37 protein-coding genes are annotated in these 44540 nt (G+C 34.9%); 30 read left to right on the forward strand and 7 right to left on the reverse strand.

What is annotated here, in order from left to right:
* Positions 1-407: 407 nt before the first annotated feature.
* From LC076_RS22680 to glpK, 5 genes are all read left to right on the forward strand, one after another.
* Positions 408-1865, forward strand: a complete 1458-nt coding sequence (locus LC076_RS22680; protein WP_226671396.1) for a S41 family peptidase — start codon at positions 408-410, stop codon at positions 1863-1865.
* 336 nt (positions 1866-2201) lie between these two features.
* Positions 2202-2552, forward strand: coding sequence for a swarming motility protein SwrAA (locus LC076_RS22685; protein WP_226671397.1), 351 nt, complete (start codon positions 2202-2204; stop codon positions 2550-2552).
* A 118-nt stretch (positions 2553-2670) separates the two neighbouring features.
* Positions 2671-3852, forward strand: coding sequence for a PDZ domain-containing protein (locus LC076_RS22690; protein ID WP_226671398.1), 1182 nt, complete (start codon positions 2671-2673; stop codon positions 3850-3852).
* Between the two features lie 440 nt (positions 3853-4292).
* Positions 4293-5126 carry a C39 family peptidase gene (locus LC076_RS22695; RefSeq protein WP_226671399.1) on the forward strand — a complete coding sequence of 278 codons (834 nt, stop codon included), beginning with the start codon at positions 4293-4295 and terminating at the stop codon, positions 5124-5126.
* A gap of 729 nt (positions 5127-5855) precedes the next feature.
* Positions 5856-7361, forward strand: coding sequence for a glycerol kinase GlpK (gene glpK, locus LC076_RS22700; protein WP_226671400.1), 1506 nt, complete (start codon positions 5856-5858; stop codon positions 7359-7361).
* A 251-nt stretch (positions 7362-7612) separates the two neighbouring features.
* Here glpK and LC076_RS22705 read toward each other — a convergent pair whose 3' ends face one another.
* Positions 7613-8113, reverse strand: a complete 501-nt coding sequence (locus LC076_RS22705) for a hypothetical protein (RefSeq protein ID WP_226671401.1) — start codon at positions 8111-8113, stop codon at positions 7613-7615.
* 143 nt (positions 8114-8256) lie between these two features.
* Between LC076_RS22705 and LC076_RS22710 the strand changes: the two genes are divergently transcribed.
* The 10 genes from LC076_RS22710 (at position 8257) to LC076_RS22755 (ending at position 14481) form a co-directional block, all read left to right on the forward strand.
* A complete protein-coding gene (locus LC076_RS22710) occupies positions 8257-9084 on the forward strand; it encodes a DUF2935 domain-containing protein (protein WP_226671402.1) in 828 nt (275 codons plus the stop codon).
* A 475-nt stretch (positions 9085-9559) separates the two neighbouring features.
* On the forward strand, positions 9560-9820 hold the full coding sequence (locus tag LC076_RS22715) for a metal-sensitive transcriptional regulator (protein ID WP_226671403.1): 261 nt from the start codon (positions 9560-9562) through the stop codon (positions 9818-9820).
* An 86-nt stretch (positions 9821-9906) separates the two neighbouring features.
* Positions 9907-10134 (forward strand): sulfurtransferase TusA family protein, encoded by a 228-nt coding sequence (locus LC076_RS22720; protein WP_226671404.1) that lies wholly within the window; start codon positions 9907-9909, stop codon positions 10132-10134.
* Positions 10135-10191: 57 nt separating this feature from the next.
* The gene (locus LC076_RS22725; RefSeq protein WP_226671405.1) at positions 10192-10671 is read left to right on the forward strand and encodes a DsrE/DsrF/DrsH-like family protein; all 480 of its coding nucleotides are present in this window, start codon (positions 10192-10194) and stop codon (positions 10669-10671) included.
* A 17-nt stretch (positions 10672-10688) separates the two neighbouring features.
* Positions 10689-11048, forward strand: coding sequence for a rhodanese-like domain-containing protein (locus LC076_RS22730; protein ID WP_226671406.1), 360 nt, complete (start codon positions 10689-10691; stop codon positions 11046-11048).
* 20 nt (positions 11049-11068) lie between these two features.
* Positions 11069-11365, forward strand: a complete 297-nt coding sequence (locus tag LC076_RS22735; RefSeq protein WP_226671407.1) for a rhodanese-like domain-containing protein — start codon at positions 11069-11071, stop codon at positions 11363-11365.
* 48 nt (positions 11366-11413) lie between these two features.
* Positions 11414-11983 carry a sulfurtransferase TusA family protein gene (locus tag LC076_RS22740; RefSeq protein ID WP_226671408.1) on the forward strand — a complete coding sequence of 190 codons (570 nt, stop codon included), beginning with the start codon at positions 11414-11416 and terminating at the stop codon, positions 11981-11983.
* A 92-nt stretch (positions 11984-12075) separates the two neighbouring features.
* Positions 12076-13203 carry an MBL fold metallo-hydrolase gene (locus tag LC076_RS22745; protein WP_226671409.1) on the forward strand — a complete coding sequence of 376 codons (1128 nt, stop codon included), beginning with the start codon at positions 12076-12078 and terminating at the stop codon, positions 13201-13203.
* Positions 13204-13407: 204 nt separating this feature from the next.
* Positions 13408-13638 carry a sulfurtransferase TusA family protein gene (locus LC076_RS22750; RefSeq protein WP_226671410.1) on the forward strand — a complete coding sequence of 77 codons (231 nt, stop codon included), beginning with the start codon at positions 13408-13410 and terminating at the stop codon, positions 13636-13638.
* A gap of 63 nt (positions 13639-13701) precedes the next feature.
* A complete protein-coding gene (locus tag LC076_RS22755; RefSeq protein ID WP_226671411.1) occupies positions 13702-14481 on the forward strand; it encodes a sulfite exporter TauE/SafE family protein in 780 nt (259 codons plus the stop codon).
* On the opposite strand, the gene LC076_RS22760 is transcribed toward LC076_RS22755, so the two are convergent.
* Positions 14453-15031: a DUF6944 family repetitive protein gene (locus LC076_RS22760; protein WP_226671412.1), complete on the reverse strand. Its 579-nt coding sequence runs from the start codon at positions 15029-15031 to the stop codon at positions 14453-14455. The two genes, LC076_RS22755 and LC076_RS22760, sit on opposite strands and share 29 nt — an antisense overlap.
* Positions 15032-15675: 644 nt before the next feature.
* Between LC076_RS22760 and LC076_RS22765 the strand changes: the two genes are divergently transcribed.
* The 4 genes from LC076_RS22765 to LC076_RS22780 all read left to right on the forward strand — a co-directional run bounded on the left by LC076_RS22765 (position 15676) and on the right by LC076_RS22780 (position 21312).
* Positions 15676-17115, forward strand: coding sequence for a PTS mannitol transporter subunit IICB (locus tag LC076_RS22765; protein WP_226671413.1), 1440 nt, complete (start codon positions 15676-15678; stop codon positions 17113-17115).
* A 515-nt stretch (positions 17116-17630) separates the two neighbouring features.
* Positions 17631-19739, forward strand: a complete 2109-nt coding sequence (locus tag LC076_RS22770; RefSeq protein ID WP_226671414.1) for a BglG family transcription antiterminator — start codon at positions 17631-17633, stop codon at positions 19737-19739.
* A 3-nt stretch (positions 19740-19742) separates the two neighbouring features.
* Positions 19743-20174, forward strand: a complete 432-nt coding sequence (locus tag LC076_RS22775; protein WP_226671415.1) for a PTS sugar transporter subunit IIA — start codon at positions 19743-19745, stop codon at positions 20172-20174.
* Between the two features lies 1 nt (position 20175).
* Complete coding sequence (locus LC076_RS22780; protein WP_226671416.1) at positions 20176-21312, forward strand: mannitol-1-phosphate 5-dehydrogenase; 1137 nt, start codon at positions 20176-20178, stop codon at positions 21310-21312.
* A 123-nt stretch (positions 21313-21435) separates the two neighbouring features.
* On the opposite strand, the gene LC076_RS22785 is transcribed toward LC076_RS22780, so the two are convergent.
* Together LC076_RS22785 and LC076_RS22790 are read right to left on the reverse strand one after the other, a co-directional pair.
* Positions 21436-22638: a hypothetical protein gene (locus tag LC076_RS22785; RefSeq protein ID WP_226671417.1), complete on the reverse strand. Its 1203-nt coding sequence runs from the start codon at positions 22636-22638 to the stop codon at positions 21436-21438.
* 253 nt (positions 22639-22891) lie between these two features.
* Complete coding sequence (locus LC076_RS22790; RefSeq protein ID WP_226671418.1) at positions 22892-24187, reverse strand: aminotransferase class I/II-fold pyridoxal phosphate-dependent enzyme; 1296 nt, start codon at positions 24185-24187, stop codon at positions 22892-22894.
* A gap of 796 nt (positions 24188-24983) precedes the next feature.
* Here LC076_RS22790 and cls point away from each other — a divergent pair.
* The 4 genes from cls (at position 24984) to LC076_RS22810 (ending at position 30478) form a co-directional block, all read left to right on the forward strand.
* The gene (gene cls / locus LC076_RS22795; protein ID WP_226671419.1) at positions 24984-26444 is read left to right on the forward strand and encodes a cardiolipin synthase; all 1461 of its coding nucleotides are present in this window, start codon (positions 24984-24986) and stop codon (positions 26442-26444) included.
* A 201-nt stretch (positions 26445-26645) separates the two neighbouring features.
* Positions 26646-27593 carry a mannose-6-phosphate isomerase, class I gene (manA, locus tag LC076_RS22800; RefSeq protein WP_226671420.1) on the forward strand — a complete coding sequence of 316 codons (948 nt, stop codon included), beginning with the start codon at positions 26646-26648 and terminating at the stop codon, positions 27591-27593.
* Between the two features lie 360 nt (positions 27594-27953).
* Positions 27954-28988 (forward strand): substrate-binding domain-containing protein, encoded by a 1035-nt coding sequence (locus LC076_RS22805; RefSeq protein WP_226671421.1) that lies wholly within the window; start codon positions 27954-27956, stop codon positions 28986-28988.
* A gap of 170 nt (positions 28989-29158) precedes the next feature.
* Positions 29159-30478 (forward strand): ABC transporter substrate-binding protein, encoded by a 1320-nt coding sequence (locus LC076_RS22810; RefSeq protein ID WP_226671422.1) that lies wholly within the window; start codon positions 29159-29161, stop codon positions 30476-30478.
* A gap of 361 nt (positions 30479-30839) precedes the next feature.
* Here the strand turns inward: LC076_RS22810 and LC076_RS22815 are convergent, their stop codons facing one another.
* Together LC076_RS22815 and LC076_RS22820 are read right to left on the reverse strand one after the other, a co-directional pair.
* Entirely contained in the window at positions 30840-31055 is a 216-nt protein-coding gene (locus tag LC076_RS22815) for a hypothetical protein (RefSeq protein ID WP_226671423.1), read from the reverse strand.
* Positions 31056-31460: 405 nt separating this feature from the next.
* The gene (locus LC076_RS22820; protein ID WP_226671424.1) at positions 31461-32306 is read right to left on the reverse strand and encodes a TetR/AcrR family transcriptional regulator; all 846 of its coding nucleotides are present in this window, start codon (positions 32304-32306) and stop codon (positions 31461-31463) included.
* A gap of 266 nt (positions 32307-32572) precedes the next feature.
* On the opposite strand from LC076_RS22820, the gene LC076_RS22825 reads away from it, so the two are divergent.
* The 7 genes from LC076_RS22825 (at position 32573) to LC076_RS22855 (ending at position 44228) form a co-directional block, all read left to right on the forward strand.
* Entirely contained in the window at positions 32573-35746 is a 3174-nt protein-coding gene (locus LC076_RS22825; RefSeq protein WP_226671425.1) for an efflux RND transporter permease subunit, read from the forward strand.
* A gap of 672 nt (positions 35747-36418) precedes the next feature.
* Positions 36419-37225, forward strand: coding sequence for a pyruvate, water dikinase regulatory protein (locus LC076_RS22830; protein WP_226671426.1), 807 nt, complete (start codon positions 36419-36421; stop codon positions 37223-37225).
* A gap of 4 nt (positions 37226-37229) precedes the next feature.
* Entirely contained in the window at positions 37230-39899 is a 2670-nt protein-coding gene (gene ppdK / locus LC076_RS22835; RefSeq protein WP_226671427.1) for a pyruvate, phosphate dikinase, read from the forward strand.
* Positions 39900-40427: 528 nt separating this feature from the next.
* Complete coding sequence (locus LC076_RS22840; RefSeq protein ID WP_226671428.1) at positions 40428-41051, forward strand: DUF47 domain-containing protein; 624 nt, start codon at positions 40428-40430, stop codon at positions 41049-41051.
* A 14-nt stretch (positions 41052-41065) separates the two neighbouring features.
* On the forward strand, positions 41066-42064 hold the full coding sequence (locus LC076_RS22845) for an inorganic phosphate transporter (RefSeq protein ID WP_226671429.1): 999 nt from the start codon (positions 41066-41068) through the stop codon (positions 42062-42064).
* A 137-nt stretch (positions 42065-42201) separates the two neighbouring features.
* On the forward strand, positions 42202-42357 hold the full coding sequence (locus LC076_RS22850; protein WP_226671430.1) for a hypothetical protein: 156 nt from the start codon (positions 42202-42204) through the stop codon (positions 42355-42357).
* Positions 42358-42515: 158 nt separating this feature from the next.
* Positions 42516-44228 carry a methyl-accepting chemotaxis protein gene (locus LC076_RS22855; protein WP_226671431.1) on the forward strand — a complete coding sequence of 571 codons (1713 nt, stop codon included), beginning with the start codon at positions 42516-42518 and terminating at the stop codon, positions 44226-44228.
* Positions 44229-44294: 66 nt separating this feature from the next.
* Here the strand turns inward: LC076_RS22855 and LC076_RS22860 are convergent.
* Positions 44295-44540 (reverse strand): hypothetical protein (locus LC076_RS22860; RefSeq protein ID WP_226671432.1); only part of this gene is annotated, 246 nt, incomplete at its 5' end.

Genomic DNA, 44540 nt, shown 5'->3' on the forward strand with positions numbered 1-44540 from the left:
ATATTCATTTAAAACTAAAACTATAGCTGATTTAACAACTACATCAATATTAGAATTCATAACAGATTCTTTTAAAACTTCCATATTTAGGTTAAACTGTAATTGAGTCATTTTTATTCATCTTCTCTTTGTTTATCGTCGTTGAAAACATTGTTGACAAGAAGGAATAAAATGACTCTTTGTTTTTACACAATTATATGGACTTAATCGCGATTTATCATCGATTAGACTATTTCCGACAAAATCCGCACCACTAAAGTGACTCACCTCTGTATACATTTTTACGTTTCAAAACAACTAATAATATTTGTATTACATGATTTGTCCAAGCATGACATATACTAAAAAAAGTTTAGTTTCTGCTCAAATTACATAAACGTGGCAGCGTAAGAAATAGGAGGTAAAGAATGAATAAAAAACTAACAGCATTGTTTATAACATTGTCTCTATTATTAGGTGCAGGAGGTATGTATATTGGGCAAGAACTACTCCAGCCCAATACACCAAAAGAGACGGAAGCAATCCCAACGTTCGGTAATGTATTTAATGCCGAAGAACAAGCATCTGAAATTGAAGGGTTTGATAAGTTTAGACAAGCTCTTGAATTAATATCAACAAAATATGTGGAAGAAGTCGATGAAGAAGAGCTTTTAGAAGGTGCTATTCAGGGGATGCTGTCAACATTGGAAGATCCATACTCCGTATATATGGACAAAGAAACAGCAAAGCAGTTTTCCCAGGCACTGGATTCTTCATTTGAAGGAATTGGCGCAGAAGTTGGAATGGATGAGGGAAGAGTCACAATTGTTTCACCTTTCAAAGGCTCTCCAGCAGAAAAAGCAGGTCTTCAGCCTAATGACCAAATCGTCAGTATAGACGGAAAAAATGTTGAAGGATTAGACCTCCATGAAACGGTCTTGAAAATACGTGGAAAAAAAGGAACAAAGGTGGCAATCGAGGTTGTTCGCCCAAATTCACGAGAAAAGTTAACATTTGATGTAGTACGAGATGAAATTCCTCTTGAAACTGTGTTTGGCAGTACTAAGGAATATCAAGGGAAAAAGGTCGGCTATATTGAGATTAGCTCTTTCTCAGAAAATACAGCAAAAGATTTTCAACAAACATTAACGAAATTAGAAAAAGATAAAATTGAAGGCTTAGTTTTAGATGTTCGTGGAAATCCAGGTGGCTATTTACAAAGTGTAGAAGAAATTTTAAAGCAGTTTGTGACGAAAGATCAGCCATACATTCAAATTGAAGAACGTACTGGAAATAAAAAACGTTACTTCTCTGATCTTTCTGAGAAAAAGGATTATCCGGTAACTGTGTTAATTGACAAAGGCAGTGCCTCTGCTTCTGAAATTCTTGCTGGAGCATTAAAAGAAGCATCAGGCTATGATATTGTTGGCGTAACCTCATTCGGAAAAGGAACTGTTCAGCAAGCAGTACCAATGGGTGATGGCAGCAATATTAAATTAACTCTATATAAATGGTTAACACCTGAAGGAAACTGGATTCATAAAAAAGGTGTGGAACCAACAATTAAAGTGGAACAACCAGCCTTGTATAAAGCGAGTCCACTACAAATTGAAAAATCGTTAGTACGTGATATGAATAACGATCAAGTCAAAACAGCACAAATTGCTCTTAAAGGACTTGGCTTCGAACCATCACGCATGGACGGATATTTTAACGATGCAACCGAAACAGCAGTAAAAGCATTTCAACAAACAAATGAACTACCAATAAGCGGAAAAATCGACCAACAAACAGCAGATGTACTAAATAAAAAATTAAGTGAACTTCGAGGAAAAGAAGAAAATGATCTTCAATTGAAGATGGCGATTAAAACGTTGTTTAACTAGAGATCAGTTCTGCTGATTTCTTTAAAAAACTCAGAAAACAGACCAAATCCAACAGCGATTAGGTCTGTTTTTTTGCTTTTTGTAGGGCGTGCTAAGCCTTGGAGCATTCATCAGTCGTGAAGGACATAAGCTACTGGGAAGCTTGAGAAATAGATCGTCAGAATCCATAATGACTTTGAGGCTACATAATCAGCTTTACTATTCTTTTAACAAAGTTAGAGACAAGAATGATATTATCCCCCATCACCATATCAACTCTTTTTCTTCTCGCAAAAGGACGTAAAATGATATCTATCAGCGTACTTCTATAGAAAAAGAAATTCAGGGGGATATGTCTTGAAAAAATCTAGCTATCAAAGGGAACTTGTTTATCAAAACTTAACCGACCAATTAAGTGAGAAAGTTATTGTGTCACCTCACTCTCAAGCAAGCTCTAGTAAATATATCCGCCTATTTTGTATGTATTTAGCAAATTATTCCGAAAAGAAGTCAATTCAAGAAGTTGATCACCAGGTTGTGAAGGATTACTTTTCCTATTTAACGAAAGATCATAAGCGATTATCATTAACTTTAACAGATATCAAAAAATCAATGCAGATGATTTCTGAAACGTTGAATATCGAATTAGAGCAATCTATGAATGATTTTTCCCTTTCAAATAGCCATCTTTGGAACAAGTTAAAATAAGCATACTCAATTGTTGAGAGAGATGGTAAAATATGAGTAACTGATTCCAAAAAGGAACATTGCTTTTTGGACAAGTTCAAATGAGATACGGCTAAAAACAGTTAGGTGGGATTCTGTTTTGATAGAAAATTGGTTACTAGAGTTGCTTTGGGCTGTTGGTCGCTTCTTTATCCATCCACTCTTTTATTTATTTTTCCTTTTAACTCTTGCTTATGGTTATTTTCGCGTGAAACGTGAACGAAAGTCATTTCATACTCGAGTGCGCGATCTTTATGATGAGATGAAGTTTACTTATACAAAGGGATTACTTGCCGGTTTACTATTATCGGTTATTTTATTTGCTGTTGGTTTAAGTCTTCCTTTTGGGACACTAGTTTTATGTGCCATAGTTACAGCAATCATCGGTTTCACATGTAAATTACGCTGGCTTTCTGCTGCCTTTACGATTGGTTTAACATTTTTCATTATTGCAATCATGGGTGATGCTGAAGGTTTTGATTCATTTTTTATCGGATTATCTGAAACAAGCTATGCTTCACTTGGTATTTTGGCAGGTTTACTAATGATCACTGAAGGTGTTCTTATCTTTCGAACAGCACATCAAAACACATCACCATATATTAAAACGAGTACAAGAGGCTTGCCAATTGGAACACATGAAGCAAATCGTACGTGGATGCTTCCATTGCTTTTCCTTGTTCCAGGCGGAGAGTTAACTTCTACTTTATCGTGGTGGCCAGTGTTAAATATCGGAGGACAACCGTTCCTTCTATTGTTTATCCCGTTTTTCCTTGGCTTTCATCAAAGAATTCAAGGCTCAATGCCATTAGAAAGCATCAAAGTAACAGGTCAGCGGGTGATCTGGTTGGGTGTTATTACCTTACTTGTCGCTGTAAGCAGCATTTGGTTCACTCCTGTTGCATTTATAGCTATGTTTATTGCGATGATTGGTCGTGAATTTATTACCATTCGTCAGCGAATAAATGATGATTCAGCTGCCTTTTATTTTTCAAAAAGAGATCATGGCTTAATGATATTAGGCATACTTCCACAATCACCAGCAGAAAAAATGAATTTGCAGGTTGGGGAAATGGTCATGAAGGTAAATGGCTATTCAGTCAAATCAGTTGAAGAATTGTATCAAGCATTACAAAAGAATTCTGCATTTTGTAAGCTTGAAATTGTCGATTTTAACGGTGAAATTCGCTTTGCACAAAGAGCTTTATATGATGGTGAACACCATGAATTAGGCATTCTTTTTGTAGAAGATGATAAAAAGTGGGAAACAGAAGCGGTTTGATGTCATTTTGCATGTGAATTTTATGAATAAAGACGAGATCCCCTTTGAATTTCCAAGGAATCTCGTCTTATTTTTTTGCGAAAAATCAAGTGTAACCTAGAAAACTCCCAGGCATAACACTGCTTGCTTAATTGACGTACTATTTTATCAGGGCTAGGAGATTACCTAGCTCTATTTTTATATCATATTGTTTAACTGGTGAATAATGAACTCTCAACGAACATGAATCATTTATGCTAAAACCAACCTGGTATGATTTTGAAGAAATGATGGGATAATACGTCATATAAAAACATGAGAATACTAGAGTGCAAATGTATTTTTTCGATCTAAGTTTATAATTGGTATGACTTTAATATTTCTCTACAAATTAAAATGAGTTAAAATGAATGAAAATCGTTCTTTTTAGTAAATAGAGTATTTCTTGAAAGGAGTATAACATGGAATTATTATTCCTTTTTATTTCAGCGCTTATCACACTTATATTATTAATAAACTATCTGAAAAATAACAAGAAAATCATCTATTATATGGGATGGCTGTCGGTAATTATTTTCTTTTTAATCCTTATTTACAATGGCAAACAGATCAAAGCAGAGTTCATTTTATTAACAAACTCTATAAATGAACCAGCATTTTTGCAGAGTGTGTTGAATGGTGAGGAAGTTATTCTTACTGAAAAAATGTTAGATGTTCCGTTAGTTGCTCAGCTTCCTGAATTGCCGAGAGGCTGTGAAGTCACAAGTTTAGCGATGCTGTTGCAATATGAAGGAATCGAAGTAGATAAAATGGAATTAGCTAAAAATGTGAAGAAAGATCCTACACCTAAGACGATTCGTCATGGTGTGATTTCATTTGGGAATCCTCATGATGGATTTGTTGGGGACATGTATTCTTTTAATAATCCGGGGTATGGTGTGTATCATCGACCAATTGCAGAGCTTGCTTCAACCTATTTGCCGAATAAAATCATTGATTTGACTGGAAATGATTTTGAAGAAGTGATCAAACATATTAATCGTGATTCACCTGTATGGGTGATTGCGAATACGACGTTTAAAACGTTGCCAGATTCATTATTTGAAACATGGGAAACACCTACCGGGAAAGTGAAGATTACTTATAAAGAGCATTCTGTTGTTGTGACAGGTTATGATGAACAATTTATTTATTTTAATGATCCACTAGCAAATGAAAAAAATAGAAAAATCCCGAAAGAAAACTTTATAGCTGCTTGGGAGCAAATGGGGAAGCAGGCTATTGTTGTTGAATAGCTTACCAATAATAGTTGTAGTATAAACATTGTTGAATGTTAATTCTAGCGCATAAATTTATTGAGGCTGTATTCGCAAACTTTGTTGCTTTTAAATACCTAAAGCAATCAGCACTGTATTAAGTCTAGTGGCATCTTTTCTTCATAAAATAGTACCCTTATAGGTGAAAAAACACTGTTTTCACTATGAATTTTGGTTACATAGCAACTATTGTTCAGAAAAGAGCCTTTATTGAGGCTGCTTTCGCAAACTTTTTTGCTTATAAATACCTAAAGCAATCAGCATTGTATTAAGTCTAGTAGCATCTTTTCTTCATAAAATAGTACCCTTATAGGTGAAAAAATACTGTTTTCACTATGAATTTTGGTTACTAGCAACTATTGTTCAGAAAAGAGCCTTTATTGAAGATAAAAACCTTAAATGAATGAATGTGAAATTTAAAATATGAATAGAAAAAGCGTTTACAAATGCTGTTTTATTTTATATACTAAATTTAACAAGTTAAGTCGTGCTGATGAGTGATGGAGAGACAGCTATTTATAACTAATAAAATTCCTATTTTATTAGTTATAAGTGGCTGTCTTTTTTTACTCTAGAACGATGAAGGTTGAATCACATATTGGGCTATCATTAGATTAGAAAGTAACTAGTGCAAACTAAGAAGTAGAAAAATAAGTTAACATAAATAAGCTAGCACGATAAACATTACTTACCATTGGAGGAAAGACCATGGAGAAAAAATACATTTTATCACTTGATCAAGGAACAACAAGCTCAAGAGCAATTTTATTTAATAAAAATGGAGAAATTGTAGATGTCGCTCAAAAAGAATTTACACAATATTTTCCGAAGCCTGGCTGGGTAGAGCATAATGCTCAAGAAATTTGGAGCTCAATATTGGCTGTTATATCAGAGCTATTAATTAAAACGAATGTTTCTCCACAAGAGATTGCTAGTATTGGTATTACAAATCAACGTGAAACTGCAGTTGTATGGGATCGTGAAACAGGTCAACCCGTTTATCATGCGATTGTTTGGCAATCAAGACAAACAGCTGATATATGTGAAGAACTAAAAGAAAAAGGATATAACGATTTATTTAGAAGTAAAACAGGATTATTAATTGATGCGTACTTTTCAGGAACAAAAGTGAAATGGATTCTTGATCATGTTGAAGGAGCAAGACAAAAAGCCAATGAAGGTAAATTACTTTTTGGTACTATTGATACATGGTTAATTTGGAAGCTATCTGGTGGTACGAAGCATGTGACTGATTATACAAATGCTTCAAGAACGCTGATGTATAATATTTATGATTTAGCATGGGATGATGAATTGTTGGAAATTTTAACGATTCCAAAATCGATGTTACCTGAAGTTTGTTCATCTTCTGAAGTATATGCTGAAACAGTTGATTACCATTTCTTTGGTGAAGCCGTTCCCATCGCAGGAATAGCGGGAGATCAGCAAGCGGCATTATTTGGGCAAGCATGTTTTGAAAAGGGTATGGCTAAAAACACATATGGTACAGGGTGTTTCATGTTAATGAATACTGGTGAAAAAGCTGTGCCTTCAAAACATGGATTATTGACTACAATTGCTTGGGGAATCGACGGGAAAGTTGAGTATGCATTAGAAGGAAGTATATTTGTCGCAGGATCAGCTGTCCAATGGCTTCGAGATGGCTTAAGAATGGTCGATCATGCGCCACAAACAGAAGAATATGCTGCAAAAGTAGATTCAACAGATGGTGTTTATGTTGTTCCTGCATTTGTTGGATTAGGAACACCATATTGGGATAGTGATGCAAGAGGTGCCATTTTTGGAATCTCACGTGGTACGTCAAAGGAACATTTTATTCGTGCAACTCTTGAATCACTTGCTTATCAATCGAAAGATGTTTTAACTGCAATGGAAGCAGATTCAGGAATTGAACTGAAGAAATTACGTGTAGATGGTGGAGCGGTTAAAAATAACTTTTTGATGAATTTTCAAAGTGATATTTTAAATGTTCCAGTCGAACGCCCTGTTGTCAATGAAACAACGGCTTTAGGAGCAGCTTATTTAGCAGGTCTTGCTGTTGGGTTCTGGAGTAGCCGCGAAGAAATCATGAATCAATGGAGTATAGATCAATCCTTTGAGCCAACGATGGGTGAAGAACAACGAACAATGCTTTATGATGGCTGGCAACAAGCTGTTAAAGCAACGATGGGCTTTAAGCCGAATAAAAGGTGAAAACAGGAAAAAATTTAATGAGGGGGACCAAAATGTCATCTGTATTAATAGATGACATTTTGGTCTTTTTATATTTGGTTAGAAAAACAAGATTTATTTACAGAACCGGACAAGTCAAACATAGTAGGAGGGATGATAACAATAACGATGAATTCAATTATCAGGTATGCAAAAGGGATATAACCTCTTGTTTGGATTGGTAGACAAATTAAAGATAAGAAAGAGGACACATAAAAATGGTATCCTCTTCACTAGCTTTTTTTTAATTCATCATTCTGAGACTGAATCCGTTTTACGACGCCAAACACCTTTTCATACAATACTTGAAATCCGTACATCAACACCGACTTCACTAAAAATAACAGAGAAAGTTGAAATTTTGTCAATCTAACAAGTGATACATATCCAATTTTCTTAAACCATTCTAGAGTGAAGTAAGTAAAAAAAGAATCAATGATAATATTGACTAACATGTATAAATTAAATTTTCCATACGTGTATTTTAAAATCCAGAATGATCCTACAAAAAATGGTCCAAATATTAAAGGTAACTCTCCTAAAACATTCGGTTTAACATGAAAAGGAAACCACCACCATTTTTTCTTTTGAGCAAAATATCCTTCAGCTGTTACATATAAACACATGAATAAGGCACCAGGCAAAAATCGTAGAAATGTTTTTTTCTTTAAAAGTGGAAGTGATAGCCAAGGTAAAAGAGTCATTAAGATCATAAATTGCTTTGCATTTTTCATCATAAGACAACCTTTTCAATTTTCTTTTATAAGTAAAATCTCCCCAATTGTTCATAAATTTATGTATTTTTTAAGAAAAATTCATTTCTTGTCTTACTTCCTCGTAAATATAAGTGATAGACATTGGAGGGAGAGGTCAATAAATGAAATTTAATGATATCCCGATATGGGATGAGCATTTATTTTGGTTAGAAATTTTGCAAGATCATGCCTATTTTGTAAGAGATCATCTTTCAGTAACTGAGACACAGTATGTTAATACTTCACAGCAGTATATTAATTGGTTCCAAGAGTTGATTTCAATGTTGAATTCGCTTCCTCGTACGTCTGATTTTAGAGATGTAATGATGATTCAATTTGCTAATAAAGCTTGGCCAGTAGCAAGAGGCTATTTTGAATTTGAAGGAAAAATGCAGGCACTTCGAATAGATAATAAAGTGAATCTTAATTTGTCGCCAACCTATTTAAATGGAACATTAGCGGAAAATCAAGAATACTTACGAATACTAAGTTTCTTAGTTCAAGGTAAAGAACCTGTGCCACTTTCTTTAGAAAATTTAATGGATTTATGGTTGGAGGATCAACTGGGTCATGCCCTATTATTTGAGTCTGTTCTTGATCCTATTGAAATAATTGCTACTCGACAAGCTGAAGCTTATATTAGTAAATATCAAGTATTTATCGTTCAAAACCGCCACCTTAAAGGATACTTACGTTTTAAAGAACCTGGATTTGCTCGTCAAATGGAATTTGCCTATGATGTTGGCAAAACAACGTTAGAAATGAGTGAATTTATTTATAGCATGGTTCTCAAATACAAAGAAAATAAAGTCTTAAACAAATCAACTTTACGTTTTCTCGAGCATCATTTTCCAGAAACATGTTATTTTATTAGAAAACTTAGCTTTTATGCACCACGATTGCGAGAAGAAGCAAGTAAATGTTCGTTGAAAAGGCCTTCGTATTACTGATTTCGAGGGCTATTGTATAGAGAATACATGGGAAACGGGCTTCATTGAGGAATGAGGCCCTTAGGTATGGAGTAGTTAACAGAGGTTGGGACAATATTATTTTAATAAAATTGAAACCGTATTATTGTTGAAGATGTAGTTACGTCGCTCCTGAAATATACTCCGCTTTCCACGGAAAGCTAGCAAGACACCTCGTGTTACGTAGTGTGGGTGGGGTCTAGCCGATGCTTTGCATCTCGCAGCAGTTTACGTATATTTTATCCACTAAGCTATTACCTTGTAAGAATTGTTGTTAATGAATATGTTATGTTATGTCCCAGCCTCAATTTCATTTGCAAGTTAATTAGGATTATGATGATGTTTGAATGCTATTTACATTCAATAATTAAATACTCTTGACAATATACCTATAGGGGTATAAAATAAGCATTGTAGATAGCAAATTCATTTCTCAACGTTGAAGGGAGGAGCTAAAATGGAATATAACATCCAAGTGAAAAATCGCTTAAAAAGAATGGAAGGACAAATTCGAGGCATTTTAAAAATGATGGAAGATGATCAGCCGTGTAAAGAAGTGATTACTCAATTGTCAGCTGTTCGATCAGCAGTCGACCGTACCGTTGGTGTGATTGTTAGCTCTAACCTAGTTGATTGTGTGATTGAAGCTGAAAAAAAGGGTGAAGATACAGAGCAATTGATCAAGGAATCTGTTAGTCTTTTAGTGAAAAGTCGCTAAATAGAAAGATTGACAATTTCTATATATCTGTTAACATACCCGTAGGGGTAAAGGTAATATAAACTATTTCTTGGAGGTAACGATAAATGAACGTAGATAAGCTATTAGATGCAAAAGGTTTAGCATGTCCGATGCCAATTGTCAAAACAAAGAAAGCTATTAATGAGCTTGCTTCAGGTCAAATTCTAGAAATTCATACAACTGAAAAAGGTGCAAAAAGTGATCTTACTGCTTGGGCTAAGTCTGGTGGTCATGAGTTGATTCAGCATGAAGAAGAAAATAATGTGTTTAAGTTTTGGATTAAAAAAGGATAAATTTTTTTGTGAAAATAAATACCTATAGTGGTATATGTATATTATGAGGAGGATATTATGACTGAAACGAAAAAAACAACAATTGTCTTATTTAGTGGTGATTATGATAAAGCAATGGCAGCATATATTATTGCAAATGGGGCGGCTGCTTATGATCATGAAGTAACGATTTTCCATACATTTTGGGGATTAAATGCTTTACGTAAAGATGAGAATATCACTGTGAAAAAGAGTTTTATGGAGAAAATGTTTGGCAAAATGATGCCTAGAGGTGCAGAAAAAATGGGACTTTCTAAAATGCACTTTGCTGGTATGGGACCAAAAATGATTAAAGATGTGATGAAGAAACATAATGCTCTACCTTTATCACAGTTAATTGAAATGGCACAAGAGCAAGATGTCAAGTTAGTCGCATGTACGATGACAATGGATTTATTAGGACTTAAAGAAGAAGAATTATTAGATTCTATTGATTATGCGGGAGTTGCAGCCTACTTAGCCGATGCTGAGGATGGAAATGTGAATTTATTTATCTAGAAGGGATTGAGTGATAAGTGGAATATGTAAACTATCTTATTATTGGTTTGGTAATCTTTCTTTTCATTCAACGTCTTTTTCCTGCAAAAGGTGTGGAACAAATTTCTACTCTAGAATTGAAAAAGAACCTGAATGATAAAAATAAACAATATATTGATGTTAGAACAGAGGCTGAATTTAATGGGAGAAATATTAAAGGATTTAAAAACATCCCTTTGCATCAGTTGAATCAAAGAAGTGATCAGCTTTCTAAGGACAAAGAGGTTATCGTTATTTGTCAAAGTGGCATGAGAAGTAATAAAGCTAGTAAATTATTAAGGAAAAAAGGCTTTAAAAAAATGACAAATGTAAAAGGCGGCATGAGTGCCTGGTCTTGAGTACAAAGGAGGAAACTGTGTTGAAAGAAATGACGGCAAAAGAAGTGGAAGCTATTTTAAACGAAGGTATCGTGTTAGATTTGATTGATGTGCGTGAAGTAGATGAAGTAGCTGAGGGAACAATTTCAGGAGCAATAAACATTCCTTTAGGTTTACTAGAATTTCGTATGCATGAGCTAGATAAAGCAAAAGAATACACGATGGTTTGCCGTTCAGGTGGCAGAAGTGGGCGCGCTTCACAATTTCTTGAGAGCAGAGGCTTTAATGTAATCAATATGACAGGCGGAATGCTTGCTTGGGAAGGCAAAGTTGAGTAATTTTTTTAGAAAATAATATACCCTATAAGGTATTTAGGAGGATTATACATGGAAACGATTAAAGCAAATGTTACATTAGATGCAAAAGGGTTAGCATGTCCAATGCCGATTGTGAAAACAAAAAAAGCAATGACAGGTTTAGATGCGGGTCATGTTTTAGAAGTTCTAGCTACAGATAAAGGTTCAAAAGCCGATTTAAAAGCTTGGGCAGATAAAGCAGGACACCAATTTTTAGGTACGATTGAAGAAGATGATGTGTTGAAGCATTTTTTAAGAAAGTCTTCTGACGAAGAAACAGTTGAGCAGAAGCATCTCCATGTCATTAATAATAAAGATCTTGAGGCGAAAATGAACGCAGGTGAAAACATGGTTATTCTCGATGTAAGGGAAGAAGCTGAATATGCGTTTAACCATATTCCAGATGCGATTTCGATTCCTTTGGGTGATTTAGAAAATCGATTACCTGAACTGAACAAAGATAACGAGATTTTTGTTATTTGTCGGACAGGAAGCAGAAGTGATTTAGCAGCACAAGTTTTAACGGAAAAGGGTTTTTCAAAGGTTGTTAATGTAATACCAGGAATGAGCAATTGGTCAGGAGCAAGTGAAAAGTTATAAATGTTTTAGGTTAGAGCATTTATCAATCTAGTACTCTAACCTCTCACTGTAATTTTTTTTAATTAAAAATATACCTAAGGGGGTAATTTAGAATGACTTTAAAAATAATGACTGCTAAAGAGGTAACACAAAAAGTAGTGAATAAAGAAGATTTATTTATTTTAGATGTGAGAAATGAAGATGCGTTCCAGGATTGGAAAATTGAAGGACACAACTTTGAATATATGAACATTCCATATTTTGATCTACTTGATGGTGTTGAAGAGATTATCAATCAAATGCCAAAGAATAAAGAAATTTTAGTTGTTTGTGCGAAAGAGGGTTCTTCCATTATGGTAGCTGAAATGCTTGTGGAGGAAGGATTATCTGTTGCTTATTTACAAGGTGGGATGAAAGCTTGGAGTGAATATCTGGAGCCGGTTAAGGTTGGAGACTTACAAGATGGTGGCGAAATTTATCAATTCGTTCGGATCGGAAAAGGCTGTCTTTCTTATATGGTGGTTTCAAATGGTGAAGCAGCGATTATTGATTCAACAAGAATGACAGAAGTATATGTACAATTTGCTGAAAAAGTCGGAGCTAACATCGCACATGTGTTTGATACCCATTTGCACGCTGATCATATTTCAGGTGGACGTATGATTGCTGAGAAAACTAATGCAACATACTGGCTGCCACCGAAGGATGCTGAAGAAGTTACTTTTGACTATCAAGCACTTGAGGGAGGTCAAGAAGTGATGATTGGTGGTACGAAGATTACAATTAATGCTCTTTATTCACCAGGTCATACAATTGGTTCAACTTCATTTGTTGTTGATCATAAGTTCCTGCTTTCAGGTGATATTTTATTCATCGATTCGATTGGAAGACCTGATTTAGCGGGAATGGCTGAGGATTGGGTAGGAGATTTGAGAGAAAGTTTATACGAGCGTTACCGTGAGTTATCAGATGAACTAATTGTTCTTCCAGCCCACTTTATGATGATTGATGAATTAAATGAAGATGGAAGTGTGGCTGAAAAATTAGGAACATTGTTTGCAAAAAATCATGGCTTAAACATTGAAGATGATAATGAGTTTAGAAAGTTAGTTACAGAAAATTTACCACCACAACCAAATGCATATCAAGAAATTCGTGAAACAAATATGGGGAAAATCAGTCCAGATGAAGAAACACAACGCGAAATGGAGATTGGGCCAAATCGTTGTGCTGTTCGATAATAGGAATATTTTATTAGGCTATTTTCTGAATGATTGCTGCTATGCAACCAAAATTTGGAATGGAAAAGTTTTTTTGACTATAAGTGTACTATTTTCTGAAGAAAAGAAGCCACTAGACTTACTACAGTGCTGATTGCTTCGGGTATTTAAAAGCAACAAAGTATGCGAAAACAGCCTTTTATTAAGAATGAGGAGTGATTTTAGATGAACGTAGCAAAAGTATTAGATGCAAAAGGCTTAGCATGTCCAATGCCAATTGTAAAAACAAAGAAAGCTATCACTGAGCTTGAAACAGGTGACATCCTTGAAATCCATGCAACAGACAAAGGGGCAAAAAGTGACTTAACAGCATGGGCAAAATCAGGTGGTCACGAACTAATTAAGCATGAAGTAGAAGACAATAATGTATTTAAATTTTGGATTAAAAAGGGCTGATCAAGCTTTGGGGTCAGGTCTCTCGCTATTGAAGGGGCTTGACTCCATGAAGGAGGAATCAGAATGGATATCGCTTTTATCGTCACAATATTTTTAATCGGATTTATAGGTTCATATGTATCTGGGATGCTTGGGATTGGTGGGTCAATTATTAAGTATCCGATGCTTTTATATATTCCTCCGTTGTTCGGTTTAGCTGCTTTTAGTGCTCATGAAGTTTCCGGTATCAGTGCAGTACAGGTGTTTTTTGCAACAATCGGGGGAGTGTGGGCTTATCGAAAAGGTGGTTATTTAAATAAAACACTAATTCTTTATATGGGATCAAGTATTTTAGTTGGTAGTTTTATCGGTGGTTTCGGATCAAAGCTTATGTCAGAGGACGGAATTAATATAATATATGGTATTTTAGCGTTGATCGCAGTAATTATGATGGTTCTTCCAAAAAAAGGTATTGATGATATCGCGTTTGATTCAGTGACATTTAATAAGTGGCTTGCAGCTGGTTTAGCGTTTATTGTTGGACTTGGTGCAGGGATTGTCGGAGCTGCAGGGGCGTTTTTGTTAGTGCCGATTATGCTTGTTGTGTTAAAGATTCCAACGAGAATGACAATTGCCTCATCACTAGCAATCACCTTTATCTCATCTATTGGAGCGACTGTTGGGAAAATATCAACAGGTCAAGTTGATTACTTTCCAGCATTAATAATGGTCGTAGCAAGTTTGATAGCCTCTCCATTAGGTGCAATGGCAGGCAAGAAGATGAATACAAAAGTATTACAAGTAACATTAGCACTGTTGATTTTAGCAACTGCCGTTAAGATTTGGCTTGATATTTTGTTGTAATCGACAAAAACCGGGGCGTGACAGTCACGCCCCCTAAAGCACAAAGGATTGAACCAATCGCCTGTATCCAGCTGCCAACTTCATTCAACTTATTTGCCTCTTCGCCTCTTAATTCTCTTATACCGGAGATTGCTTGTAGAGAGTTACCGATTGCTTGGAGAAGGTTTCCATTTACAATTAAAAGTTCATCAAGAGTTGGCTCACGGCCTAGTGCTTCTGTAAAAGCGACTCCTCCACCTAAAGCTTGAAGGAAATTACCTTTTATGTTTAATTCAATTTTTGTCTTCTTATCGAAATAGAGCAAGATAGAAGCAACAATTGTTGTATTCCCAATCGCCTGTATTTCATTTCCTACTTTGTCGAGCGTATAGTTTTCTTCACTATCTGCTGTTAAAGCATTACCCGTAGCTTGTAGTACATTTCCCCATAAGTCTAAGCTTTTTAGCTGAGATTCATTTAAAACTCTAGAAGGGGTAGCTCCTATCGCTGAAAGGGTTGTTCCGGTTGCTACAATCCATGAACCGAGCACTGCATTCTTTTCATTGGCCATCTCACCTCTCCACCTTCCTACCATATTCTATACATTTATAGTTCAATTGCTAAGGCGTTAGCGGTTTTTTAAGAAATCTCTTTTTTTACTTCTTTCTTTAATTCATTCAGTAAATTAACTATAACTAGTTCTTTTTGTAGGTTTAAAACTATCTAAATTGATGAATGATTTGTAGCTTGTAGCCAAGAAGATGAGAAAAGCTATGTAAGCATAGAATATTCTTCCACTCTAAAACCCAAGGAGGTTCTTTCACAACTCGGTTTTTTATTCTTTTTAGATTGTGAAAAAGGAAAAAAGTTTTCTGTGGAAAGGATTTCTCAATACTAAAGGGGTCCTCAAGGAGTTGATAAAAGATAAAGCTAAACTATTCTCTTGTTTATTAAAAAGAGGTTTTGCATAGATTAAAGGTAGAATCGACAAAAACCGGGGCGTGACAGGCACCGCCCCAAAAATGACACAAATTCAAGAGGTTTCGACAATATTCGATATTGACAAAATGGAGATGTACTAACCTTAAATTTAATTTTGTCAACATTGTGTCAGACAAAATCATGTTTAGATTAAATTGTTTCTTTTATGTAATCGCTTTATTATTAAGACAAGAAAGAAACACATAACAGAAATCTTATAAAGAGGTGACCATAATGGAAAACAATCAAAACAAAGTTGATTTTCGCGTGAAGGCTCAACGTTTTGGTAGTTATTTAAGTGGCATGATCATGCCAAATATAGGTGCATTCATTGCATGGGGTATTATTACAGCTTTATTCATTCCTACAGGTAGGTTCCCTAATGAAACATTAGGTGCATTGGTTGGTCCAATGATTACGTATCTTTTACCACTTTTAATAGGTTACACGGGTGGTAAGATGATTTATGACGTTCGTGGTGGTGTCGTTGGTGCGACAGCTACGATGGGGGTTATCGTTGGTTCTGATATTCCGATGTTCTTAGGTGCTATGGTTATGGGTCCACTTGGTGGATATTTAATCAAAAAAGTTGATGATCTTTTAAAAGATCGAGTTCGTCAAGGTTTTGAGATGTTAGTAAACAACTTCTCAGCTGGTATTTTAGCTGCGATCTTAACAATAGCCGCATTATTAGGTATTGGTCCAGTTGTTGAAGGGTTAAACAATGTGTTAGCAAGCGCAGTTAGAGCTATTTTTGATGCTGGTTTACTTCCATTGGCAAGTATTTTTATTGAGCCAGCAAAAGTACTTTTCTTAAACAATGCAATTAATCACGGTATATTAAGTCCAATTGGTATTCAGGAAGCAGCAAGTGCTGGTAAATCTGTTTTATTCTTACTAGAATCAAATCCTGGTCCTGGTTTAGGTATTCTGTTGGCATACATGTTCTTTGGTAGAGGTTCAGCAAAACAAACAGCTCCTGGTGCAGTGGTTATTCACTTCCTAGGTGGTATTCACGAAATCTACTTCCCATATATCTTAATGAAGCCTATGTTACTTCTTGCAGCAATCGCTGGTGGTATTAGTGGAGTATTCACTTTCACCATTTTTGATGCTGGTCTTGTCGCAAGTCCATCTCCAGGTAGTATCATTGCATTGCTTGCGATGACGCCAAAAGGTGGTTACGTAGGAGTCATTCTAGGTGTAATCGTAGCAGCTGCTGTTTCATTCTTAGTAGCAGCACTTATCTTAAAAACAAGCAAACAAAAAGATGAAGATTTAACAGAAGCTACTGCAAAAATGGAAGCAATGAAAGGCAAGAAAAGCTCTGTAAGTGGTAACTTAGCAGCTACTGAAACTGTAGTGGAAGCTACTGCAAACGAAGAGTTTGATTTTGGAAATGTGAAAAAAGTCATCTTCGCATGTGATGCAGGAATGGGCTCAAGTGCGATGGGTGCGTCAATCTTAAAAAATAAAGTGAAAAAAGCCGATATTGAAGGTGTAGACGTAACAAACACATCAATCAATAACATCCCGGCTGATGCGGATATCGTTATTTCACACAAAGACTTAACAGATCGTGCGAAAGCTAAATTACCAACTGCATACCACGTGTCTGTTGATAACTTTTTAAACAGTCCAAAATATGATGAGATTATTAATAAATTAAAGTAAATTAGTGAAAAGGGTGCCATATTAGGCATCCTTTTCAATTTGGTAACATGGTGTTACTAGGAGGCTTTGATGGATATTATGGGTTGGTCAGATTGTGTCGATTTTTGTCTAATCGCTGATATTTTCCGAGAATCGCTGATAAATCTTAATAATCGCTGATAAAATCTCAGAATCGCTGATATTTTTCAAAAATCGACGATAAACGTTCAAATCCGGACCTAATCCAGCCCTCGATTCGACCTTAATCCAAGAAAGTCACCCCTCCTCCAGTAACAACCATTGAAAGACTCACAAATTCGAATTCTGCTTTCAAAAGTTTGTCCTTAAACGGTGTAATATCAATAAAATAGCCAAATAATAATCAAGGTGCTAATATATTTTCCCACATGATACTCAATTAAATAATGTCATAAACATAGTTGAAAAAATCACCTTTTCTATTTGTTGAATCTACATATTAGTACTGCCTATAATTAAACTATGTCAATAACTCATGTTGAAACGAGTGATATAAAATGATTGTTTCTGCTAGGGAGCGCCTTATTCTTCAGTATTTAATTGAAGAAGCCAATCATGAGGTTACGATAAAAGAGCTTGCTGACTTAATCGATGTTAGTGAAAGAACCATTCATCGTGATTTAAAGAATGTTGAGTCTTTACTAAAGGAATTTAAGCTTGAGCTTGTCAAACGTGCTGGGATTGGAATCAAGATTGTTGGGAATGAAAACAATTTCAATGAATTAAGGATTTCGATTCAAAAGCAAGATTATAAGGAATATACACCAGATGAGCGGATGATGGTGGCATTTTGCACCTTATTAGATCATCAAGATCCAATGAAGTTGCAAACGCTGGCAAATGACCTTGGTGTAACAACAGCTACAATTAGTCATGATCTTGATAAAATGGAACCGTTTGTGAAAGAATATGGATTAACCTTAATTCGGAGACGGGGCTATGGAATTGAGCTCACTGGTACTGAAGAAGCTAAGCGAAAGGCGATTACTAGCTTAATTTCAAATCGGTTTGATGTTCCAGATTTTCTCCAAATGGTACGAGAAAATATTGATAGAAAGTCAACAAATAAGATTGACTCTATTTCTGAACGACTTCTTGGTCTTGTCCAAAAAGAAAAAATCATTGTGATCGAGAATTTGATTAATAAAATCAATTCCAGGTTACCATACCCATTGGCAGACAGTTCGTACGTTGGATTAGTTGTCCATTTAGCACTTGCTATTGAGCGAATTCAACGTGGTGAAAAAATTACAATCAAAGAAGAATATCTTCAACAGTTAAAGAATTCGAGGGAGTTTACTTTTGCTGAAGAAATAGCAGAAAAACTAGAAGAAACCTTTACTATCTCGATTCCTTTAGATGAAAAAGGATATATTACTATGCATTTAAGAGGTGCAAAGCTCAGGTTTGAAGGAAGATTCGATATCCAAGATGAAAATGTTGAGATTGCTTATCTTGTAAAACGTTTAATTGAGCAGGTTGAACTGCTTACGAATAAAAAACTTCAAGATCAATCGCTATTTCAAGGTCTTCTTGCTCATCTTCAGCCAGCTGTTTATCGACTGAAGCAAGGGATGAAAATTACGAATCCACTTCTTCTAGAAATTAAGCGAGATTATCAGGAGCTGTTTGAAGTTATTACAAAGGCAGTAAAAGTAGCGCTACCATTTGATAACGTACCTGCAGAAGAAATTGGCTATTTGGTCCTACATTTTGGGGCAGCCCTAAATAAAAAGAAAGTTGTTCAAAAATTAAAGGCTTTAGTTGTGTGTTCAAGTGGTATAGGAACATCAAAGATGCTTGTTACGCAAATTAATAATCAATTTCCTCATTTAACAGAACTGAGAAGTATATCCGCATTTGAATTAAGAGATATGGATGTTAAGAATTATGATATTATTCTTTCTACTATTAGCATTGAGGACATTTCTAGTGACTATTTACTCGTTAGTCCTATTTTAACTTCACAGGAATTAGAGAGAATTAAAAAGTATATAGAAAACAAAGGACTTGAAATTGCTGGCACAGGTATACATTCTACTGAAGAATATAATGCAAAAGTTGAGTTGACTTTAAGCTTTGAGCAATATAAAGAGTTTACGGCAAAATCTCAGGTCTTGATTCAGCTTTTAGAAGAAATGGAACTTTTCAAGATAGCTGATCGTGATGATGTTCGTTCATTTTTAAAGCCTGTAAGTAAAGAGTTAGAAGCAAAAGGAATAGTAAAGAATGAGCAGAAAATCACTGATGCTTTGATACAGAGGCAACACATTGGTGGCTTAGCTATTCCTGAAACGAAGCTTGCATTATTTCATGCAAGAAGTGAAACAGTGGTAAGGGCTGGGTTTCATGTTCTTGATCTTGAAAATCCAAAAATTCTCCGAGCGATGGACAATGAAATGCTTGAAGTTTCAAGAATTCTTTTGTTAATAGCACCTGAGGAATCAAGTAGTGAGGAACTTGAGCTTATGAGTTTTATCAGTGCAAGTATTATTGAATCCCAAGAAAGTATCGTTTTGTTTGAAACAGCTACTAAAAGTAGTTTTATTCAATACATTAGTCAAGAATATTTCAAAAACTTTATTCAAAACTTAAGGAGTGTTTAAACGATGAGTATATTAAATGCAGAAAACATCTTATTAAATCAAAATTATGAAAACAAAATAGATGCAATTAAAGCAACAGGACAAATTTTAGTGGAAAAAGGCTATGTAGAAGCAGCTTATATTGAAGCCATGCTGCAAAGAGAAGAATTATCTTCAACATTTATGGGAAATTTCGTTGCGATTCCACACGGAACAGAAGATGCCAAAACATCTGTGATCAATTCTGGATTATCTGTTATTCAAGTCCCTGCAGGGGTTGATTTTGGTAATGGAAACACGGTGAAATTACTCATTGGTATCGCAGGTAAAGGTGATGAGCATTTAGAAATTCTTTCGAAAATTGCGATTGTTCTATATGAAGAAGAAAATGTAGAAAAATTAGTTCAAGCACAAACGAAAGAGGAAATTATTCAGCTTCTTAGCGAGGTGAACTAAATTGAAGGCAACTCACTTTGGTGCTGGTAATATTGGACGTGGCTTTATCGGTCTTTTATTACATCAATCAGGATATCATGTTGAATTTGTTGATGTGAATGAAGCATTACTAAATGAACTGAATAAAGAAAAATCATATCGTGTTATCCTTGCAAATGAAGAAAAACAGGAGTTTTTTGTTGAAAATGTCTCAGGAATTAACAGTCAGCAATCTCCTGATGAGGTGGTTGATTCAATTTCAACAGCTGATATTGTTACTACAGCTGTAGGTCCACATATTTTGAAATTTGTTGCCCCGTTGATTGCAGAAGGTTTGAAAAAACGTAAGCAATTAAATGGTGGTCATCTTAACATCATTGCTTGCGAAAATATGGTCGGAGGAAGCAGTGAGCTTCAAAAGCATGTTCTTGAGAAACTTAATGAAGAAGAAAAAACATGGGCTCTGGAGCATATTGGTTTTCCAAATTCAGCTGTAGACCGAATTGTACCAAATCAAAAAAATGACCGTCTTTTAGATGTGTTGGTTGAACCATTTCATGAATGGGTCATCGATTCAACCCAAATTAAAGGTCAACAACCAAATGTTGAAGAAGCACTATTTGTTAACAACCTCTCAGCGTATATTGAGCGTAAACTATTCACAGTGAACACAGGGCACGCTGCAACTGCTTATTTAGGCAATTTAGCGGACTTTGGCACTGTTGCTGAGGCAATTGCAAATGAAGCTGTAAAACAAGATGTTCTAGGAACACTTAAAGAAACAGGAAATGTGTTAGTGTCAAAATACGGTTTTAACGAAGATGAGCACCAAGCTTATATAAATAAAATAATTGGCCGTTTCGCTAATCCATATATTGTTGATGATGTACAACGTGTAGGAAGAGCGCCAATACGTAAGCTTGGACCAAAAGACCGTCTAGTAGCACCAGCTTTAGAATATTTAGAAGAATTTAAAGAAGTACCAGAGCACCTTGTAAAAGTAATCGTTGCCGCCCTTCGATTTGTTTCTGAGGAAGATCATGAATCAATTGATCTGAAGAAGATGATTGAGGAAAAAGGTGCAGCTGGTGCTTTTAGCGAGATCTCAGGGTTAGCTTTGGCTCATCCGTTAGTAAAGGAAGTCGAGAAGAAGATTTAATCGACAAAAACCGGGTGGTGACAGTCACGCCCCGATTGAGAGAACGGAAAAGATATTATCTATATGCAATAAAAAACAGCGGTATATGAAGATTTTCGCTGTTTTTTTGCATTAAGCACCTGTTCAATTAGAAACATTACCGTATAAAGTTTCATTTATATTAAAACGATATTCTGATGGTAATTTATCAACTTCACGAGAAACCTCTGCCCTTAGACTATTTCTGCCCTTAATAACAATTTCATTTTTCTTTAATTGTATTTTACCTATACTATAAGGAGCATAATAAATATCTAACTTATCTATTGGTACGATTTCAGTCTTATTAGTCTCTATTTCTGTTAGTCTTAATTTAAATTCAGTCTTTGTAAGATGACTGTGTGGAACATGATATACGATTTCAACAAGATAATCTTTGTTTGAAACACTAGCATAAACTAGTTCCATATCAATTCCATTTTTGGCTATATGCTCAATTACACCTTCAATTTTATCTTTTTCTAAATGGTCAAAATCAGTAATCAGCCTTAGACCTTCACACATTGAATGAAACACCATATTAGCTTTGCCTTTGACATCTGCTTGATTATACTTAGTTAAATTTAATGCTGAGTATGTATATTTAAAAAATTCGTCAATAGCGATTGATTGTTTCGCTTGTTCCATTGTTTCACCAATACTGAAATAAATCTCTTCGTAGTCAGGGGACATTAATTCGGATCTTCTCAATAAATTACTAAATAGTTGAGAGTATATATAATCGTAAGGTGCTAATGTATTCCGTTCAAAATGGTCATATAATCTAACACCAATGATTCGTTTCAATAATGGTCTCGGATTAATCTTACACGAATATATCAAGCGATCAACACGTTTGACGGTATTCAAATAATTAATTTCTTTTTCTCTTTTTGCATAATTTTTTAATTCTTCATCAGTCTGTGGAGCATTATTAATAATACTTTTAAGGTTGCTGAATAACTTATCTTTATTAAAGTCTAGCTCTTCTTTTACTTCTATTTGTGTGACTAAATTTATTGCTTCTTCAACCTTCGACAATCCATGCTGAAAATCGGTAATGTTTAACTTTACGTTATTAGTAAAGTTCCCCTCAATTTCAACTTCTGCAATAATTTTATATAGAGATTTTAATTTAAATTTCTTCTTTGGTGGTGCATTGTTAATAAAACGAATTAATATACACTCAAAAGTTTGTCCATGAAAAACACCAATTAGATGTTCATTTAAAAATGTATCCAGTACACTTAAAGAGTTGTTTTTCTCCTCCTTGGAACTGAAATCTTTATATTCAATCAAAAATCGCATAGGCAACTCCCTTGTAATAAAAATCCATTTTTTGTTATTTTATCAATAGTACCTGTTAAGCAGAACCATCACGTTAAGAAAAAATACTGATAATATAAAAAAATTATTCCCTAGAATAGGTTAAAAGCAGTGCGATTTCTTATGAGAAATCGCACTGCTTTTATACTTGTTTTATATTTGCTTTTTCCTATGATGGTACTCCAAAAGAGAACGGTCGACCTTAGTCGACAAAAACCGGGTGGTGACAGGCAACCTATTTCTGTAAGTCCTCGGCACCTTTTGCAATTAGATCGAATAGTTCTTCGATGTCTTCGCTTTCTACACATGAGAATGCGATGCGTAGGTCGGTTGCGTTGATGGAGATTGTTCCGACTCCGTATTTGTCTAATAGGTGCAAGCGTAGCTCTTCAGCGTTGATGTTGTGGAGCTTTAAGCACATGAAGTATCCTGAGTTGAATGGATAGTACGTCCAGTACTTTTGGAATTCTTCTTTGTTTAACACTTCTTTTGTTTTATCCGCACGACTTTTCATAAGAGCAAATTTCTGCTCTTTTTCTGCATCGAACTCATTAGATTGAAGTGATTGCAAAATAATAGATTGTGATGGGTGAGAACTGCTTGAGATTGTTCCTCTTATGAGACCCTTCGTTTTTTGTTCAAGGGCGTTTAGTATTGCCGCACTTTTACTTGCATATGTGATAAAGCCTACACGAAATCCCCATACATAATTCTCTTTTGTTGCTCCATCAATTTTTACGGGTAATATTCTAGGGTGAACATCAGCTAGTAAGCTGAAAATTGATTCTTTCATTGAATCTTCATAAAATAATCCAAAATACGCATCATCAATTAATGCGACAATGTTTAAGCCAGCTTCAGCAGCTTCAGTTAAAACCGAAACGATTTCTTTTGCTTCTGATTCTAATGGTGTGTAGCCAGTTGGATTGTTAGGGAAGTTGAGTAAAACAACAATTTTACCAGCAGATTTGTGTGACTCAATCGCTTCCTTTAAGCCAGCAACATTAAATCCTTCACGTTCATTAAATAAAGGATAAGTTGTAACTGTACCACCACGACGAACTTTAAATGTTAAGTTATAATTGCCCCAATATTTATCAGGTAAAATAACAGGTGTACCTTCATCAACAAAAAGGTCAGCTGCAATACTTAAGCCGTGTGTTAAGGCGTTTGTAACAATCGGATTTCCAACAATCTCACCATTTAAGCTTGGGTTATCTTTTAAGATTTTTTCTTTCCAAACTTTGCGAAGATCCTCTTTTCCTTGTGGAGGTGCATAAGGGAAAAGGTCCTTAGCTGCAACTCTATTTCCGAATAGATCTTGAATATGCTGAAAATGCATAGGTTCATTGTTTTCCGTTGCAATACCGATCGTTGCATTAAAACGATGTGCCTTTTTACCAGCTTCAGCTGATTGACTTAAAATACCCTTTGGATAAAACATTTCTTTTCCGAGCTGTGATAGCATATCGTACACGAATTCATTCTCTTCTTTCACAGCTTGATTTAGCGATTGTGCTAATTCATTCATGCTTTACTTCACCTCTATAGTTAATAAGTATTTTGAAAATTCATTAAGTGATATTTTATCATAGTAAAGGTTGTTCTCACAGTAGTTATTAAACATTTTAGTGAAAAATAAGTACAAAATTCGACATAAATCTTCTTCTGAAAATATCTTCGTATATTGCAGGTTAGAAGTTTGGTTTGAATAAGTGATCCTAAGTTCTTCTTTGTTAGAAAGTCGAGTTGATAAGCACACTCGTTTTCCTTCGTAGGGACGCTCATCATTCTAATACAATTAACATTGTAAAGTGATGTTTCGTATACATTGTTGCTTATACAATTCTAAGTAAAGAACACTTTATAAAGTCTATTGGCACCTTTTCTAACTAAATCAATCCCTTTTATGCTATAAAAATAATGTTTCGAACTGAATAGTGAGGTCCATTAAGCTCAATCTTTCAGAAAAGAGCATTGTAAAATTAATGTCTTTTAAAAATACATTTTATGGAATGTAGCCTATTTTAGCATATAATATACTTAAGGATATAAGATAGCTAACCCCTTTACAAGTTATTCATGTAAGCATTTAAAGTTAATATTATTTTAAAGCTTAATGTTGATTTTTGCTGAGTGATCTTAAATAGAGGTCATTCTACTAAAAAAAGTGTTAAAGGAAACCCCCACAGCTCTGCACCGAGAAGGCTTTCAGTCCGGCTTTTAGGGGAATTTCTTTTAAGATGTTTTTTTTCACTATTCTTACTGCAGAAAGCGAATATGAGCCACAACAAAGCTAAAGGTAAAAAGATAGTGAGGATATCATCATGAACATTGTATCAGTACTACTAGGGATTATTATTGTGTTAAATATCGTATTTGCTATTATTATGATTTTTCGGGAACGAAGAGATGCATCGTCTTCATGGGCTTGGCTTCTTGTATTGTTTTTCATTCCTTTATTAGGGTTTTTACTGTATTTATTATTTGGACAAAATTTAAGTCGATATCATATGTTTCAATGGGAAGATCGAAAAAAGCTAGGTATTGAAAAACAATTAGCCACACAGCTAGATCACATTCGAAATGATACATTAGAATTTAAGGATGAAATGGTAAGAAAACATAAACAATTAATAAATATGCATGTGGTAAACAATGATGCCGTATTAACAGAAGATAATACCATTAACATATTCACAGATGGAAATGAGAAGTTTGACAAGCTGATTCAAGATATTGAACAAGCAAAGCATCATATTCATTTGCAATATTATATTTTAAAAAAAGATCAACTTGGAAAGCGTTTATTATCATCATTAACAAAAAAAGCAGAAGAAGGAGTGAAGGTAAGAATTTTGTATGATGATCTAGGGTCGAGAGGGTTAAGGCCTTCATTTTTCCGGAAGCTTCGAGAAGCAGAAGGTGAGGTAGAAGTATTTTTTCCATCAAAATTAAGGTGGATCAATTTCCGTATGAATTATCGTAATCATCGTAAGCTTGTGATCATTGATGGAAATATTGGATATGTTGGAGGCTTTAATGTTGGTGATGAATATCTCGGGCTAAATCCTTCATTTGGTTATTGGCGTGATACTCACTTAAGAATTCAGGGCTCAGCTGTGCATGCCATTCAAACAAGGTTTATCCTTGATTGGAATCAAGCAACAGAAAAAAGAGTCATCTCTTACTCACCTGAACTATTTCCAACACAAACGCACACACAATCTTCAATAGGAAGTAGTAGTGTACAGATTGTCACAAGTGGTCCTGATTCTGTCTGGGAGCAAATCAAAAATGGCTACATTAAAATGATTTCTACTGCAAAGAAATCCATTTATATACAAACACCTTATTTTATTCCTGATGCAAGTTTATTAGACGCCTTAAAAATTGCTTGCTTATCAGGTGTAGAGGTTAAACTAATGATTCCCAATAAACCAGATCATCCATTTGTTTATTGGGCAACAATGTCTTATGTAGGTGAACTTTTAAGCTCTGGAGCAAAAGTGTACATATATGATAATGGATTTATTCATGCAAAAACGATTGTCGTTGATGATGAGATTTGTTCAGTTGGCACAGCTAATATTGATGTGAGAAGCTTTAAGTTGAATTTTGAAGTGAATGCATTTATCTATGATAAAACAATTTCGCAGCAGCTTGTTAATGCTTTTCAAAAAGATATGGCTCTTTCACGTGATTTAACACTAGAAGCGTATCATCAAAGAACAAGGAGAATTCGCTTTAAAGAATCGATTTCACGACTACTTTCGCCGATTTTATAAAAGAAAGAAGATTGACAAATAAGATAAAAACAAGATATATTAATTAAAGTTATCGGTAAGGTAACTTCGATGGAAAAGGGTGATCATCCCAATCCCCCTCCCTTTTTCATGTTGATTAATATAGACCTTAAAAAATGATAAATGATTATATTTTTTAATACATAGACCGATTTTACAAAAAAATAAGAGGAGGAAGAACAAATGGTAAAACTATTAAAGCTAAAGCCTGTGTTTAAAGAACGAATTTGGGGCGGTACAACATTAAGAGATTCCTTCGGTTATGACATACCTAGTGAACAAACTGGAGAATGCTGGGCAATTAGTGCACATCCTAATGGGAATAGCACTGTAGAAAATGGCCCTTTTGAAGGGAAAGAATTAAGCTGGTTATGGGATCATCATCGTGAACTATTTGGACATGTGACAGGAGACCGCTTTCCATTATTAACAAAAATTCTTGATGCAAAAACAGATTTAAGTGTACAAGTTCATCCGAATGATAGCTACGCAAAAGAAAATGAAAATGGCGAGTTAGGTAAAACAGAGTGCTGGTATATTATCGATTGTAAAGAAGATGCTGAAATGATTTTCGGTCATCATGCAAGAACAAAAGAAGAACTTGTGAAGATGATTAATTCTGGTAATTGGAACGATCTTTTAAGAAGAATTAGAATTAAACCAGGTGATTTTTTCTATGTACCTAGTGGAACGATTCATGCTTTATGTGAAGGAACATTAGTATTAGAAACACAGCAAAGCTCTGATACAACGTATCGTGTATATGATTATGATCGAGTTGATCAAAATGGTGAAAAAAGAGAGCTACATTTATCAAAAGCAATGGAAGTAACGACTGTGCCAGATGAAGTTGGTCAGAACAACCATCATACTTCAAAACATGACTCAACTATTATTACAACATATGTAGAAGAAGAGTTTTTCTCTGTTTATAAATGGGAAGTTTCTGATAGTTTTACTTATAAAAAAACAACACCTTTCCTTTTATGTAGTGTGATTGAAGGACAAGGACAGGTAAAAGCAGACGGAGAAACATTGCAAGTGAATAAAGGAGATCACTTTATCACAACGGCTAACGCAGATTCTATGATTATTGAAGGTTCAGTAGAGATTATTGTTTCACATCCATAAGTATAGTTGAAAGTCCCTTTGTATTTAGGGGCTTTTTTTTGTCTTATAAAAATTCACTTATCACTTAGTTACTTAACAAATTCAACCTATTACTTAAAAAAGGTTACAGGAAAAAATGATCATGGTATACTATTAAATAGTTTTCTAAACTTAGTAGAGCACTTGTAAGCGGTTTACATTATAATATAAGGTATATACTGTTAAAAATAATGTTATACATGATGTCTATTATCTTTTGTTCTTGTCATTGACATTGTGATGAAAACGATTTTACAATACTTTTAAAAATCAACAATAAGACTGAACAGAGATGAACGATTAAAAATAAAGTAGTAAAAGAGAGTGTTGGAGGTGGCTTTTTTGAGTAACAATGTAACAATGCGAGATATAGCAGCTCGACTGGGAGTTAGTAGTGTAACAATATCAAAAGCATTGAATGATAAAGATGGAGTAAGTGATGAGCTAAAGCAAAAGATTAAAGAGGTAGCTGATGAAATGGGTTATCGCTTTAATACGCTAGCTAAATCGATGAAAGAAGGGCAAGCATACAATATTGGCGTGATCATTCCTGAGCGATTCACTGGTGAAATTCAGTCGTTTTATTTGAGATTTTACCAACATATAGCAAGAGTTCTTGATCAACATCAGTATAGTGGTATTCTTCATATATTAAGCGCTGATGATGAAGATCAGCTTGTACTTCCTAGAATCTACTATGATAAAAAGGTAGATGGTCTTCTTATATTAGGCCAAATTAGCAATGATTATATTACATTGCTAAATAAGGTAGATATTCCGGTTGTTTATATTGATTTTTATAACGAAGATGCTGAAGCTGATACTGTGATCACAGATAACTTTTATGGTGTATATGAAATGACCAACTATTTGATTAAAAATGGTCATAAAGATATAGGATTTGTTGGAAATATCTATTCAACTAGTAGTATTCAAGATCGCTTTTTAGGCTATTACAAATCATTACTCGAGCACCATATTGTGTTAAATCAAGAGTATATTATCAATGATCGTGACAAACGAGGTAAATATATTGATATTGAGCTTCCTGAAAAGCTTCCTACTGCCTTTGTGTGTAACTGTGATCAAGTTGCATATAACTTAATAGGTAAACTTAATTCTCTAGGTTATAAAGTACCAGAGGATTGTTCTGTAGTCGGTTTTGATAATGATATTTACTCACAGATTTCAGAACCAAAACTAACCACAGTTGAAGTTGATATTGAAGAAATGTCAAAAACAGCTGTTAAGTTAATCATTTCTAAACTAAAAAGCAAACAAAATAAATGGGAACAAGTTTCTGTTAAAGGTAAGATTGTCTTTAGAGATTCTGTTCATAAAATCAATGGTGATCTTCCTATAAATGATGCCATTTAACTCGATTTTAATCATACAAAAAGGCTTGAATCTTAATGGATTCAGGCCTTTTTTATATGCCTATCTTATAAATATGGGTAAGTTTTAGAAAATTTATTGACAGGTAAGCGTTTACAATTTAAAATTAGTTTTGTAACTTAAACGATTACTTAATTTTAGAGGAGGCAAAGATGAAAACATTACTGAAGTTTCTTGTGTTAAGTATTTTAGCAGTTGGAATGTTAGTGGGCTGTTCACAGAAAGAAAGCAGCTCAGCAGATGAAAAAAGTGATGGAGATAAGACAGAAAATTCAGGTCCATCAGGTGAGATTTTAGTTTTAACAAACAGAACAGATATTGTTGATACAGTATTTAAGGATTATGCTACAAAGTTTAACGAGAAGTACCCAGATGTAAAAGTGAATTTTGAAGCGATTACTGATTATGAAGGCCAAGTAAAAATTCGTATGAATTCTTCAGAATACGGTGATGCATTGCTTATACCAAATGATGTACCTGTTAGCGAGTTAAGTAATTTCTTCGAGCCTCTTGGATCAGTTGATGAACTAAGTGGAAAATATCTGCACGTTGATGAAGATGCTTTTGACGGAACGAGCTACGGTATTCCTGTAACTGTTAATGCACAAGGTGTACTTTACAACAAAAAAGTATTTGAAGAAGCAGGAGTAACGGAAACACCTACAACACCAGAAGCTTTCATCGAAGCTTTAAAGAAAGTAAAAGAAAATACAGATGCTATTCCTTATTACACGAACTATGCTGCAGGTTGGCCTTTAACACAATGGGAGCCTAACCGTTTATCTATAGCTGGCGAAGAAGATTATGTAAATGTACAAATGCCTAACATGGATGATCCATTTGCAGAAGGCAAGCCACATTATATTCTTTATAAGTTAATGCATGATCTTGCAAAAGATGGTCTAATTGAACCAGATCCATTAACAACAGATTGGGAAAGTTCAAAAGAAATGATGGCAAAAGGAGAAATCGCTTCAATGATTTTAGGTTCATGGGCAATTACTCAAGTTCAAGCGCTAGCTGAAAATCCAGACGATATTGCTTACATGCCATTCCCATATAACCATGATGGAAAGCTTTATTCAGAAACAAGTGGAGATTATAAAATTGGTATTAATAAAAATAGCGAAAATAAAGAAGCTGCTAATGCTTGGGTAGATTGGTTCCTTAATGAATCAAACTATGCGGTTGAAAATGGGGGGATTTCTCCAGTCATTGGTGATGACTTCCCAACAACATTAAACTCATTCCAAGAGCTTGGTGTAGAATTATTATCAAATGCACCAGCTAAAGAAGGCCAAGATGGCTGGGTAGACGCCATTGATCAAGAAGGAGAAATTGGTTTATTTCAACCAGAATTCAAACAACGCATTATTGAATCTGGAATTGGTAACTCAAAAGAAAGCTTTGATGATATTATGAAAGACCTGAATGCAGATTGGAAAGCTGCAAGAGAGAAAGTAACGAAATAAGTAAGTAGGGAGGAGGGCGTGATGAAGCGTCCTCCTTTTGCGTATGTGTGAGGAGTGGTTTGTGGTTGTGGTTTTTGTCGAAAATAGTCTAATCGTCGATAAATCCGCAGAATCGAAGATAAATCTGGAAAATCGTTGATAAATCCGCAGAATCGAAGATAAATCGGAATAATCGAAGATAAAATGACTTTAAAGTTATCCGACCCTACAATTACTGTGCGAAAACGTGCTAAAACTGCCAATCTGCAGCTGTTGCTCATCTTAGATGCTCCTTATTTAGAAAAAGAATCCTATTTTGTTCGTCAGTTTTAGAAAAACCTTTAGAATAGTCCATTTTCAGTAAATGCATAAACCCTTCCTCTTATCTTGAAAAAGAGGTGGATGTCATTTTTTGTCGAAAATAGTCTAATCGAAGATAAATTCGCAAAATCGAAGATAAATCTGGAAAATCGTTGATAAATCCACAGAATCGAAGATAAATCGGAAAAATCGAAGATAAAGTGACTTCAAAGTGCTCCCAGCCTACAAATACTGTGGGAAAACGTCCGAAAACTGCCAATCTACAGTTTTTACTCACCTTAGATGCTCCTCATTTAGAAGTAGAACCCTATTTTGTTCGTTAGTTTTAGAAAAACCTTTTGAAGAATAGTCCATTTTCAGTAAATGCATAAACCCTTCCTCTTATCTTGAAAAGGACGTGGAGACGGGTTTGTCGAAAATAGTCTAATTGTCGATAAATCCGCAGAATCGCTGATAAATTTAAAAAATCGCTGATAAAGTGACTTCAGAGTAATCCCGCCTTACAAGTACTCTGCTAAAACCTGTTGAATTCGCGAATCCTCATCTAAAAAAGTCCTGATTTAAAAGCAGAACCTCATTGTGTTCGTCACTTTTAAGAAAAAATAGTCTCTTTTTCAGAATAACCACTTCTTCCTTTCTATTTTCAACAAAAAAACTAGCGACATCCTATCCGCTAGTTTTATCAAAGGTGAAAATAGTCTTTAATTCGCTTTTTTAGTGGACGTAGCTGAGACTTGTCTGGTATGTTTCCTAGCATGCCTTGAATAACTGGTACTCTTGGTTGGTCTTTTTTAAATTCTTCCTCGATTACTTCAAGTGTGATGAATAAATTTTCATCCTCGATTTTTAGTTTCGCTTTTGATAATTGTTGAAGAATTTCTTCTTTATTTGTTGTGACGATTGGTTTTGTGTGCAACGTGATCATGTCTAATGTCATGATGGGTTCTTCTTGTGATGCTTTGTAACCGGTAGCTAAATCATCGATTCGGTTTACAATATAGATGGATAATTTTCTTAAATCAATGGTTGTTTGTTCAAATAGTATTATCTTTAAATAAGCTTGGATAATGCCTTGTAGTATCATGTTTAAGTCATACATATATGAACTGATTGAGTTTCCATATAGCTTTGTGAGTGATTGGTGATATAGGCTTCCGATTTCAAATCCCATTTTTCTTACAAATTCTTCAACTTCTGCATTAATGGGAGTTGTTTGTTCGCGAAGTTGCATGATAATGAAATCTTTGTGTTTTTGGATTTCTTCGAATTGTGTTGTAAGCTGATTGATAAAAGCCTCTCGCGGATGTAATGCTTCTATATCTAAAGAATCCATTTTTGATTTAATACTATTAAATTGGTATTTAAAGGCTGCAAGTAGAAAGGCATCCTTTGATTTAAAGTGAAGATAAAATGCTCCCTTAGACATTCCGCATGCATCAACAATTTCCTGTATTGAAGTTGTTGAATAGCCCTTCTTGGCAAATAATTTGCTACCTGCTTCGATGATCATTTTTTCTTTATTGTTCATATCGATCTCCTTTTAAAGCCGATCTATTTTAAAAATTATCTTCTTTTTGGATTCCTGTTATCTCATTTCTTCGTGCTGAATTATTTAAGTCCATCCCCTATGGTCAACAACAATTAGTTATAAGATTATTCATGTCTGTTCGTTCACAATTTACAAAAAGTTAATATGTGAATTACATAATATGCATTGACTTATGACCGACTAGTCATTTATATTATTATATATTGTGACCTACTAGTCAATGATTTTAAAAAATGGAGGGTAATATGAATAGCTTAATTAATTTCGTGCTTAAAAACAAGTTTGCTGTATGGCTGCTTACGATTATAGTAACTGTAGCTGGTTTATATTCTGGATTGAATATGAAGTTAGAAACGATTCCTAATATTACTACCCCGATTATCTCTGTTACAACCGTCTATCCAGGAGCAACTCCTGAAGAGGTAGCAGATAATGTAACAGAACCGATCGAACAAACAGTATCAAATTTAAATGGAGTGAGCGTTGTTAGTTCAAATTCATTCCAAAATGCATCATCAATTCAAATTGAATATGCTTTTGAAAAAGATATGGATGAAGCAGAAGATGAGTTAAATAGTATTCTAGCAAAGCTTGAATTACCAGAGGGTGCAAATGATCCTTCGGTTTCTAGAATAAGCTTAAATGCATTTCCTATCTTAGCATTAAGTATTGCTAATGATGATTTATCACTGGCAGAGCTTACAACAGAAGTAGAAGATAAAATTCTTCCTGCTTTAAAAGGTGTTGATGGAGTTTCATCAGTAGAAGTATCTGGTCAACAAGTGGAGGAAATTGAGTTTAGTTTTAATGAAGATAAAATGAAAGAATATGGTCTTGATGAAGAAACTGTACAAAACATCATTAAAGGTGCGGATGTTAGTTTTCCTCTAGGATTATATACATTAGATGATACAGAGAAATCTGTTGTTGTAGATGGAAATATTACAAGTTTAGAAGACTTGAAAAACTTAGACATACCTGTTATGCCTTCCTCTGGTGCAGCACAACAAGGAATGATGCCAGGTGAGCAACAAGCTGGTATGACTGGTCAGTCACAAGCTGGTGCAGAAGCTGCTAATCAAGCACAAGCAGCTCAATCAATTGAGTTACCAACTGTTAAGTTATCAGAAATTGCAAACATTGAATTAGTTGGTAAAGCAGAATCGATTTCAAGAACGAATGGAAAAGAAGCAATTGGTATTCAAATTGTGAAATCTGCTGACGCAAACACGGTTGATGTGGCTAAGGAAGTAGCAGCAGAGTTAGCTGATTTTGAAGAAGAGATTTCAGGCCTAGACATTGTGTATACTCTAGATCAAGCAACACCGATTGAAGAATCTGTTTCTACGATGCTAAGTAAAGCGTTATTTGGAGCTCTTTTCGCAGTTGTAATTATTCTCTTGTTTTTAAGAGATTTTAAATCAACGTTAATTTCTATTATTTCGATTCCGTTATCACTATTAATTGCGATTGTTCTTTTAAATCAAATGGATATCACGCTTAATATGATGACATTAGGGGCAATGACAGTTGCCATCGGTCGTGTTGTGGATGACTCGATCGTTGTTATTGAAAACATCTATCGAAGAATGTCTTTAAAAGGTGAAGTATTAAAAGGGAAAGCACTTGTTCGTGAAGCAACGAAGGAAATGTTTATGCCGATTATGTCTTCAACAATTGTAACAATTGCGGTATTCCTTCCGTTAGCGTTAGTAAAAGGAATGATTGGTGAGTTATTCTTACCATTTGCTTTAACAATGGTGTTTGCGCTATTAGCATCATTATTAGTAGCCGTAACAATTGTTCCGATGATGGCACATAGCTTATTTAAGAAAAATTTATATGGTGAAGGTAAGCAGCTGAAACAGCATGATGATAAACCTGGAAAGCTTGCTGGGGCTTATCGAAAGATTTTAGAATGGACATTAAATCATAAGATTATTACATCAGCTATCGCAATCTTAATGCTGGTTGGAAGTTTATTTTTAGTGCCGGTGATTGGTGTTAGTTTCTTATCATCTGAAGAAGAAAAAATGATGATGGTTACGTACAAACCTGAGCCTGGTGAAACAAGAGAACAAGCAGAAGAAATGACAGAAGTTGCAGAAAAATTCTTCCTTGATCGTGAACATGTGAAAACAGTTCAGTTTTCATTAGGAAGTGAAAACCCAATGAATCCTGGTGATACAAATAGTGCATTATTCTTTGTAGAGTATGAAGAAGATACACCAAACTTTACGGAAGAAAAAGAAAAGGTTATTGAAGATTTAACAGAAGAAGCATCTGGTGGTGGAGAATGGGCTTCACAAGATTTTGCATCTGCAGGAGCTAGCAATGCAATTACCATGTTTGTTTATGGTAATAGCATTGAAGACATTACACCAGTCGTTCATGACATTGAAGACATTATGAAAAATAATGATAATCTTAAAAATGTTGAAACAAGTATGTCTGAAACATATGAAGAGTACACATTTGTGGCAAATCAAGAAGAATTAAGTAAGCTTGGTTTATCAGCAGCACAAATCGGAATGGAACTTAGTCCGACAAGAGAACGTCCTGTTTTAACAAAGATTGAAAAAGACGGAGAAGAAGTGAATGTCTATCTTCAAGTGGAAGAAGAAGATTACGAATCTGTTGATGATTTAACAGAAAAAACAATTACTTCACCGTTAGGTCAAACAGTAAAAATTGGTGATGTTGTCGAAGTGAAAGAAGGCGAAACATCTAATACTGTAACAAGACGTGATGGTAAAATTTACGTTCAAGTTTCAGGAGAAATTAAAACAGATGATGTTGCTAAAGTTTCAGCTGATGTTCAAACAAAGGTTGGCGATTTAGATATCGATTCATCGATTGAAGTAAATATGGGTGGAGTAACGGAAGATATCCAAGAATCATTTACTCAATTAGGATTAGCGATGCTTGCAGCGATTGCGATTGTCTACCTTATCCTTGTTGTAACATTTGGTGGCGGTTTAGCACCACTTGCGATTCTGTTCTCCCTACCATTTACAATCATTGGTGCACTTGTAGGATTATTGATTGCAGGTGAAACATTGAGTGTGAATGCAATGATTGGTGCGTTAATGTTAATCGGTATTGTTGTCACAAATGCGATTGTACTAATTGACCGAGTTATTCATAAAGAAAAAGAAGGCTTAAGTACACGTGAAGCACTTCTAGAAGCGGGTACAACTAGACTTCGTCCGATCCTTATGACAGCTATTGCAACAATTGGAGCATTAATTCCATTAGCTCTAGGTCTTGAAGGAAGCGGAATGATTTCTAAAGGACTTGGTGTAACAGTAATTGGTGGTCTTACAAGTTCAACATTGTTAACGCTTGTTATTGTACCAATCGTTTATGAAATGCTTAGTAAGCTTAGAAGAAATAAATCATTGGTTGAAGAAGAATAAAGATTGAAGGCCTGACATTTGTCAGGTCTTTTTTTAAAAAACAAACTAGATGAAAGAAACGAGGCTGGGACATATTTAAAGATGTCATACAAAAAAACGAATAAATCTATATTCAGTTAAGTTGAAAGAAATAAGTTCGTTTCATTGCGCTGCAGACATTTGCTTTCCGCGGGGAGGAAGCTAAGCCTCCTCGGCGCAAGCGCCTGTGGGGTCTCAGCTTTTCCTCTGCACCCGCAGGAGTCAAATGTCTTCCGCTCCATTCCACTAGTTCTTAAAAATAGTATGCAAAATTAAAAAGTCTAATTGAAGACAGCAAAAAAAAACCCGAAATATTAGGCTAATAATTAATTGAAATATCTCCTCATATTTCGGGTTTATCATTAGCTTAAATACTTATGTCCTAGCCTCTTTTTTTGAAAAAAAACTACATGAAAAAATCTCCTCGTAACTACTACAAATGTGATACCCTTTGACCCAAATATCCCACACACTTCGTTTCCTACCATCCAAAAGTGCAAAAAACGAATAATTAAGCTTCACAGTATCAATAAAAAAACATGACAAAAAAGGTATTGCAGCAAGTACTCAATGATGGTAATATAAAAATCAGCCAATTAGTATAACACATTATAATTATTGTATAACATAATATAAGGCGTAGGGAGGTTTGATATGGCAATAATCGTTTATGTTGTGTCTGATTCAGTTGGTGAAACAGCAGAATTATTGGTGAAAGCTGTAGCAACTCAGTTTAATGGTGGAGAAATGGAGATTCGTCATTATTCATATGTACAGGATATAGAAGATTTGAAGCAAATAATCGCTCAATCAAAAATCAGTGATGCGATTATCGCATATACGATTGTTGTTCCACTTTTAAAGCAATTTCTTGATGAAAAAGCTAAAGAAGAAGGAATTTTAGCCATTGATTTAATGAGTCCCCTTATGCAGGCTTTTCGTTCAAAGTTTAATAGTGAACCCAAAAGTGAACCAGGCTTGATGAGAAAATTGGATGAAAACTATTTTAGAAGAGTGGAAGCGATTGAGTTTGCTGTTAAATATGATGATGGTCAAGATGTTCGAGGAATTAGATTTGCAGATATTGTTTTAATCGGTGTTTCGCGAACATCAAAGACACCGCTTTCAATGTATTTGGCGAACAAAAGATTTAAGGTGGCTAATGTTCCTTTAGTTCCAGAAATTGCACCACCTGAAGAGCTTTTTGCGATTCCAAAAAATAAATGTGTTGGTTTAGTTATTACTCCTAATAAATTGAATGAAATCCGCATTGAACGACTAAAAAATTTAGGGTTAACAGCACAAGCTAATTATGCGAATTTAGGTCGTATTCTTGAAGAGTTAGATTATGCGGAAAGAATAATGAAGCGAATTGGATGTCCTGTTATTAATGTTTCGAATAAAGCTGTTGAAGAAACAGCTGATGTGATTTTAGCAATGTTCAAAAAGAGAGGGGCATGATTTTATGAGTAAATTTGTTTATATGTTTAACGAAGGAAACAGTAATCAAAGAGAGCTTTTAGGAGGAAAAGGAAGCAATCTAGCTGAAATGACAAGAATTGGTCTGCCTGTTCCATCTGGCTTTACTATATCTACGAAGGCATGCCTATCTTATTATGAACATGGTCAATCAATTTCAGTAGAAATAGAGTTTCAAATACTAGAAGCTCTTAAAAAGCTTGAAAAAGAAACAGGAAAAAAACTTGGTGATACAACAAACCCATTGCTGGTTTCTGTAAGATCTGGTGCAGTACATTCTATGCCAGGCATGATGGATACCGTTTTGAATCTCGGAATGAATGATGAAACAGCTCAAGGATTAGCTGAGCTAACAAATAATCCTCGTTTTGCATTTGATTGCTACAGAAGATTTATTCAGATGTTTAGTGATGTTGTGCTGAAGGTAGATGCCTTTTATTTTGAACAGTGTGTGGAAGAAACGAGAGAAGAAAAAGGATACAAATCAGATCCTGAGATGTCTGCAGATGATTGGAAAGAAGTGATTGAGAAATATAAGTTCATTGTGAAAAAGCACTCGAAAAAAATGTTTCCTCAAGATCCTAAGGAGCAATTATTTCTTGCGGTAAATGCCGTGTTTGATTCTTGGAATAATCAACGAGCTGTTGTGTACCGTCGTCTTCAGAATATTCCAGGTGACTTAGGGACAGCAGTTAATATTCAAAGTATGGTATTTGGGAATATGGGCGATGATTCTGGAACTGGTGTAGCTTTTACTCGAAATCCTTCAACTGGTGAAGAAATGCTTTATGGAGAATACTTAATGAATGCACAAGGTGAAGATGTTGTTGCTGGCATTCGAACTCCTCAGCCAATTACGACTTTACAAAATAAAATGCCTACTGTTTATAAGCAATTTGTTGACACTTGTGAATTGCTTGAACAGCATTATAAAGATATGCAAGATATTGAATTTACAGTCGAACGTGGACAGCTGTTTATTCTACAAACAAGAACGGGCAAAAGAACAGCACAAGCAGCAATTCGAATGGCTGTTGAATTCGTGAAAGAAAACATCATATCTAAGCAGGAAGCTATTTTACGAGTGGATCCTGATCAATTAAATCAATTGCTTCATAGACAAATAGATGATTCTTCTAACATAACCCCACTTGCCAAAGGGCTACCAGCTTCACCAGGAGCAGCAACAGGTCAAGTTGTTTTTACTGCAGATGATGCCGAACGCTTAACACAGAATCATCATAAGGTCATACTCGTTCGACCAGAAACAACACCAGATGATATACATGGAATGATTGCTTCACAAGCTACAGTTACTAGTCGTGGAGGAATGACTAGTCATGCGGCGGTTGTTGCCAGAGGAATGGGAAAGGCATGTATTTGTGGATGTGAAGCCTTGACGATTGATTTGAAGCAAAAACGATTTTCCGTAGGTGATACTGTGATAAATGAAGGAGACATTATTACAGTTGATGGCTCAACTGGTGAAATTTTTTTAGGTGAAATGAAGATGATTGAGCCACAATTATCAGAGGAGTTTCAATTATTATTAACCTGGGCAGATGAAGAGAGAAAGCTGGGAGTTCGGGCAAATGCAGACAATCCAGAAGATGCTAAAAAAGCTCTGAAATTTGGTGCAGGTGGGATAGGACTTTGTCGAACAGAGCATATGTTTATGGATCCCAAACGAATTCCAATCGTTCAGGAAATGATACTAGCTGAAAATAATGAAGAACGAAATGCTGCACTTGCAAAGCTGCTTCCAATGCAGCAGGAGGATTTTGAAGGGATTTTTGAAGTGATGAATGGAAATCCTGTCACAATTCGTTTATTAGATCCTCCTCTACATGAATTCTTACCTGATAAAGATGAATTACTTGTTGAAGTAACAAAGCTAAGAATGCTCAACACACCTTCTTCAGAGCTCCATGAAAAAGAAAAGCTTTTACGAAAGGTGCGTCAATTGCATGAATTTAATCCAATGCTCGGACATAGAGGCTGCAGACTTGGACTGATTTTTCCTGAAATATATGTGATGCAAGCAAAAGCGATTTTTTATGCGATTGCAAAAGTAACTGAAAAAGGGATCAATGTAAAACCTGAAATTATGATTCCTTTGGTTGGTCATGTAAATGAGTTAAAAGAAATGAGAAATCTAGTTCAAAGCGCAGAAATGCAAGTAACAGATGAAACAGGACAGATATTTTCTTATCTCATTGGCACAATGATCGAAGTTCCAAGGGCAGCATTAACTGCAGATTTCATTGCTACTGAAGCAGACTTTTTCTCCTTTGGTACAAATGACTTAACACAAACAACATTTGGATACAGTCGTGATGACGCAGAAGGCAAATTCCTTCAAGCTTATATTGACCAAAAAATTCTCAAAGAAAACCCGTTTTCTTCTCTTGATATTGAAGGAGTTGGAAAGCTTGTTGAAACAGGGGTCAAGCTTGGAAAACAAACAAAACACAACTTAAAAACCGGCATATGTGGTGAACATGGCGGAGAAAAGAAATCGATTCAATTTTGCCATGAAGTAGGCTTAGATTATGTCAGCTGCTCACCATACCGAGTTCCACTTGCTCGACTCGCAGCAGCACAGGCAAATATTCGGCATTCCAAGGTGGAACAATCATTTCAAGTTCAATTGTAATTTTGAAGGAAGATTCTTTTCGGCTTATTATGAACAATTAAACTGTTAAGTTCAGCAAAGCTTGCGAAAACACTCTTATAAGATCCGATTAGATGTACAGAAAAGTAAACCAAAATAAGATATCTTTGGCGTGAATTCACATACGAATTCACGCTTATATTCTTGTGATTTTACAATATTTTGGACTACAAGTGTCTGTAGCGCAATGGAACGAACTAATTTCTAAGTACCTCTTTAGTATCTCTTCACAAAGGATCCATTCTTTTAAATTCTAAAAACCTCTAAAAAAACTATCCTAACTCTCCCCTCAGAACCAACAAAAAATCTCCTTAATAATTTCATAGCGAAATCCAATCAGATAAGCTACAATTCTATTAATCTTACTCAATTTTTCATCAGCAGTTTTATGCTCGAAAATATAGGAAGATAAGGAGTACTACTTCCAAGAAAAATGAGGATAGTAGTCATGTTTATTTCACTTTGCACGTACTCTAATTACAGGACAAGTTGTTGATGGGGGATAATTTCATGGTATTTTCAAAGGGTAAGAAAGATAAATTTTCAGAGCTTTTATTAAAAATTACAGACAATTTACAGCAAACAACAAAATATTGTTTAGATCAGCAAATCACGAATCATCATGAATTACAATTATTTTTAGAAACAGTTAAAGAATACGAAACAACAGGAGATTCGTTCATACATATCATTACTAAGGAATTAAACTCAACATTTATTACTCCTATTGATCGAGAGGACATCTTGCAACTGGCAGTTGATTTAGATGATATTTTAGATGGAATCGAGCATATTGCTGCTCTACTTGAAATGTATTCTGTGACAAATTTAACAGATCATATGAAAAAATTCATGATCATCATTCACCAATGTACGCTTGAAATTTCTCATGCTATAGAATGTTTATCAAATAAAAAACTACAAGATATTTCACCATATTCTTTAAAAATAAAAGAACATGAATCGAATAGTGATAATTTATTACGATTAGCTGTGAAAAATTTATTTGCCGTTGTGAAAGATCCGATTAAAATTATTCAGCACAAAGACATTTACGAATCATTAGAAGGAATTGTGGATGATTGTCGTAAAGTTTCAAATACACTAGATAGTATTGTGATGAAAAATGCGTAAAGGTAAACAGTAGTATGGATGAAACCTTACTAATCACAACTTTCATTGTACTCGGCGCATTAACATTTGATTTTATTAATGGCTTTCACGATACAGCTAATGCAATTGCCACGAGTGTGTCAACAAAAGCGTTAAAACCAAGGCAAGCTGTTTTACTTGCAGCAGTGATGAACTTCATTGGAGCACTTACATTTACGGGTGTTGCGAAAACAATAACAAGTGATATTGTTGATCCGTTTACATTAGAAAATGGATCTGTCGTTATTTTATCAGCGTTGATTTCGGCTATTTTTTGGAACCTTATCACATGGTATTACGGAATTCCAAGTAGCTCATCACATGCGATTATAGGATCAATTGTTGGAGCAGCTATTGCTTCATCAGGTTTTTTTGGAATAAATTATTCTGGATTTATTAAAATTGTTCAATCGTTATTATTATCACCGATCTTAGCGTTTATTGTTGGATTTTTTGTTTATAGTTTATTTAAAGTTATTTTTCGAAATCATTCACTAACAAAATCGAACAATCGTTTTAGACGATATCAAGTATTAACCGCGGCATTTCAAGCATATACACATGGAACAAACGATGCACAAAAAGCAATGGGGATCATTACACTAGCGTTAATTGCTAACAATTATCATGACTCAACAGACATTCCTTTTTGGGTGCAATTTTCATGTGCGCTTGCCATGGGGCTCGGAACCTCAGTTGGTGGCTGGAGAATTATTAAAACAGTAGGAAATAAAATCATGAAGATTCGACCGGTCAATGGTGTTGCAGCTGATATGTCTTCAGCAGCAATTATTTTCGGTGCAACAATCTTTCATTTACCAGTAAGTACAACACATGTGATCTCCTCTGCAATTCTAGGTGTCGGAGCATCACATCGTAGAAAAGGTGTGAATTGGGGAACGGCCCAAATGATGGTGATTACGTGGGTAATTACCTTGCCAGCATCGGCCATTTTAGCTGGAATTGTTTATTATTTTCTACAATTTTTCATGTGAAAAAACGAATATGAAACAGTCTTTATATTTCTAGCAAACTATAATATATGAAAAATAACTCTATTTACACATTTCTCTGAATGATTTTCTAACTCCAACATATAAATATGGACAAGGAGAATTAGGGGGAGATTGCTATGAGTGAGGTTTTATTTTTAATTGTTTCACTTCTACTATTAAGTTTTATCACTGGAATGAAAATGCTAATCCACATATGGAGCAAGAAATACGAATACAAAAATGCGTGGGATTTAGTAGATGTAGATGTTAATAGAAGGCGAAAGCAACTTTAAAGCAGAGGATTAATCCTCTGCTTTTTTATAGTGGTTAATATTCCCTGGAAAAATTAATAAAAATGAATCTTGTGTAACCGATATATATCTAGAGAGAAGAATTCGACAATATTAAACCGATTTCGACTAAAAATGACAAAAGTTAAGGGAGATTCAACATGAAAATCAAAATGAAATTTACTGTAGGACGCAAGCTCTTTTCAACGTTCGCCGCAATTATTTTACTTATTCTTATATTGAATAGTATTAACACGTGGAACATGAATAATATTAACGAACAATCTACTGAAATCAAAGACAATTGGTTACCGTCAGTTGAGTATGTTGGAGAAATGAGATATTTAATGGAAAGCTATGTTTCTTTAGAATTATTTCATATTACTTCAACTCTTCCTGAGAAAAAGGCAGAATATGAGAACGCTTTAAATCAAGTGTTGGATAAATTAAATGGTGTTTCAGCTCAATATGAAAAGGTGATTTCATCAGATGAAGAGAGAAAAATATATGAAGAAGTAAAAATGGGTTGGGCAGACTATCTTTCATCATCTGAAGAAGTTTTAAAAGCGAGTAATGAAGATGACGATATTGCAGCTAGAGATCTTTTGCGTGAATCTAATGAAGAAATGAATTTGCTAAAAGAAAAGATTAATTCATTAGTCAATATAAACCATAATGGTGCAATCGCAGCATCCGATAAAGGAGATGCCATTTTTAAACAAGCAAACATCGTAACAGTTGTGTTTGTAACAATCGTCATTTTACTGTCAGCGATTATAGGCTTCTTGTTAACAAGAAGTATTTCGAGACCGCTTACAAATATGGCGAAGCAAGTAAATGAAGTGGCAAAAGGGAACCTAAACGTTGAACCACTTAAAATTAGAAATAAAGATGAGATTGGTAGTCTAGCCATTGATTTTAATGAAATGACAAGTAGTTTACGAGAAGTTATAAGCTCTGTTTCAGGTCATTCTCAACACGTAGCATCAACTTCTGAAGAGCTTACAGCAAGCGCTGAGCAAACATCAAAAGCTACTGAACAAATTACTGAATCGATTCAAGAAGTGGCTTCAGGAACGGATACTCAGCTACAACAAGCTTTGGAAGCAAATAAAGCAGTAGAAGAAATTTCAAAAGGCATGAATCAGGCAGCAAACTCGATTGTCGTAGTCGCGGATTTATCATCTTCTGCAAGCGAGCAAGCTATAAATGGATCAACTGTTGTAGAAGTGACAATAGAACAAATGAACGATGTGCAAACAAAAGTTCAATCGGCTACACAAGTGGTCAACTCATTAGGAGAAAAATCAACAAAAATTGCTGGTATTGTTTCTCTGATTAATAGTGTGGCTGAACAAACAAATTTACTAGCGCTTAATGCTGCAATTGAAGCAGCAAGAGCTGGCGAGCATGGAAGAGGATTTGCTGTTGTTGCGGACGAAGTACGTAAATTGGCAGAAGAATCTAGTCATGCGACAAATGAAATTCGAGCGATATTAGGAGAAATCAAGCTAGAAGCTGATAAAGCTGTGGAATCAATGGATGAAGGATCAACAGCTGTTGAATTAGGTATTGTGAAAGTGAAAGAAACAGGTGAAACATTTAAAGGAATTGTGAAGGTGATTGAAGAAGTTGCCGCACAATCTCAGGAGGTTTCAGCAATTGTTGAAGAAGTGACAGCAAGCTCCCAATCTATGGTCAAAATGGTTGAAGAAGTGGCAAGCATTTCACAACAAACAGCAGGAAACACACAAAATGTTGCCGCATCTGCTGAAGAACAAAACGCTTCTATGGAAGAAATTTCAGCTTCCTCAGAATCACTAAGTCAGCTAGCGATTGAGCTTCAGGAAATTGTTAGTCGTTTTAAAATATAGAAATAGTTTAAGCAGTATTATGACTTATTAATTGAATAGGCTGGGACACTCTAGTTTGTCCAATATTTAATAATGTTCTCTATTATTAAGTTTAAAAAAAGTCCGTTCCATTGCGCTGCAGACACTCGCTTTCCACGGGGAGGAAGCTAAGCCTCCTCGGCGAGGCCTGCGGGGTCTCAGCCTTTCCTCTATTGAGGGCACTGAAGAACTCAGGTTATTCTTAGATGAAATAATTTCCCAAAAAAAACCATCAATTTTTGTTCGAATTTTGAACAAAAATTGATGGTTTTTATCTGTTTCCCTTCTATTTTT

The sequence above is a fragment of the Metabacillus litoralis genome (assembly GCF_020524045.1).
GTDB lineage: Bacteria > Bacillota > Bacilli > Bacillales > Bacillaceae > Metabacillus > Metabacillus litoralis_C.

Excerpts from the sequence above, each read along its gene's own strand:
- LC076_RS22680 (WP_226671396.1), top strand. The coding sequence starts at position 408 with ATGAATAAAAAACTAACAGCATTGTTTATAACATTGTCTCTATTATTA.
- LC076_RS22695 (WP_226671399.1), top strand. The coding sequence starts at position 4,293 with ATGGAATTATTATTCCTTTTTATTTCAGCGCTTATCACACTTATATTA.
- glpK (WP_226671400.1), top strand. The coding sequence starts at position 5,856 with ATGGAGAAAAAATACATTTTATCACTTGATCAAGGAACAACAAGCTCA.
- LC076_RS22705 (WP_226671401.1), bottom strand. The coding sequence starts at position 8,113 with ATGAAAAATGCAAAGCAATTTATGATCTTAATGACTCTTTTACCTTGG.
- LC076_RS22710 (WP_226671402.1), top strand. The coding sequence starts at position 8,257 with ATGAAATTTAATGATATCCCGATATGGGATGAGCATTTATTTTGGTTA.
- LC076_RS22715 (WP_226671403.1), top strand. The coding sequence starts at position 9,560 with ATGGAATATAACATCCAAGTGAAAAATCGCTTAAAAAGAATGGAAGGA.
- LC076_RS22720 (WP_226671404.1), top strand. The coding sequence starts at position 9,907 with ATGAACGTAGATAAGCTATTAGATGCAAAAGGTTTAGCATGTCCGATG.
- LC076_RS22725 (WP_226671405.1), top strand. The coding sequence starts at position 10,192 with ATGACTGAAACGAAAAAAACAACAATTGTCTTATTTAGTGGTGATTAT.
- LC076_RS22740 (WP_226671408.1), top strand. The coding sequence starts at position 11,414 with ATGGAAACGATTAAAGCAAATGTTACATTAGATGCAAAAGGGTTAGCA.
- LC076_RS22745 (WP_226671409.1), top strand. The coding sequence starts at position 12,076 with ATGACTTTAAAAATAATGACTGCTAAAGAGGTAACACAAAAAGTAGTG.
- LC076_RS22750 (WP_226671410.1), top strand. The coding sequence starts at position 13,408 with ATGAACGTAGCAAAAGTATTAGATGCAAAAGGCTTAGCATGTCCAATG.
- LC076_RS22755 (WP_226671411.1), top strand. The coding sequence starts at position 13,702 with ATGGATATCGCTTTTATCGTCACAATATTTTTAATCGGATTTATAGGT.
- LC076_RS22760 (WP_226671412.1), bottom strand. The coding sequence starts at position 15,031 with ATGGCCAATGAAAAGAATGCAGTGCTCGGTTCATGGATTGTAGCAACC.
- LC076_RS22765 (WP_226671413.1), top strand. The coding sequence starts at position 15,676 with ATGGAAAACAATCAAAACAAAGTTGATTTTCGCGTGAAGGCTCAACGT.
- LC076_RS22770 (WP_226671414.1), top strand. The coding sequence starts at position 17,631 with ATGATTGTTTCTGCTAGGGAGCGCCTTATTCTTCAGTATTTAATTGAA.
- LC076_RS22775 (WP_226671415.1), top strand. The coding sequence starts at position 19,743 with ATGAGTATATTAAATGCAGAAAACATCTTATTAAATCAAAATTATGAA.
- LC076_RS22785 (WP_226671417.1), bottom strand. The coding sequence starts at position 22,638 with ATGCGATTTTTGATTGAATATAAAGATTTCAGTTCCAAGGAGGAGAAA.
- LC076_RS22790 (WP_226671418.1), bottom strand. The coding sequence starts at position 24,187 with ATGAATGAATTAGCACAATCGCTAAATCAAGCTGTGAAAGAAGAGAAT.
- cls (WP_226671419.1), top strand. The coding sequence starts at position 24,984 with ATGAACATTGTATCAGTACTACTAGGGATTATTATTGTGTTAAATATC.
- manA (WP_226671420.1), top strand. The coding sequence starts at position 26,646 with ATGGTAAAACTATTAAAGCTAAAGCCTGTGTTTAAAGAACGAATTTGG.
- LC076_RS22810 (WP_226671422.1), top strand. The coding sequence starts at position 29,159 with ATGAAAACATTACTGAAGTTTCTTGTGTTAAGTATTTTAGCAGTTGGA.
- LC076_RS22820 (WP_226671424.1), bottom strand. The coding sequence starts at position 32,306 with ATGAACAATAAAGAAAAAATGATCATCGAAGCAGGTAGCAAATTATTT.
- LC076_RS22825 (WP_226671425.1), top strand. The coding sequence starts at position 32,573 with ATGAATAGCTTAATTAATTTCGTGCTTAAAAACAAGTTTGCTGTATGG.
- LC076_RS22830 (WP_226671426.1), top strand. The coding sequence starts at position 36,419 with ATGGCAATAATCGTTTATGTTGTGTCTGATTCAGTTGGTGAAACAGCA.
- ppdK (WP_226671427.1), top strand. The coding sequence starts at position 37,230 with ATGAGTAAATTTGTTTATATGTTTAACGAAGGAAACAGTAATCAAAGA.
- LC076_RS22840 (WP_226671428.1), top strand. The coding sequence starts at position 40,428 with ATGGTATTTTCAAAGGGTAAGAAAGATAAATTTTCAGAGCTTTTATTA.
- LC076_RS22845 (WP_226671429.1), top strand. The coding sequence starts at position 41,066 with ATGGATGAAACCTTACTAATCACAACTTTCATTGTACTCGGCGCATTA.
- LC076_RS22850 (WP_226671430.1), top strand. The coding sequence starts at position 42,202 with ATGAGTGAGGTTTTATTTTTAATTGTTTCACTTCTACTATTAAGTTTT.
- LC076_RS22855 (WP_226671431.1), top strand. The coding sequence starts at position 42,516 with ATGAAAATCAAAATGAAATTTACTGTAGGACGCAAGCTCTTTTCAACG.